This window comes from Allobosea sp. (assembly GCF_035944895.1).
Taxonomy (GTDB): domain Bacteria; phylum Pseudomonadota; class Alphaproteobacteria; order Rhizobiales; family Beijerinckiaceae; genus Allobosea.
Window position 1 is genome coordinate 223,316 of record NZ_DASZAT010000006.1, and the last position, 55,871, is coordinate 279,186.

Sequence of the window (55,871 nt, forward strand, 5' to 3'; positions counted from 1 at the left end):
CTGATCCTCGAGGCCGAAGCTGGTGGTGAAGACGAGGCGCCCGCCAACATCCCGCACCAGTCCCGCGAGGCGCTCGGCTGCATCCGACGTTCCGAACGCAGCATTGAGGTTTTCAGCCTGTTCCTGCAACTCGAACATGTGCTTGCTCTGCGCAGGCAAGGCCGACGCGGGCAGCTCAATGCCGCCCTCGCCCGCCGCCGCCTGCCGTACCATCGGTCAGTGGGGTGTTCTGTAAATCGAACAATCCACATATAGCCTGAACGCCGGCCAATCAATTTACATCATGTAGCGTGAAATTTCTTATTTCGGATGAGATGGAGAAAATCCTTCCCGCCGATCTCGCGCGCCTGCCTGCGAATGCCTTTCCACCGCCCGCTGGGACAGGAACTTTCGCTTCCTCGATCGCGTTGACGGAAGGACGCAGGCGGAGCCTGCATGACAACAGGGGATTACGATGGCCAATTCCGCGAACCAGGCGGTCGAGAGCTTGCGCAAGGAGCAGCGCGAGCAACGCAAGGACGAGAAGAAGGCGGGCGGCTCGGCCGAAAAGCAGCTCGACAAGGCGCTGAAGGACACCTTCCCCGCCAGCGATCCTGTCGCGCCGCAAGTACCGACCAAGCCCGGAGCGCCCAAGCGCCGGGGCTGATGCTGACACGCGGCGTTGAAGGCGTCGCTACTCTCCTCCATCTCTGCCTGACGAGATGGAGATGACTATGCCTGAGCGTACCAGAGTAGATGCCTTTGTCGCTGCCGTGGTCAGCGGCGACCATGTCGGCGCCATCCGCGATTTCTACACCGACGACGCGACCATGCAGGAGAACGCCAACGAGCCCCGCCGCGGCCGCGAGGCGCTGATGGCACATGAGGCGCGCGCGCTGGAGCGGCTCAACAAGATGCACACGCATCCACCGCTCGCGGTGGTGGTCGACGGCGACCATGTCGTGGTTCGGTGGATCTTCGATGCGACCGACAAGGCCGGCGTGACGCGTCGGCTGGAAGAGCTCGCCTTCCAGCGCTGGCAGGGCGATCGCATCGCCGAAGAGCGCTTCTTCTACGATACCGGAAGCGCGTGGCGGGAAGTCGATCCAAGCACGAGCTGACATCCAGGCGAGATCGGGAGGAATGGCCTCTCACTTGCAGTTGCTCTCATCGGGGCGTTATCGACACCAAAGCGGAAGCGAGAGCGTCGATGAGTGCTGGTGATCGGAACGAGGTCCGCCATGCCGCGGCCCTCCTGCCCAACGGGGTTCGGCTTCATCTGAGCGAATTCGGGCCCCGGGATGCCGAGCCAGTCCTGCTCCTGCACGGCTGGCCCCAGACATCCTATGCCTGGCGGCACGTTGCGCCCCTGCTTGCAAAGGCCGGATACCGGGCGATCGCGGTGGATCTGCGTGGCTTCGGCCATAGTTCCAAGCCGGCGGATGGCTACGACAAGAAGACCGTCGCGCGCGACCTGCTCGAACTGCTCGACAGCCTCGCCATCCAGTCATGCTGGGTGGTCGGTCATGACATGGGCGGACAGGTCGCCTTTCCATTCGTGGCGCAATGGCCGGAGCGGGCGAAGGGCCTGGTGTTCATCGAGTCGGGCCTGCCCGGCTTCGGCCAGGAGAACGCCATGAATGTCGCGCAGGGCGGGAGCTGGCATTTCGGCTTCAACGCCGCGGGCGACATTGCCGAGGCCCTGGTCGCCGGCCGCGAGCACGTGTTCATCCGCCACATGCTTCATCGCGACAAGGTCGGGCTGTGGGACCGCACGGCAATCACGGAGGCGGATATCGCAGTCTATGCCGCGGCGGCGGCTGCTCCCGGCGGCCTGCGGAGCATGTTCGCTTACTACAGGACGCTGTTGCCGCACGACCTTCAGGACAATCTGGAACTCGGCAAGCGCAAGCTGACGCTTCCGGTCCTGGCAATCGGCGCCGAGCATGGCTATCGCGGCGCGGCGCTCGCGACGATGCAGCGGGTAGCGGCAGATCCACAGGGCTGGATCGCTTCGAATTGCGGGCATTATGTTCCCGAGGAGCGCCCGGCCGAGCTGAGCGAGCAGCTCGTGTCCTTCTTCGCGACGGCCAGCTAGGCACCAGCCGGCGCCTTCATACGCTCAGCGCAGGCCGCTCGGCCCGACTGTCAGCTTGTCGCCGATCTGGATGAATTTGAGGGGATTGCGCGCCTCTTCCGACAGCCGCGTCTCGTAATGGAGATGCGGGCCGGTCGAGCGGCCGGTCGAGCCGACGCGGCCGATGATCTGGCCGGCGGCGACGAGTTGTCCTTCCTTGACGTCGAAAGCCGAGAGATGGCCGTAACGCGTCGTCACGCCATTGCCGTGATCGAGCTCGACCAGATTGCCATAGCCGCCGGCGACTTCGGCGCGCAGCACCTTCCCTGCCCCGGCGGCATGCACCGGCGTGCCGGTCTCACCGCGAAAGTCCATGCCGGCATGCATCGCGGTGCCGCCGGTGAACGGATCGGAACGCGGGCCAAAATTGCTGGTGGTGGTGTCGTCGGTCGGGACCGGGCGCTGGAACGGCACGATGGTCGCCAGATCACGCCAGCGCCCGAAGAGCGCGCGCGCCTCGCCGAGCTGCATCAGCGCATGCTCGAAGGTGCCGGGCTTCACCGTTATCGGGATGAGCGGGCCACCCATGCCCGGCCGACCCGGTGGCAGCTTGACCTTGGACGGGTCGAGCCCGATCTCGGTCAGCGCGGTCTTCACCTCCTGCACGCGCCCGACGAGTTGGCGGCCGAGCGCGGGGAGCTGCTGGTTCTGGCCGTTCTGCACCCGGTCGAGCGATTGGCTGAGTATGGCGATGCGCTGGTCAAGCGACATCGTCTCGCTCGCCTTGACCACCGCCGCGACCTGCCGGCGCTGCTGCGCCAGCACAGTGGGATTGACGCGATCGAGAACGTTCTGGCCGTCGGCGAACTGATTGCCGCCCTGAGCCTTGGCGCCGCCTTGCGGCAAGATCGGCCCGACCGCCTGGCCGGTCAGCGCGCCGAGCAGGGCCTGGCGGGCCTCGAGCTCGATCTGTCGGGTGATCAGGTCGGCGAGCTGGTCGCCCGCCTTGCCGGAGGCAGCTGCTGGTTGGCCAGGCTGCACCGGCAGGCCGGGCGAACTGCCGGAGGCGACGATGGCGCTGACGAGGCGGCGCTGCAGCGCCTTGAGCTTTTCGTCATAGCTGCTCTGCAGGATGGCCTGCTCCTGCTCGAGCGCTGCGACACGGCTCTTCTCCTCATAGAGCAGGTAGCCGCTAACGCCGGCGCCGATGAGCGCCAGCACGGCAAGCGTCCAGGGCAGCACGCTGCCGCGTCCCGACCCTGACCGTCCCCCACCGCTACGCGGACGCCGCGGCGTCTCGCTCTCCGGCCGGAGAGAGGTGGTGCTGACGGCCTCGTCGGGCCGTCGCTTCAGGCGAACCGGTTGCACGTCTCTGTTTCCGCTCCGATCCCGCTGCGCAAGTATACCTCAAACAGCGCCTGCCAGCGATATTGACCGTCTGGCGATGGCTGCTTTCGTCATTGCGAGGAGCGCTGTGACGAAGCAATCCGGGCGGACGCAGCGCGCTGCCGCTCCCGGATTGCTTCGCTGCGCCCGCAGTGACGCTAGGTCTTCTCAGTTGCAGGCGTAGTGGAACGCACCATCCTCAACCGTGACCTTGGCCTCGGTCAGCGGCTTCTTCTCCAGCTGCAGGTTGAGGATGCTGCGCGAGAGCGCCGGCAGCATCGAGTTGGTGATGATGTTGTCGATCATGCGTCCGCCCGAATCCGGGTCGTTGCATTGGGCGACGATGTGCTCGACCACCGCGTCGTCATAGATGAAGGCGGCGTTGTGGTTGTCGCGCAGGCGCTTGCCGATGCGCCCGAGCTGCAGGCGCACGATGCCGCCCAGCATCTCGCCGGAGAGCGGATAGTAGGGGATCGTCACCAGGCGCCCGATCAGCGCCGGCGGGAAGACCTTGAGCAAAGCCGGCCGCAAAGCGACGGCCAGCTCCTCGGAATCCGGACGACTCGCCTCGTCACCGGCCATGCGCATGATCTCGTCGGTGCCGACATTCGAGGTCAGGATGATCAGCGTGTTCTTGAAGTCGATGCGCCTTCCGGTGCCGTCCTCCATCGTGCCCTTGTCGAAGACCTGGAAGAACAGCTCGTGCACGTCCGGATGGGCCTTCTCGACCTCGTCGAGCAGCACCACCGAATAGGGCTTGCGGCGCACGGCCTCGGTCAGGCGTCCTCCCTCGCCATAGCCGACATAGCCGGGAGGCGCTCCCTTCAGCGTCGAGACGGTGTGCGCCTCCTGGAACTCGCTCATGTTGATGGTGATGACGTTCTGCTCGCCGCCATAGAGCGATTCAGCCAAGGCCAGCGCCGTCTCGGTCTTGCCGACGCCGGAGGGGCCGCAGAGCATGAAGACGCCGATCGGCTTGTTCGGATTGTCGAGCTTGGCGCGATTGGTCTCGATGCGCTTGGCGATCATGCCGATGCCATGCCCCTGCCCGACCACGCGCTTGTTCAGCGTCGCGGCGAGGTTGAGCACGGTCTCGATCTCGTCCTTGACCATGCGGCCGACGGGGATGCCGGTCCAGTCGGAGACGACGGAGGCGACGGACTGCTCGTCGACATGGGCATAGATCATCCGGTTGGCCGGATCGATTGCGCCGAGCACGTCGAATTTCTCGCGCAGGCTGGCGCGCGTCGCCTCGGGATCGGCAGGTGCCTCGGCGGGCGCGGCCTCGGCCGGTGCCTCGTCATCGGCAGGAGCAGCCTCAGCGGCGGTCTTCTCGCCGAGCTTGCCACGCAGCAGCGTGATCTCCTCGACGATCGCAAGCTCGGAGGCCCAGTCGGCTTCGAGCTTCTCCAGCTTCGCCGTCAGCGCGGCGCTCTCCTCCTCGATCTTGCCGAGGCGCTCATCGGTGGCGTCGCCGAGATCCTTGTCGGCGATCAGGGCGATCTTCTCCTTCTCCAGCGCCGAGATCGCGACGCGGGCATCCTCGATCGCAGCCGGGGTCGCAGTCTGGCTGATCGCGACGCGGGCGCAGGCGGTGTCGAGCAGGCTCACCGCCTTGTCGGGCAGCTGGCGAGCCGGGATATAGCGCGAGGAGAGCTGGACGGCGGCGACGATGGCGGCGTCGGAGATGCGAACCTTGTGGTGCTTCTCCATCGGCCCGATCAGGCCGCGCAGCATGGTGCAGCAGCGCACGACATCCGGCTCGTCGACCTGCACCGGCTGGAAGCGCCGGGTCAGCGCCGGGTCCTTCTCGAAATACTGGCGGTATTCCGACCAGGTCGTCGCCGCGATGGTACGCAGCGTGCCGCGGGCGAGAGCGGGCTTCAGCAAGTTGGCGGCATCGCCGGTGCCGGCAGCCCCGCCGGCGCCGATCAGCGTATGCGCCTCGTCGATGAACAGGATCACCGGGGTCGGCGAGGACTGGACCTCGTCGATGACCGAGCGCAGACGCTGCTCGAACTCGCCCTTCATCGAGGCACCGGCCTGCATCAGGCCGATATCAAGGGCGCAGACCTTGACCCCGCGCAGCGGCGGCGGCACGTCGCCGGCGACGATGCGCTGGGCAAAGCCCTCGGCGATCGCGGTCTTGCCGACGCCGGCCTCGCCGGTGAGGATCGGATTGTTCTGGCGCCGGCGCATCAGCACGTCGATGACCTGGCGGATCTCGTCGTCGCGGCCGAGGATCGGGTCCATCGTGCCCGAGCGCGCCTTCTCGGTCAGGTCCTGCGAGAAGCGGTCGAGCGCGGTTGTGCCCTTGGCACCATCGGCCTGCTCGGCGCCCGGCGTGCCGGCGGCACGCAGCCCCGAGCCGTCCATCGGCCGCAGGTTCTCTTCCTCCGAGTCCTTCCAGATCTTGGCATGGCCGGCAGCGAGCTCCTCGACCGGAATCTTGGCGAACTCCTTGGAGATGCCGGTCAGCGCCCGCTTGAGCTCGAGCGATTTCAGCGCTGCGACCAGGACGTGGCCGCTCCGGATCTGGGTCTCGCCGAAGAACAAGGTGGCGTAGTGCCAGCCGCGGTCGAGCACGTCGACGACGTTGTTGGCGACGCCGGGCATCTCCGTCTCGTTCTTGCGGAAGCCCTCGATGACGCCGCCGATGTCGGTGGCCAAGCGGGCCATGTCGAGGCCGTAATGCTGCGCGGTCAGCCCGATATCGGTCGAGCGCCGCTGCAGGATCTGGGCGAGCCAGTGCGCCAGCTCGACATTGCGGTTGCCCGCCCCCTTCGCCTGGCGCAGCGCCTGGATGAAGGCCTCATAGCCGACACGGTTAAGTTTGCCGGTAACGGCTTCGAGACTGATGTCGGCCATGGCGGTCCCCTATCGTTTCGTCTGTTGTTTCTGGCTGCGCTTCAGCCGCATGCGTTCGGCGGGATGGAAGCGGGCATCTCGGCGCAGGCTGCCGTCCGGCACGTTCCAGTTCGGCGAGATCCAGCTCGACCAGCCGAGCGCGCCGGAGCGACCGAGCTGCATCGGCTGGACCTTGCCGACCGGCAAGGCCAGCTCGACATCCCATTCGAACTGCTCGCCGAGATAGAAGAACACGGCATCGGCCAGGGGCTCGCAGCGGTCGCCATTCGGCAGGAAGCGGTTGAACTGCTCGAGGTCGCGCGCGACCAGCTTGACCCGGAACTTGTCCTCGACACTGTAGACGCTGGCGCCGAGCAGGACATTGCTGCCCAGGGCGCACTGGCCGCGGCCGAGCTTGGTCCGGTCCTCGGGATCGAAGACCAGCCGCATGCCGACGAATTGCTCGACCTCGACCTCGATGTCGAAGAGGCCGGCGAGCAGGCTGCGCAGGCGCGAGGCCGACTTGGCCTGCGCACCGGTGAGCCCGGCATGGGCCAGCTTCTCGGGATCGGGGACGCTGTCACGGTTCTGATAGGGCTGCGAGCCTAGGCCCGTCATGCTGCCGACATAGGCGATGAAGCGGTCCCTGTCGGGCCGGTCATGCTGCGCGACCGGTCGCGAATCCGCCCAGGCCCGGTAGAAGAGCTGCAGGAAACGGTTGTTGAAGACGTCGAGGAAGCGCGGGAAGGCGTCGTCGCGGACGAGCTGCCAGTGATAGCTCTCCTCGGTCGTCGCCAGCGGCAGCGCACCTTGCGGGCCAAGCAGACCAAGGAACTTGACGAACAGCCGCAGTCGGCCCTGCAGGTCGCGATCGGCCTCGGCGATGGTCGAGGCCGGGAAGTCCATATAGGGTTGCTCGCCGAGCGCGACGTATTCGTCACGCCGGGCGGCGACGTCGCCGATGCGCTCGCGTTCCGGGAAACTGCGCTCGATCCGGCGCAGCGCCGCGTAGAAATCATGCCGCCAGGGCTCGGCCCGCAGCCCTTCGACGAAGGGCGGCTCGACCCGCAGGTCGTCGAGCGCGGCCGGTGGCGGCAGGGCTGGCGCGCTCTCGCTCACAGGATGCGCCTCGTGCCGGCGCGCGGCGCAAAGCGCATGACCTCGCCGCGCTCGACGGTGCGGATCACCGTCTGGGTGAAATGGTTCATCGCCGCGTATTCGGCGAAGAAGCGGTCGAGGATCGCCCCCAGCAGGAAGACGCCGCTGCCCTCGAACGCCTTTTCGTCGAAGAGGACCGTGATCTCGAGCCCGCGGGCGGCACCCGTTCCGGCCCGCTGCGGGAACCGCCGGATCACCGGGCGGCTGTCGACGCTCTTGATACCGCGGATGCGGCGCTCGGTGGCGCTGTCGGCGAGGTCGGCGAAGAGCGAGAGCATCTCGCGCAGCGCCTCGGCGTTCTCGCCGGCGCCACGCTGGACCAGGCCGAGATGGTTGAGGCTGAGCAGATTGATCAACCGCCAGGTGACGACGCCGGTGCTCGCCGTCTCCGAACGCAGCCGCAGCTGCGAGACGATCGGCTCGCGCGGCGGTGTCGGCCCGGCAAGGGAGGTCACGTCGAGCACGACATTGTCAATCAGGCGGAAATCGGCACCGCCGATCCCTGTCGGCAGATGCTCGGTCAGATGACGGTTGGAACAGAGAGCCCGGATGCTGAGCTCAGCCACGGCTGCGGCATCGGAGACTGTCGCCGGCTCGTAGAGCGAGATGAACATCTCGGTGCCGGTATAGTCGGACGCCCGCCCCTCGCGGCGCTCGGCCGAGGAACGGCGACGCGGCAGCCGCCGCTGCGTATAGAGCAGGCCGTGGGTCGGCGAAGCGCCTTCGGGCGAGGAATAGAGCGGGTGGACCGGCTGCTTGTCGCGGCCGCCGCTATAGTGCGCATAAACGTCGAGGATCGAGTGCGGCTCATAGTCGAGCATGCGGCTGCGATCGGGCACGACGTGATATTCGTGCTCGTTCTTGCGCACCGGGATGCGGTCGGTGGTCTTCTCGAACAGGTTCACCGCCGGGGCGGCATAGAGCGCGAACAGCTCGCGCTGGACCGCCGCCGGCAGGCGCGTGTTGACCTCATCGAAGACGAAGATGATGTCGACCGTCTTGGCCTTGAGCCGGGACATCATCTTGTCGAGACCGGTCAGCTTGAAGCCGAGGAATTTGCGGGGGAACCAGAACTGCTCACGCAGCAGGTCGAAGCCGCGGAAGACCCGCGTATCGGCCGGCAGCAGCGCCTCGTCTTCATCGAAGCCGATCTGCTCCAGAGCGCACTCCGCCCCCGACAGCACCACCGGATCGCCGAATTCGTCGAGATAGCGAAAATAGAGACCGAGGCGATCGGCGAAGATCTGCTCGTAGAGTGCAATCGCATCGGCTTCCGTGCCGAGCAGGTGCACTGTGAGATCGCGCGTCTTGCAGCCGGCAAACCAGCTGTTCGGCAGCTTGCTCGCCTGCTCCGGGGACGGCTCCTCGGCCGGGTCGCTGGCGATGCGATGGGTCAGCGACAGGCGCAGTCCGGACAGCACCCGCCCGTCGGCCGGGAGCCCCAGCGCCTGCAGCCGCCCCGGCGCAGCGATGTATTCGGCCGAGGCGACCTCGAACGGCCAGATCGTGACGGGCGAGCTCAGCCGGTAGCGGCAGGCGACACGCCGGTCGCGCTCGACATAGGTTGCGTCGAGATAGGAGCCGCGCGGTACCTCGACGCCCTCGCGCAGGGCCGGGTCGCCATAGGTCGGCGCGATCCCGGCCAGCAGAGCCGACGGCGTCGGGGCCAGATAGTTCGGGATCAACTGCTCGAGCAGATTGTTGGTGAACTCGGGGAACTCGTGCTTGAGCTTGAGCTGGACACGCGCGGCAAGGAAGGCCGCTCCCTCCAGCAGGCCGCCGACCATCGGGTCCATGCGCTCGCCGACCAGGCCGCCGAGCCGCTCGGCGATCCCGGGGTATTCCTCGGCGAACTCCTTCGTATGCTCGGTGAAGAGCCTGAGCTCGCGGTTGTAGAAGTCGAGGAATTCCTGGTTCATTCCACGCTACCGGTTCTTGATCGCGATCTTGCCGGTGTCGAGCTCGACATCGGCAACGAATTGCACCGGAATATTCAGCGGCTCGCAATTGAGATCTGCCCGCACGATGAAGCGGATCTTGAGTTCCGCCTTGTCGAGCCCTTCGTCGCGCTCGACCACGATCGACTGCTTCATGAGCCGCGGCTCGTAGGCGAACAGCACCTGCGCGAGCTCGTCCTTGATCGCACCGACCCGGTGCTCGTCGATCGACTTGTTCTGGACGTCCGGGAAGCCGCAGTTGAGCACGGAGCGGCGGACATGCTCGAAGCGCGACAGATCGGTCGAGGAACCGAAATTGATCGTGTTGACCAGGGCTTCGAGATCAATCGCGATCTCCTGGCGCAGCTTGCTCTCGGTGATCGCGGTCCGCGGCGCGGCACGGCGCCCGGCGACCACGCGCTCTCCACCGGCGTCACGCAGGTCGAGCTGGACCTTGGCGTCCTTGGCGCGATGCGCCTCGCGGAAGGCGAACATCAATGGCGGCCGCAACCGGTTCTTCGCCTTGGGGTCGAGCATCTGGGTTATCCCGAACGAGGCTGCTCAATGCGACAGACTCCCGGTGATTGCTGCCGCAATCGCGGGGAGTCTGTGCGGAACGTGACAGGATCGGCGACGCCGGTCGAGGCGGAGACACCGGAAGCTGCCCTCCAGCCGGGCCCACCTGAGCGGGCCCGGCTGGAATGGCCTATTACTCCTGGTTCTTCTTGAGGTCGTAGGTACCGGTGATCGCCGAACCGAGCGAGCCGTCCTTGTTCTGCGGCTTGTACTCGAACTTGATCTTGGCGAAGTTCAGCGAGAACTGATCGGTCGGGACCGGGTTGCCGCCGGTGCTGTCGCCCGACTGGTAGCTCGACACGAGCAGGTCCTCGAGGGTGACCGTATAGAACTCCTGCTGGCCCTTGCCCTGCTTGCGGACGTGCAGCACGGCCTTCTTGATGTGCTCACCGGTGGAGCACTTCAGCATCAGGGTCGCCGACGCCTTGTTGACGTTGGCCGTGCAATGCAGGTCCTGGTAGCTGGCCTTGCCGGCGCCGCCGCCATGGCCGGCAGCATGCGTGCCGGAGTTGCTGACACCCCAGGAGAAGGACTCGATCTCGATCGTGTCCTTGTGCTTGGCGTCCTGGCTTTCGCCCTTGATACCGTCGATTTCCAGATGGAAGTCGCTAGCCATGATGCTCTCCAATGATTGGCTGTTTCAGGGTGATTTAGGCATAGAACTCGCGTCGCCTGGAGAGCTCCCCCCATGCGTCGCCACTCTCCCTGCGCGGTAAGCGCAGGGCCAACTGTTGTCCTGGGGGGCCTGCGCGCCTTAGGCGCGCCTGGGTCTCAGGTCTTGGGCGCCGGCAGGCGCGAGACGAGGCTCAGACCGATATCCATGCCCTCAAGCTGGAAGTGCGGCCGGAGGTAGAACTTGGCCGAATAGTAGCCGGGGTTCTCCTCGTCCTCGAAGACGTCGATGCGCGCATCGGACAGGGGCTTGCGCGCCTTCGTCTCCTCGCTGGAGTTCAGCGGATCGCCGTCGACATATTCGGTGATCCACTCCTGCAGCCAGCGGCGCAGGGGTTCGCGCTCCTTGTAGGAGCCAACCTTGTCGCGAACCATGCACTTCAGATAGTGCGCGAAGCGCGACACGGCGAACATGTAAGGCAGACGCGAGGACAGGTTGTCGGACGCAGTCGCCGCGACGCCGTCGGGCCCGAAGAAGGTCCTGGGCTTGTAGAGCGACTGCGCACCGATGAACGCCGCCTTGTCGGTGTTCTTGCGATGGATCAGCGGGATCAGGCCGGACTTGGCCAGTTCCGCCTCGCGACGGTCGCTGATCGCGATCTCGGTCGGGCACTTCAGGTCGACGCCGCCGTCATCGGTCGGGAAGGTGTGGGTCGGCAGGTTGAGGACCTCGCCGCCCGACTGGACGCCGCGAATGCGGGTGCACCAGCCATATTCCTTGAAGGCCCGGTTGATGTTCACCGCCATGGCATAGGCTGCGTTCATCCAGGCGTATTTCTCGCCCTTGTGGCCGTCAGTGTCCTCCTCGAAGGCGAATTCCTCGACCGGCTCCGACTTGGCGCCGTAGGGAACCCGCGCCAGCACCCGCGGCAGGCACAGGCCGACATAGCGGGAGTCGGCCGCGTCGCGCAGACCCTTCCAGGCCGCGTAGTCGGGGGTGTCGAAGACCTTGCCGAGATCACGCGGGTTGGAGAGCTCCGTCCAGGAGTCCATGCCCATCAGGTTCGGGTCGGCGCCGGTGAAGAACGGCGCGTGGGCGGCAGCCGCGATCTTCGAGAGATCGCGCAGCAACTGCACGTCCGTCGGAGCGTGACTGAAGTGATAGTCGCCGACGAGCGCGCCGAAGGGCTGGCCGCCGAGCTGACCGAACTCCTGCTCGTAGAGCTGCTTGAAGAGCGGGCTCTGGTCCCAGCGGGCGCCGGGATAAGTCTTGAGATTGCGATAGAGCTCGGTCTTGCCGACGTTCATCACCTTGATCTTCAGCTGCGAGTCGGTCTCGGAGTTGAAGACGAGGTAGTTGAGGCCGCGCCAGGCGCTTTCGAGCTTCTGGAACTCCGGCGCGTGCAGCACCTCGTTCATCTGCTCGCTGAGCTTGGCATCGAGCCGGGCGATCATCTCCTCGATCGTGTCGAGGACGTCGCCCTTGATCAGCGTCGAGTCGGCGAGTGCCTGGTTGACCAGGGTCGCGACCGCATTCTCGACTTCGCTCGCCGCCCGTTCGGTCTTCGGCTTGAAGCTCTGCTTCAGCAGAGCCGAGAAGTCGTCGGCGCCTTGCGTTTCAGCAGTTGCCGCGCCGGGTTGTTGAATCTGTGCTTCCGCCATGGCCGCCTCGCTTACCCGTTGCCGTCCTGCTTGTCGTCACCAGCCGGCTTTTCGCCGAGCTTGTCCTTCAGCGCCGCCATCAATTGCGGATCCGCCAGAAGGGCCTTGAGCTGGTCGCTGGCCGCGACCTTGCCATCCATGTAGCGCAGGAGGTTGGCGAGCTGCTCGCGCGCCTCCAGCAGCTTGGCCGTCGCCGGAATCTGGCGAGCGATCGCAGCCGGGTTGAAGTCGTCGTATTTCTTGAACTTCAGCGACACGGAGAGCTTGTCGCTCCCGTCCCCGAGCCTGTTGGGGACGGCAAAAGCCGCGCCCGGCTCGATCGCGGCCATGCGCTGATCGAAATTGTCCATGTCGATGTCGAGGAACTTGCGTTCGCCGACGTCGGCTTTCTCGACCGCCGAGGCATTGCCCGAGAGATCGGCGAGAACCCCCATCACGAAGGGCAGCTCGACCTTCTGATCGGCATTGTAAGGGTCCTCATAGGTAATATGGACCCGCGGCGGCCTGTTGCGGCGAATGAATTTCTGCCCCGAATCTCCGGCCATGACGGCGCCCCTTCCTTTAGAGGCATCACGCAAGGAGAGCGTGATGCCACGCTTACGATCCAGCTCGCTATACCATACACACTTGCCGACCGCTTGACAGTTCTCGTCGAACTGCTCGCATCGGCTGCAGGAAGTGATTCAGCCAGCTCAGCTTTGCAGGCGGATGACGGTATCGCATCCACCGAACGAATGAGGCGCGGCGCTCCACGAAGGGACCGTCGCGGCCTATTCGCCGCTGCTCTGCCTTATGCCGACTTCAGGGAGGATATCGCTCAGGAGCGAGAGAAAATCTTGCTGCGCCAGCGCACAGGCCTTGTCCATCAGCAGGGGAACCGGGTTGGACGGCTCGGCATGACGATAGAAGCCGGCGACGGCCTTCATCCGGGCGATCGCTTCGGCCCGGCTCGCGACGGTGATCGCAGGCACAGTTGCGGCCGCCGCTGAGGCGCTCGCTCTGGATTCGACCTCGGCGTTCGGCTGCTCGTTCTCAGCCTCCTCGTCGGAGCCCTGCTCCCCCTCGTCGTCCGTTTCCTCGCCGGTACCGTCGCCGGCATCCGTCTCCTCGTCATCGGACGAGCTTTCCTCGTCGTCATAGGACGAGCTCTCTTCTTCGTCGCCATCGGAGGCGTAGCCGTCGTCGTCACCGCTATCGTCGCCGTAGCCACCGTCGGAACCGTCGCCACCGAGGCGTTCCAGCGGCAGCTGGTATTTCGTGTCGTCACCGATCTCGAGCATCGCCTTGTCGACGTGCTCCGGGAACATGATCTGGATGACCTCGATCAGCGACTTGCCGATCAGGCGCTGCGCCTGCCCGATCAGCAGTACGGCCGGGCTCGACGGCTCGACCCGGCGGAAATAGCCGAGACAGCCGGCGAGCGCGGCCTGGGCTTCGTCGACGGAAGCGCAGACACCGGGCGGAAGCGCCGCAGCCGTGATCGGCCCGGCAACCGCAACACCGCCGCCGGCGGCAGGCGCCTCGGCGACAGCTGTGCCCTGCCCGCCCGGCGCCTTCCGTTCGATCGCGGCCTCGAGAAAGGTGATGATCTGCCCCACCAGGGCGGCCAACCGCGGGAAGGTCACCGCCTGGTCGGCGCCGAGCCGTTCGCCCCAGATCGTCCGCAACCGGGATTGGGCGTCCCGGATCGCGCTGACATGGCCGAGCATAGCCGTCAGGTCGGAGAGCTCCGCCTCCTTCAGTGCTGCATTGATTCCGCCGGCATCGGGGTGCTGCTCATCTTCGCCGGGGCGCAGCTCGCCCGAAGCGACGAGCTGGCTGCGGAACATCACCGGCCCCAGCCGCTTGCTCAGGAACAGCGGCGCATGCTGCAGCGGCAAGGCGACGGTGGCGTTCTCGTCGAGTCCCTGCAGCGCGACCTCGCGCATGATGAAGTCGCCGTCCTCGGCCCTGGGATAGACCTCCTCCCAATAGTCTCCGAGGTAGCTCACGATCAGCCCGAGGCTCGCGGCGAAACCGGCAATGTCGCGATTGAGCAGACAAAGCTTGCCCGCCAGGACAAAGCCACGCAGGTCGCGACTCTGCTTCAGTACCTTGCCGAGATCGCCGAAGGCGACGGGAAAGTCGATCGTGCTGCGATCGAACGGAATCTGCCGCCCTTCGTCGTCGCGGCGGAAATAGGAAGTCGGCAGCGCCACCTCGAGGCGTGCCATGACGTTCATGACGTCGGGATCGGCATCCGGATCGGGACCGCAGGGGTCGTCAGCCGAAACCGGCTTCGCCAGATCAGCGAAATTGAGCGCGGCCATGCCCCCTCACGGTCGATCGAGATTATCGGGCCGGCCGCCTGGCCGTCACTCCACCTGCAGCCGCGTCTCGACCCGGCGATTATCGGCAGAGAACTTGTCAGAGACGACGGGCTTGCTCTGGCCAAGACCGCGCGGCACGAGCTTGGCGGTATCGACGCCACGTTCGCTGAGATAGCGCACGACCGCCTTGGCCCGCCGCTCCGACAGACTCAGATTGTAGTCCGCGGTGCCGCTGGCGTCGGTATGTCCCTCGACCAGGAAGCTGCTCGCGGAAAGCTGCGGATCCTTCAGCGCCTTGGCGAACTCGTCGAGATTCGTCCGCGCCTCGGATTCGAGCACGTCGGAATTATATTTGAACTTGACGACGAGATCGAAGGCGGTCGGCGGTTTCACGACGTGGCCGGCCTTGTTGCATTCGGCTTCGGTGCCGACGCACAGGCCGCGCGAGACGCCGAGATTCGGCTTCGCGGCTCCAAAGTGTTTGACGATATCGTCCGCCTTGTAGGCTTGGGCCTGCGCAAAAAACGGCGACAGGACGCAGAAGCCTGCGGCAAGAGCGGCACTAACCATGACAAGGGCCTGCTTGCGCACGGTCTTCCTCCCGTTTAGGTTCGCTGAGGCGGTTGAAGACTGACGGCGCGAATTATGCCTCGCAGCGTTTGCTGCGTCAATAGTCGTCTCTTGTCGCAAGCCACGAGGTTTGGTTGATGCCCGCCGCTCCAGGACAATCGAAAAGACTTGCCTCCTTTACGACACCGGCAGGTCAAGATGTCTTCTCACTTTTGAAGTTCGAGGCGCGCGAAGCTCTCAGCGAATTATTTGTCTATCAAATCGAAGCCGTGAGTACTTCTCAAGGTGACAATCTTCAAAATTTAATTGGGGAGAAATGTCACATCAAAATGACGCTGAAGAACGGTGGAGACCGGATCTTCAACGGCGTTCTGGTCGAGGCGCAATGGCTCGGCCGGGAGAAGGATCTCGACCATTACCGTTTCGTGCTGCGGCCCTGGCTCTGGCTGCTCTCGCAGCGCTCCGATTGCCGCATCTTCAAGAACAAGACGGCGATCGACATCATCAAGACGATCTTCGGGAAAGAGGACAAGGCGAGCTTCGAGGACCGCGTCAGCGAGCCTCCGCCGGAGATCGACTATTGCGTGCAGTATCGCGAGTCCGATCTCGACTTCGTCCTGCGCCTGATGGAGAAATACGGCATCTACTACTATTTCAAGCATACGGAGGGGGACCACAAGCTGGTCCTCTCGGATGCGCGCAGCTCGCATGATGCGGTGACTGCCGCGGCCGAGCCGAGCTTCGCCGGCGCCGGGAGCGCCTACCCCTTCATGCCGACGGACGGAGCCCAGCGGCGCAGGATCGAGCATCTGACGCAATGGTCGGCGCAGCGGCGGCTGCGGACCGGCAAGATCGAGATCAAGGACTATGATTTCGAGAAATCCACCTCGGACCTGACGGCGCGCGCCGAGGATGGCTTCCCGCGCAGCAAATCCTACGAGGCTTTCGACTATCCCGGCGCCTATCTCGACCGCGGCAAGGGCGAGAAGCTCGCTCGTATCCAGGTCCAGGCCGAGCAGGCGCAGGACGAACGGCGCCTCGCCGTCGGCGATGCGCCCAGCCTCAATCCCGGCACGCTGATGACGCTGGCGGACAATCCCGTCGGCTCGGAGAATGCCGAGTTCCTGGTGGTGAGGGCGACGCACAGCTACGGCGTGCAGAGCTATCGCTCCTCGAAACGCACCGACCAGGCGATCTATCACGGCTCCTACGAGCTTCAGAAAGCCACCAAGCGCTTCCGCGCCCCGTTGCTGACGCCCTCCCCGCTCCATATCGGCCCCGACACCGCCAAGGTGGTCGGCGAGAAGAACAAGGGTGAGGAAGGCGACATCGACGTCGACAAATACGGCCGCATCTGGCTGCGCTTCCACTGGGATCGCGAGAAGGATTCGACGTCCTGCCGCGTGCGCGTGGCGCAGGCCTGGTCGGGCAAGAACTGGGGCGGCCAGATCATCCCGCGCATCGGCCAGGAGGTCGTCGTCTCCTATATCGGCGGCGATCCCGACCGGCCGATCATCACCGGCGCCGTGGTCAACGACCAGCACATGCCGCCCTACGACCTGCCGGCCAACAAGACCCAGTCCGGCCTGAAATCGGAATCGACCGATGGCGGTGGCAAGTCGGGCAAGTTCAACGAGATCAAGTTCGAGGACCTGGCCGGCAAGGAGGTCTTCTCCATGCAGGCCGAGCGCGACCACAAGACGGAGGTCTTCAATCTCGAGACCCGCGACGTCGGCAAGAATTTCGAGGGCGGCCCAACCGATTTCGCCCGCACGACCCAGATCCTGAGCGGTAGCGACAAGCTGCATGTCAAGCAGGGCAAGCGCTATGTCGAGGCGGCTCTCGAGATCAAGCTGGTCTGCGGCCAGAGCGAGATCACGATGACGCCGACCAACATCACCATCTCGTCGCCGACGATCACGGTGCAGAGCACGGCCAAGACCGAGATCAACGGCGGCGGCAGCACGATCATCACCGCCGCCGTAGTCAAGATCAACTGAGGCCGCGATGTCGAAACTTCGGTTCAGCACGGCGCAGGAGGTCTTCGAGACCTTCCCCGCTGCGCGCGAGATCATCCAGGCCGCGCCAACCACCGAGCCGCCGCTGGGCTTCCTGCGCAAGCTCGTTGCGGCGGGCGATCACAAGGACGCGATCGGCTTTTGCGCGTTCCTGATGCCCCGCCGCGAAACCGTCTGGTGGGCCCTGCAGAGCGTCCAGCGCATGCAGCCGCCCGGAACCGCGGCAGATCCCGGCCTGAAGGCTGCCGAGGCCTGGGTGCGCGACCCGACGGACGAGACGCGCCGTGCTGCGCTGGCGCTCGGCGAAAGCGGTCATCACGCCAGCCTTGGCACCTGGGTCGCGCTCGCCGCCGGCTATTCCGGCGGCAGCATGGTCGCGAGCCATGCCGTGCCCGCGCCGCCGGACCTGACCGCGAAGACGGCGCGGATCGCGGTATTAACCGCGCTCGGACGGGTATCCGAGCCAGAGCGCGATGCCGCATTGCGAAATTGCGTCGAAGCATGCATTCGTCTGATCGATGACGAAAGCGGCAGGACGAGAGCATAGCATGGCCCCGGCGCCGATGCGGCAGCCGGTGTCGGGCTATGACGAGGCGGGCGGCCCGACATGGCGCTGACGCTGACGATCGAGAATCAGGCTTCGCTGCCGGATGGCGGCCCGCTCAGCGTGACGCTGAGTGGCGGGCGCGGGCTCGATATCGGGCGGGACCAGCATCTCGACTGGTGTCTGCCGGATCCGAGCCGCGCCATCTCCGGGCGCCATTGCGAAGTCCGTTTCAACGACAACGCCTACTGGCTGCGCGACATCTCGACCAACGGGACCTTCGTCAATGGCGGAGCCTATCGGGTGCAATCGCCCTATCGGCTGCAGCACGGCGATCGGCTCGAGATCGGCCAATACATCATCGCGGTCGCGATCGACGAGGTGGAGCGCGGCGCGCCCGGCCCGGCCGAGCGGGCGCCGATGCCGCCGCCGCCCGGCGAATCGCTATGGGATTCGAATGGCGACGAGGCGCCGCCGATCGCCCGCCGGGACCTGATTCCACCGCAGAAATACCAGCCGGTGCACGCGCCCTTCATCGACTGGGCCGCCGACATCCCGACTCCGTCGGAATCGGCGCAGGTCTATGCTGCGCCGCCGGCCCCGCCGCCCCAGCCCTCACGGCCGGACGATCTTGCCTGGGCGCCCTATCAGGCGCCGCCGGTGCCCGAGCCCGAGCCTATCGCCCCGATCCCGACGCCGCGTCGCCCTCCCTCGGCCGCGCCCGCCGGCAATCCCTGGGACGAGACGCCGGCCGTGCCGTCAGCACGCCCGAGCTTCGACGCCCCCTACGAGCCACCGCCGCGGCCAGTGGCACCGCCACCACCTCCGCCGCCGCCCATGGGCGCCCCGGCGGGTGGCCCATCGATCTCGGCGGCCGAGTTCATCGCCCGCTTCGCCCGCGGGGCCGGCCTGCCGGCCGAGGAACTGTCCTGGCAGGATCCCGGCGCGTTCGCCGAGCAGACCGGCGCGCTGATGCGCCTGATCGCCATCGAGCTGAAGGCGCTGCTGGCGGCGCGGGCCGAAAGCAAGCGCATCGCGCGCAGCTCCAACCAGACGATGATCCAGGCGCAGGACAACAACCCGCTGAAATTCTCGCCGACGATCGAGGATGCGCTGAAGCTGATCTTCGGCCGGCCGACAAGCGGCTACCTCAACGCCCAGAAGGCGTTCGAGGAGAGCTTCCGGGACCTCAAGGTCCACCAGATCAAGACCTATTCGGCGATGCAGCACGCGCTGCGCATGCTGGTCGAGGATCTCGATCCGCAGGCGGTCGCCGAGGGGCTCGACGCCGGGCGCGGGCTCGACGGCCTGCTCTCCTCGCGCAAGGGCAAGCTCTGGGACGCCTATGTCGCGCGCTGGGAGGCGAAGACCGCCCCTTATGAGGACGGGCTGGTCGACGCCTTCATGCTCTATTTCGCCGAATGCTACGACCGCGGCGGGGGCTGAGCCAAAATCTCAGCCCAGCGGCACGACCATCCCGTCGCGGATCGTGACCTGGCGGTCCATGCGGGCGGCCAGGTCGAGATTATGCGTCGCGATCAGCGCCGCCAGGCCCGAGGCGCGCGCCAGCGCCACCAGCGTGTTGAAGACATGCAGCGAGGTGTGCGGGTCGAGATTGCCGGTCGGCTCGTCAGCCAGCAGCACGCGCGGCGCATTGGCGACGGCGCGGCCGATAGCGACACGCTGCTGTTCGCCGCCCGACAGCTCGCCCGGCAGATGATCGAGCCGATCGCCCAACCCAAGGAAGCTCAGCAGCTCGGTCGCACGCGATGCGGCCTCGGCCTTGCCGAGGCCGCGAATGCGCTGCGGCAGGACGACGTTCTCCAGCGCGGTGAATTCCGGCAGGAGATGGTGGAACTGATAGACGAAGCCGATCTCGGTGCGCCGCAGCCGGGTCAGGCCCTTGTCGTCGAGCTGCGAGGTCGGCACGCCGCCGATGAAGACCTCGCCGCCATCGGGGCTCTCCAGCAGGCCGGCGACGTGCAGCAAGGTCGACTTGCCGGTGCCGCTCGGGGCGACCAGCGCCACGAGCTCGCCCGGCCAGATCGCGAAATCGGCCTTGCGCAGGATCTCGAGCGGACCGTCTGATTGGGGATAGTAGCGCTCGATCTGGGAGAGGAAGAGCGCCGGCGTTTCGGTTGCCATTGTCGCGTCCTCAACCCATCCGCAAGGCTTTGACGGGGTCGAGCCGCGCCGCCTTCCAGGCCGGATAGAGCGTCGCCAGCAGCGACAGGATGAGCGTCATCACCACGACTGTGGCAACCTCGCGCCAGTCGATCACGGAGGGAATATCGCTCAGGAAGCGCACGGTCGGATCCCAGGGGTTGATTCCGAGCAGCTTGCTCAGGCCCTTATTGATGGTCTGGATGTTCCTGGCGAAGAGGATACCGAGGACGAACCCGGCGAACGTGCCGACCACGCCGATCGCCGCACCCGTGATCAGGAAGACCCGCAGCACCGTGCCGCGCGAGGCGCCCATGGTGCGCATGATCGCGATGTCCTCGGTCTTGTCCTTCACCAGCATGATCAGGCCGGAGACGATGTTCAGCGTCGCGACCAGCACGATCAGGGTCAGGATGATGAACATGACATTGCGCTCGACCTCGAGCGCATTGAAGAAGGTGCGGTTGCGCTGGCGCCAGTCGGACAGCACGAGCGGCCGCGGCGGATCGGCCTCGATCCGGTCACGCACCGCCTGCGTCTGGTCGGGATTGTCGATGAAGATCTCGATGACGTTCACGTCGCCGTCGCGATTGAAATAGGCCTGGCTTTCGGCGAGCGGCATGAAGACGAAGGAGGCGTCGAACTCCGACATGCCGATCTCGAAGATCGCCGTGACCGGATAGGCCTTGATCCGAGGCGCCGTGCCGAACGGCGTCGAAGCGCCACGCGGTGTGACGATGGTGATGGTGTCGCCGACCTGCAAGCCGAGCGAGCCAGCGAGCCGCCGGCCGATTGCGACGCCGTTGGCCGCTGCGAACCCGTCGAGCGTGCCCTGGCGGACATTGCCTGCGATGAAGGGGATCGACTTGATGTCGTCTTCCGAGATGCCGCGCACCAGGACGCCGCCATTGCCGACCTGCGACGAGGCCAGCGCCTGTCCCTCGACCAGCGGGATCGCGAGCTTGATGCCCTGGACCTGGCGCAGCTTGGCCGCGACCGCCTCGTAATCGTCGAGCGGCCGGTCGATCGGGGTCGCGAAGATGTGGCCGTTGACGCCGACGATCTTCTCCAGCAGCTCCTTGCGGAAGCCGTTCATCACCGACATCACGATGATCAGCGTCGCGACGCCGAGCAGGATGCCGAGAAAGGAGAAGCCGGCGATGACCGAGACGAAGCCCTCGCGCCGGCGCGTGCGCAGATAGCGGCCGGCGAGCAGCCATTCGAAGCCGGCGAAGGCTTTCGTGCCGGTCGGCACATTCTCCCGAGCCTCGGAGCCGGCGCTCATGACCGCCCTCCTCCGCTCACGCGTTCGTCTCCGCGCCCTTGCCGGGGAAACGCGCCAGCGCCGCCTCGAGCGAGACCAGCTCGCGCTCGCCACCGGCGCGACGCTTCAGCTCGACCTTGCCCTCGGCCAGCCCCTTCGGGCCGACGATGATCTGCCAGGGGATGCCGATCAGGTCGGCGGTGGCGAACTTGCCACCCGGACGCTCATCGCGGTCGTCATAGACCATGTCGTAGCCCTTGGCGGCGAGGCCCTTGTAGAGCTGCTCGCAGGCGCCGTCGGTCGCGGCATCGCCTGTCTTGAGGTTGAGCACGGCGATGTCGAAGGGCGCGATCTCGTCGGGCCAGACGATGCCGCCCTCGTCATGGCTGGCCTCGATCAGCGCGGCGACGAGGCGGCTCGGGCCGATGCCGTAGGAGCCCATGTGGACCGGTACCAGCTGCCCGTCCGGACCCGTCACGGTCGCGCCCATCGGCTCGGAGTATTTGGTGCCGAAATAGAAGATGTGGCCGACCTCGATGCCGCGGGCAGACACCTGGCTTTCGGCAGGGATGGCCTCGAAATCCGCCTTCTCGTGCATTTCCTCGGTAGCGGCGTAGAGGCTCGTCCACTTGTCGACGATGCCCTGCAGGCCTTCGACGCTGTCGAAGTCGGTGTCGGCGGCCGGCGTCGCGAAGTCGAGATAGTCCTTGTGGCAGAAAACCTCGCTCTCGCCGGTCGAAGCGAGCACGATGAACTCATGCGAAAGATCGCCGCCGATCGGGCCGGTATCGGCGCGCATCGGGATTGCCTTCAGGCCGAGCCGGGCGAAGGTGCGCAGGTAAGCGGTGAACATACGGTTATAGGCGTGGCGGGCGCCGGCCTGGTCGAGATCGAAGGAATAGGCGTCCTTCATCAGGAACTCGCGGCCGCGCATCACGCCGAAGCGCGGGCGGACCTCGTCCCGGAACTTCCACTGGATGTGGTAGAGATTGAGCGGCAGGTCCTTGTAGGACTTGACGTAGGACCGGAAGATCTCGGTGACCATCTCCTCATTGGTCGGCCCGTAGAGCATCTCGCGGTCGTGCCGGTCCTTGATGCGCAGCATCTCCTTGCCATAGGCGTCGTAGCGCCCGCTTTCGCGCCAGAGATCGGCCGACTGGATGGTCGGCATCAGGATCTCGATGGCGCCAGCGCGATTCTGCTCCTCGCGGACCACTGCGCTGATCTTATTGAGCACGCGCAGGCCCAGCGGCAACCACGAATAGATCCCGGCCGATTGCTGGCGGATCATGCCGGCGCGCAGCATCAGCCGGTGGGAGACGATCTCCGCTTCCTTGGGCGTATCGCGCAGGATCGGCAGGAAATAGCGGGAGAGACGCATCGGAACACTCGTTGGAGGGCGGCGCGCCAGGACCGCGCACCGATTCAGATCAGTCCAGAGACACCATCGGCGTTTGCAAATTGCAAACGCTAATGCACATCGCCTTCAGGCAAATGCACATCGATGGCGTTTGCGCAGGCGTCAGCGCTTGGCGAACTTCGCCTTCAGCCTGTCGCTGACGAGAGGCGGAACGAAGGCGGAGACGTCGCCGCCCATCGCGGCGATCTGGCGCACCAGCGTCGCGGTGATGTGCCGGGCCTGCGGCGTCGAGGGCAGCAGCACGGTCTGCAGCTCGGGCGCCATGGTATGGTTCATGCCGGCGAGCTGCATTTCGAGGTCGAGATCAGTGCCGTCGCGCAGACCGCGCACCAGGATGGTGGCGCCGGCGCGCTTGGCCGCGTCGATCGTCAGGTCGGCGAAGGTCGTGACCTCGAGCTGCGTCTTGAACTGCGCCGCGACCGGGCCGGCGATGGCACGCAGCAGCTCCGCGCGCTCCTCGGCCGAGAAGATCGGCGTCTTGCCGGGATGGACGCCGATGGCGAGGACCAGTCTGTCGACCAGCCGGCAGGCGGCCTCGATCATGTCGAGATGGCCGTTGGTGACGGGGTCGAACGACCCGGCATAGAAGGCGGTGTGGCTCATGCCCTGAGCGTTAGCCAACGCAGGCCCGCGCGACAAGCCATAGAGCCGGATCGGACAAGGCTGTTTCAGCCTGGTCCGTGAATCCGTCTCTCATTTTGAAGTTTAGAGCCCGATAGAAGCGGGCTCTATGCGACCCGGAGCTCGCCGATGACGTGATCGACGCGGGCATTCAGCGCCTGGGCCAGCCCGGTCAGCTCGCTCGCCGCCTTGAGCACCGCGTCGGATGCGCCGGCGGTATTGCGCGAGGCGAGCGCAACCTGGCTGGTCGCCTGGCCGATCAGGACGATCTCCTGCGTCGCTGCGAGGACATCGGCAGCGATGGCGTGAGCTGCCTCGTGCTGGCGCTGCATGGTCTGGCTGGTGCGGCGTGTCGCCTCGTTTAGCTCCTGCACCAGCGCACGGATGCCGACGATGCCCTCGACAGTCGCAGCGGTCGCCTGGTTCATCGCCTCGATCTGGCGGGCAATGTCCTGCGTCGCATTGGCGGTCTGCGTCGCCAGCGACTTCACCTCATTGGCGACGACGGCGAAGCCCTTGCCGGCTTCGCCAGCGCGGGCCGCCTCGATCGTCGCGTTGAGCGCGAGCAGGTTGGTCTGGCCGGCAATGGCCGAGATCAGCCCGACCACTTCCGAGACCCGCGCCGCACCGTTGGAGAGGCCGTCGACGATCCGGCTGACCGAATCCGCGTGCTCGCGCGCCTGACCGGCCGTCGCATCCGAGGTGCGCACCTCGGATGCGAGCGCATCGACAGCGCCGAGCAGGTCCTGCGCCGCGCGCTCGATCGACTTGACGCTGCGGATCGCATTGCCGGTCGCGCCGTCGGTATCGGCGGCGCCGGCCTGGGTCTCGCGTGCGCCTTCCGCAAGCTGATGCGCCGTCGTGCCCAAGGTCTGCGCCGAGATGGAGACGGAGGCCGAGACGGTCCTGACCGATTCCTCGAGTTCGCCTGCCAGCTCGTTCAGCAAGGCGCGGCGGTGCTGCTCGGCGTCGGCAAGGCGAGTTCCCTGCTCGGCCTCCCGGCGCTGCGCCTCGCCGCGCAGGGTTTCGCGGATCATGTCGATCGACTTGGCGATGCCGCCGATCTCGTCCCGGCGTCCGGCTCCGGGAATCGCCTCCTCGGTCCGCCCCGCGGCGACGCCGGCAAGCCTGTCGGACAGCCGTGCGATCGGACGCGCCACCGACCAACCGAGCAGGATCGCGATGCCGAAGAGCGGCAGCAGCACCAGCAGGCCGGCCGAGACGACGGCACTCCGGATCGTGCCGACGACGGCGAAGGCGTTCGCCTCCGGCTCGGTCAGCCAGAGCAGCCAACGCCAATCGCCGATCACCACCTCCTGCCCGCTGGCGACAAGCGAGCGGCCGTCATGGCTGGCCATGCGGATGAGCGCATGCGCCGGCTGCCCGGCCAGTCGGCTGCGATCGAGTGTTTCGCGCGGTGAGGCGCCGTTGCGGCGGGCGGCCGGGTTGGAGCGCATGAAGCCGTCGGAGCCGACGACGAAGACCCGCTCGGCGCCGGAGCCGGCCGGGTTGAAGGCGAGCACGTCGTCGATCAGGCGCGTATCGACAGCGATGACGATGGTCCCGACCTGTTCGCCAGTGCCGGCTTCGGCATCGTAGAAGGGCGCCGCCAGGAAGGCGCGCGGATCGCCGCCGACCGGGTCGTAGGGCGCGAAGTCGAGCACCACCTGCTCTCCGGCCGCCTTGCCGCGCGCCTGCGCCACCGATTTCGCCAGGCCGGTGCCGGCAAGATCCTCGTCGCTCAGGAGGCGTCCGAATTCAGGACCCTTGGTGACGCTGTAGACCACCCTGCCCTTGCGCGAGATCAGGTAGATGTCGGCGTAGTTGAACTGCTTGAGCGCAGCCGCATAGGTCTCGTGGATCGCCACGTGCCGCCAGGAATAGCCGTGCTGGTGCTCGCGGCCGGTGCGGGCGACGCGCTCGGCCAGCGAAAGCGAGCCGTCACCCTGATAATAGCCGAGGATGCTGCGGTAATCGTGCGGGCCGAGCTCCAGCCATTTGCCGATCTCGTCGAGCGCCGAGACGGTGAAGGCGCTGCGGGCCTGGACGGCGAGTTCGGCACGCAATTGCGACCAGCGCCGCTCGATGGCGCGGACATGGCTTTCGGCGAGCGCATTCATGCGCTCGCGTACGGCGCCCTGCGCCCAGTTCGAGACGGCGAGATAGGCGGACGAGCCCACCGCCAAGGCGGCGAGCAGGGCCAGGGCCAGCATGGCAACCGGGAGCCTGATCCTTAGGCTGAACACGAATCAGGTCTCCGCCCGATGTCGACTGGATTCGAACAGCCAACACGAGCGCGGTTAACGTTGCTTGAAGCGCAGAATGCGCCGCAACGGCCCCTACAGGACGCCGGGCAGCGGCGCCAAGGCGGCGAGCGCGGCGGCGCTGCCGAGGACGAGAGCGAGCAGCGCGATGTTGGCGGCTGCGAGCGACACCCGGCGCGGGCGCCGGACCAGAGAACCAAACTGCATGGATCTTCTTTGCGAATCAGTGCGTTACCCTGCCCTGTGCATGCCGGGACCGCCTGGCGATGCCGTGGCGGAAACATGGAGAAACCATGGCCCTGCCCCAGGGGCACGGCAAAGCCGCTGCAGACCCGGTGCCGCGGTCCAATGTACGCACACCGTCATCCCGGACAAGCGGCGCAGGCACGCAGCTCTGGAATCTATCGTAGAGCGCAGTTCCCCACGATGGATTCCAGCACTCCGCTTCGCTGCGGCCGGAATGACGGGAATGAGTGACACGTCCCCCGATGGCGAACAGCTTCAGGAGGATTTTCGTACCTCCACCGTTTCCAGCGGCGGGCAAAGCGCGCTACACCCCGCTCGCCATGCTGACCCTCAACGACATCACCTATCGCCTCGGCGAGCGCCTGCTGCTCGACAAGGCCAGCGCCTTCCTGCCCACCGGCTCGCGCGTCGGCCTCGTCGGCCGCAACGGCACCGGCAAGACGACGCTGTTCCGCATCATCACCGGCGACCTTTCTCCGGAAGGCGGCAATGTCGCCTTGCCCAAGGGCATGCGCATCGGCGGGGTGGCGCAGGAGGCTCCCGGCGGCCCTGAAACGCTGATCGAGGTCGTGCTGGCCGCCGATACCGAGCGCGCCGCACTGATGAAGGAAGCGCAGAGCGCGACCGATCCGATGCGGATCGCCGAGATCGAGACACGGCTCGCCGATATCGGCGCCCACTCCGCCCCGGCGCGGGCCGCGACCGTGCTGTACGGGCTAGGCTTCGACGAGGAGGCGCAGCAGCGCCCCTGCTCCGATTTCTCCGGCGGCTGGCGCATGCGTGTCGCACTCGCCGCCGTTCTGTTCTCCGAGCCCGACCTCTTGCTCCTCGACGAGCCGACCAATTATCTCGATCTCGAAGGCACGCTCTGGCTCTACGACTATCTCGAGCGCTATCCGCATACGGTGCTGGTCGTCAGCCATGATCGCGAACTGCTCGACACCTGCGTCGACCACATCCTGCATCTCGACCAGGGCAAGCTGACGATCTATCGCGGCGGCTACAGCGACTTCGAGAAGCTCAGGGCCGAAAAGCAGGCCCATCTCGCCAAGGCACGCGAGAAGCAGGACGCCGAACGCAAGCACCTGCAATCCTTCGTCGACCGTTTCAAGGCCAAGGCCACCAAGGCGCGGCAGGCCCAGTCACGCGTCAAGCGGCTGGAGAAAATGCAGGAGATCGCGGTCATCCAGGACCGCGACGTCCAGCCGTTCAATTTTCCGGCGCCGGAGCGGCCGCTCTCGCCGCCGATGATCACGCTGGAAAGCGCCAGCGCCGGCTATGGCGAGCGCAAGGTGCTGCAGCGGCTCAACCTCTCGCTGGCGCCGGATGATCGCATCGCCCTGCTCGGCTCGAACGGCAACGGCAAGTCGACCTTCTGCAAGCTGATCGGCGGGCGGCTCGCGCCGCTCTCGGGCGAGATGCGGCGCTCCTCCAAGCTGGAGACCGCCTATTTCGCCCAGCACCAGCTCGATGAGCTGCGGATGGAGGACACACCCGTCGGCCATATCCGCGAGCTGATGCCGGATGTGCCGGAAGCGCGCGTCCGGGCGCGCACCGCGCAGATCGGCTTTCCCGCCAACAAGGCCGACACGCCGGTCAAGAACCTCTCCGGCGGCGAAAAGGCCCGGTTGATGCTCGGCATCGCCACCTTCGGGGGGCCGCACCTGCTCATCTTGGACGAGCCGACCAACCATCTCGACATCGACAGCCGCACCGCCCTCGTCAACGCGATCAACGACTATCCCGGCGCCGTGATCCTGGTCAGCCACGATCGCTTCCTGATCGAGGCCTGCGCCGACCGGCTCTGGCTGGTCGGGGACGGCACGGTGAAGAGCTTCGATGGCGACATGGACGACTATCGCGACTTCGTGCTCGGCCGCGACAAGCCGACCCAGCGCGGCAAGTCCGATACCGAAGCCGCAGGCAAGGCCGAGGAGCGCAAGGGCGCGGCGGCAAAGCGCCAGGCGCAGGGACCGCTCAAGCAGAAGCTCAATCTTGCCGAAGCGCGCATCGCCAAGCTGACGGGGCTGATCGAAAAGGTCGATGGCGCGCTCGCCAACGGCGCCTTCTCCCGCGAGCCGGAAAAGGCGCTGCAGCTCTCTCGCCAGCGCGGCGAACTGACCGAGGCGCTGGCTGCCGCCGAAGAGGAATGGCTGACGCTGAGCGAGGAGCTGGAGAGCGCCTGACGCGCTCTCAGGGCAGCGGCGCGAGCTTGAGGCCGAGTTCCCTGACTTGTGTCGGGGTAAGCTTCTTGATCGCGACGCGGGTGGTGTAGCTGCCGTACATCTGACCGCCCGACATGTAGTTCCAGTCGCTGACCATCGCGCTGCCAGCCCGGTAGCCATCGCCCCGGTTCAGATTGTCGAGATGGACGGGATCGTTGGCGATCCTGCCGATGAAGACATCGCCTTCGATGGCGGTCAGGTTCATCCAGATGTGCTCGCGTCCGCGATCATAGGGAATCGCGACCTTCACGGCGTGACGTTCGCCCTGGCCGCTGCGATAGAGCGCGACGAAATCCGGCAGCGTCTTGCGGGCCTGCGCGATCGCGCGGTTCATCTCGCGGTCGGAGGAACGGAAATCGACCACCTGCGCCGCGGCGGGCAAGGCCATGAGCGCGGCGCCCAAAAGCCCAAGGCCACCCGATACCGCCTGCCTTCGCCGTTGAACCTGCATCTCGACACTCCTGCCTCTGCGCCTTCGGCCAGCCCGATCAATTCATAAACGAGCCAATCGATCGAACGGTTGCCTTGGTCGGGTCAGAGATGGATTCCTCGCTCGGCCGAGGATCTGGAGAGCACCGAAGCGCTCTCCAGCTTCGTCAGCCGGTCACTTGACGGGCTTCAACGCCGAATCCCAGTGCTCGACGATCTTGCCGTCTTTGACGCGGAAGAGGTCGAACCAGTAGCTGTCATAGGTCTTGCTCGCATCGGCCGGATCGGGGCGCGGACGACGCATCATCAACTGGACGAGATCGCCTTCAGCCAGAACGGCGGCAAACTGGGTCTCGACCACGTTCCCAGCCGGCTTTGGAGCCGGCCACAGCTTGGAAAAATAGTCGGTGAACCCTTTCAACCCGCTCGCGACGTTGGGATTGTGCTGGATATAGTCCTCGGACAGGTAGTCCTTGGCTTTCGCCCAGTCCTGCGCGTCGAAGACGTTGCGCCAGAACCCAAGCACCAGCGCCTTGTTTGCCGCCGTCTCCGTTGCAGTTGGCTGAGCGGCGACTGGCGTGACAAACGCGACCGCAAGCGCCATGAGGGCGATGCGGTTCCAACGGGCGAGCGATGCGAGCATCGGCGATCCATCCTTGCACATGAAGCAGATGGGATCACTTACCGGAGCTCAGCGCACCCAAGCATTCACAAGCTGGCGAGCACCTGTCTTGTCGCGTATCAGCCCTGCTGCTCGGGCTGGCCCGGCTTGACGATCCGGCTCAGACGGTTGTCGGTGAACATGTAGATCTCGCGATTGCCCGGCTCGGAATAGAGCACCTGAACCTCGCGCTGGCCCCGGCCATTGTCGCCAATCAGCACGTCGGTCGGCCGCTTGTTCTTCAGCCTGACGAGCTCGCATTCGGTGATGCCGACCGCAATCTCCTTCGGCAGCGGGCGCGTCGAAGGGTCGAGCGAGACGTCGGCGCTGCAGTCTCCTTCCGGCGTCAGCATCGCCTCCTGCGTCGAGACGCGCGCCGAAGCGCTGCTGGTGCGGGTGCCGCGCTCGTCGGAGACGAAGGAAAACCCACCCATGTCGACGGAACAGCCGGCGAGCGCGGCCGCCAGAGCGAGGGCAACAGGAACTTTCACGCTTTCTTCTCCCAGCGGCCGGTCTCGTCCTGCTGCCAATAGGTGGCGGCGATGCCGAGCGTCCGCAGCTTTTTCCAGTCTTCACGGGCCGAGGCGAGCGCATCGGGATCGTCGCCATCGAACATCAGGATGACGCGCTCGTAAGCGTCCAATGCGTCGGGAATGCGAACGCCGTCAACGCAGAAGCGCACCTGGGCACCGTTCGGATTGTCGGAATTCGTGGTGAGCACGATCGGATTGGCGGCCGCGTCCGGCTCGGCCGCCGTCGCATGCGGCAGGAAGGATTCGTCCGCATAGGTCCAGAGCCGATCGTCGAGCCCAGCCAGGCGCTCGCGGCTCGACAATTCGACGACTGCCTTCCAGCCGCGGGCGAGCGAACGCTCGAGCAGGGTCGGAAGGACCTGTTCGAGCGGACGTCCCAGCAGGTGGTAGAACAGGACTTCGGCCATAACTTAAGCCAGTTCAGTTCCTTGTGCGATTCGGCTGATAGACCGAATCAGCTTTCGTAGTGGTCCGCCACCAGCCGGTCGAGCAGGCGCACGCCCCAGCCCGAGCCCCAGGAGCGGTTGGTCTCGCTGTTCGGCGAGCCCATGCCGGTACCGGCGATATCGAGATGCGCCCAGGGCGTGTCGTTGACATGGCGCTGCAGGAACTGCGCAGCGGTGATCGAGCCGCCATGGCGGCCGGCCGAGTTCTTCATGTCGGCGAACCGGGAATCGATCATCTTGTCGTAAGCCGCCGAGAGAGGCATGCGCCAGACGGTTTCGCCGGTTGCCTTGCCGGCAGCGAAGAGCCGCTCCGACAATTCGTCGCTATTGGAGAACAGGCCGGCGTTTTCCTGCGCCAGCGCGACCAGGATCGCGCCGGTCAACGTCGCCAGATTGACCATGAAGACCGGCTTGAAGCGCTCCTGCGTGTACCAGAGCACGTCGGCGAGGACGAGCCGACCCTCGGCGTCGGTGTTGATGATCTCGATGGTCTGCCCGGAGAGCGAGGTGACGATGTCGCCAGGCCGCTGGGCCTTGCCGTCCGGCATGTTCTCGACCAGGCCGATCACGCCGACGGCGTTGACCCTGGCCTTGCGAGCGGCGAGTGCCTGCATCAGTCCGGTGACGCAGGCGGCGCCGGCCATGTCGCCCTTCATGTCCTCCATGCCGCCAGCCGGCTTGATCGAGATGCCGCCGGTGTCGAAGGTCACGCCCTTGCCGACGAAGGCGACCGGCTTGTCGCCCTTGGCGCCGCCGTTCCAGCGCATCACCACGACGCGGCTCTCGCGATGCGAGCCCTGGCCGACGCCGAGCAGCGCCCGCATGCCGATCTTCTTCAATTCCTTCTCGTCGAGGACCTCGACCTCGACGCCGAGCTTGTCGAGCTTGGCGGCGCGCTCGGCGAACTCCTCGGGGAAGAGCACGTTCGGCGGCTCGTTCACGAGATCGCGAGCGAGCTCGACGCCGCCGGCGATCGCTTCGCGCGCCTTCAGCGCCTTCTTGACCGCGGCCGGGTCCTCGGCGCGGAGCGTCACGGTCTTCGGCTCGGACTGGTCCTTGTCGCGGCTCTTGGTCTTGTAGCGGTCGAAGGCATAGCTCCGGAGGCGAAGGCCGAGCCCGATCTCGGCAATCTCGGCGGCGGTGAGCTCGCCCTCAGGCAATGCGGCGATGACGTCGACGCTGCGGCCATGGCCGAGGCGGCCGGCGATGGCACCGCCAAGCGCGGCGAAATCGAGCTTGTCGCGCTCCGATTCCGGCCCGGTCCCGATCAGGATCAGACGCTCATAGCCTGCATCTTCCGGCGCGAGCAGCGTCAGCCCGGACAACGCCTTGCCCTTGAAGCGTTCCGCGGCAGCGGCGCGCGCGATCAGGGCATGGGCACCCGATCCGATCCAATCCTCGGCCACCTTCGGCGGCGCCAGCCTGTCCGAGACGAGGAGGACCAGATCCCCCCCGGCAATGGCGTTCAGGGCTTTGACCTCAAGCTTCAGGCGCTGCGACATCGACGGCTCACGGGTTGCGGGAGAAAGACCAGCGGGGACGCCAGCCCGGGAAGGCCAGCAAAGGCCACAAACGATTCCCGTTTGCGCCATGATCGAAGCTATACCATAGGGAGTTCGAGGCGAGCCGTCCAAGGGAGCGCCTTCTTCAAGGATGCAGGCCTCGGGATCGTCACCCTCGTGCGTTTTGGACTTCTCGACCGCTACATCCTGAAGATCGCCGCCGGCGCGGCGGTGATTCTGCTCGTCGGCCTGACCAGCGTCATCTGGGTGACGCAGGCACTGCGCGAGGTCGACCTGATCACCGGCAAGGGCCAGACGATCCTGATCTTCTTCACGGTCACGCTGCTGTCGTTGCCGGCGCTGATCGCCGGCATCGCCCCGGTCGCGCTGTTCATGGCGACGCTCTACACGCTCAACAAGCTCAACAGCGATTCCGAGCTGATCGTGATGAACGCGGCCGGAGTCGCGCCACATCGGCTGACGCGCCCCTTCTTCGCGCTGACATTGATCACCGCCGTGCTGGTGGGCTGGATGTCGCTCGTGGTGATGCCCGCCGGATTCCGGGCGCTGCGCGACCTGATCACGCTGATCCGCGCCGACTTCGTCGCCAACGTGGTCAAGGAAGGCCAGTTCGTCTCGCTCGATTCCGGTGTCACCTTCCATTATCGCGAAAAGCAGGGGCAGGCTCTGCTCGGCATCTTCATGCAGGACCGGCGCGACCCGAACCAGCCTGCCGTCTACATTGCCGAGCGCGGCCAGTCGGCCGAGGCTGACGGCAACAGCTTCCTGATGCTGGAGAAAGGCACGATCCAGCGCGAGAGCCGCAACCAGAATTCGAGCTCGATCATCTCGTTCGAGCGCTATGCGCTCAATCTCTCCGCCCTGACGGGCGACGCTGACGGGTCCGGCGGCGAGGATGGCGCCAGGGTGATCTACAAGCCGCGCGAGCGGACGACCTGGGCGCTGCTCACACAGGACAAGAACGAGCCCTACTACAAGATCCAGGAAGGGCGGTTCCGGGCCGAATTGCACAATCGCCTATCGGCACCGCTCTACCCGATCGCCTTCATGCTGGTCGCCTTCGCCATTCTCGGCGAAGCCCGCACGACCCGGCAGGGGCGCGCCGCCGCGATCCAGATCGCCATCTTCCTGGTCGGTGCCATCAGGATCGGCGCCTACGCCGCCTGGACCGCCAGCGTGCGCTCTCCCATCGCCGCCGCCCTGCTCTACATCCTGCCGCTCGGCACGATCCTGCTGGCGGCCCTGGCGATCGGCTTCGGCTCGCGGACCCGCGTCTTCATCGACCGGCTGACCGAGCCGCTGATCGCGCCCTTCCTGGCCCTCGCGGCCCGTTTCCGGCGCGCCTGATGCTGCTGTTCCAGACCTTCGGCCGCTATCTGACGCAGCGCTTCCTGCGCGCGATCCTCAGCGTGTTCGGCACCTTCTTCTTCCTGATCGCGACGCTCGACTTCGTCGAGCTGATGCGCCGCGCCGGCGATTCCCCGACCGCGACGACGCCCAGCATCATCCAGCTCGCGCTCTACCGCGCGCCCTCCGTCGCCGAGCAGATCTTCCCGTTTGCAGTGCTGTTCGGGGGGATGTTCGCCCTGCTCAACCTCAGCCGGAAGCTCGAGCTGGTGGTCGCCCGCTCGGTCGGCATCTCCGCCTGGCAGTTCCTGCAGCCGGCGGCCCTGGTCGCCGGATTGGTCGGACTGGTCTCGATCGGCATCTACAACCCGATCGCCGCCGAGCTGAAACAGCGCGCCACGGCGCTCGAGGTCTCGCTCTTCGCCAAAACCGGGCAGGTCGTCGGCAAGGAGATCTGGATTCGCCAGCGCGGCGTCGACGGCCAGGCGATCATCCGGGCAGCCGCGGCACTGGATGGAGGCACCGGGCTCGCCCAGGTAGCCTTCTTCGTCTTCTCGCCCGATGGCGGCTTCAGAGAGCGCATCGAGGCGAAGCAAGCCGTGCTCTATCGCGGCTATTGGGAATTGTCGGAGGCGCGTGTCACCTCGGCCACGGAAGAGCCACAGACGTACCAGACATACCTCGTCGCGACGACGCTGGAGCCCGACCAGGTGCGACAAAGTTTCACCCCACCCGACTCGGTCGGGTTCTGGTCGATGCCGGCCGTGCTCGATCGGACCCAGAAGGCCGGGCTCGATACGACGCGCTACGAGCTGCGTTACGAATCCCTCAAGGCACGGCCGCTGCTTCTGATCGCCATGATCCTGGTAGCAGCATCCGTTTCCTTAAGATTTTTCCGGTTTGGTGGTGTGACCAGATTGGTGGTAGGTGGCGTCGCTGCCGGGTTCATGCTCTATGTTGCGACGCAGTTATCTGAGGAGCTGGGCTCATCGGGGATCGTCAACGCCTCGGTGGCCGCTTGGCTGCCCGCGGTCGTGGGCACGCTACTCGGTGCGCTTGCCCTCCTCCATCAGGAAGATGGCTGAGAATACGGTGGCTATGGTTAATTTTGGATTGAGTTCATGGCTTCCGGCGTAAGACGCATCAGGCGCCTTGCGGCTGCGACCGCGCTGGTGACGACGCTCGCCCCGGTCCTCGGCTGGGCCAGCCTTGCCTATGCTCAGGCCCCGGCCGGCAGCAAGCCCGGGGAGCGCATGGTCGTCGATGCGCGCGAGCTCGTCTATGACAAGGACAACAACACCGTTTCCGCGGTCGGCGATGTCCAGATTCTCTACCAGGGCCGCACGATCGAGGCCGACCGCGTCGTCTACGACCGCCAGAGCAAGCGCGTTGTCGCGACCGGAAACGCCCGCATCACCGAATCCAATGGCACGGTGATCACCGGCGATCGCTTCAACCTGACCGACGATTTCCGCGACGGCTTCATCGACTCGCTGCGCGTCGTGAATACCGATAAGACCCGCTTCTCGGCGCCGCGCGCCGAGCGCACCGACGGCGAGGTCTTCGTCTTCGACAAAGGCATCTACACGGCCTGCGAGCCTTGCGTGGACCAGCCCGAGCGCCCGCCATTCTGGCAGGTGCGCGCGGCCCGGATCATCCACAAGAAGTCCGAGCAGATGATCTACTACGAGGATGCCCGGATCGAGTTCGCCGGCGTCCCGATCGCCTACATCCCCTACATGTCGGGACCGGACGCGACCGTTAAGCGCAAGACCGGCTTCCTCGCGCCGAAATTCATCAACACCGGGGCGCTCGGCTACGGCGTCGGTCTGCCCTATTTCATCAATCTGGCGCCGAACTACGATTTGACGCTGACGCCGACCTACTTGTCGCGCCAGGGCTTTCTCGGCCAGGCCGAGTGGCGGCATCGCTTCGTCAACGGCTCGTACAACATCCGCGCTGCCGGAATCTTCCAGCAGGACAAGGACGCCTACCTCAAAAGCCCGCTCGGGGCTGGCGACGACACATTCCGCGGCTCGCTCGAGACCTCCGGCAAGGTGTTCCTCAACCCGCGCTGGACCTTCAGCTGGGATGTCGCCGGCGCGACCGATCGCTATTTCTTCAAGAACTACCGGATCCGCAGCGAGAGCCTCACCACCACGAGCTATCTGCAGGAATCGACCTCGACAGTCTCGCTCAACGGCCAGAGCAAGGATGCCTGGTTCGACATGCGCGGCTACTATTTCCAGCCTCTGACCTATTACGATTGGCAGAAGCAGCAGCCGGTCGTCGCGCCGGTCGTCGATTACAACAAGCAGATCCACAAGCCGTCGATGATCGGCGGCGAGCTGTCGTTCACCGTCAACCTCACGAGCCTGACCCGTGAGGCGGCCTCCTTCAAAGCGCTGACGCCGAGCAATCAAAGCTATCTGATCACCAGTCCCGGAAACGCCAGCACGGGACAGATCGGTTATTCCCTGTTCGACGGATGCGTCGTCTATCAGAAAGGCAAGTGCCTGGTGACCGGCTTGGCCGGCTCGATCTCCCGAGCGACCGCCGAGGTCGACTGGCGGCGCAACATCGTCGATCCGATCGGGCAAGTCTGGACGCCCTACGCCTCGCTCAGGGCCGACCTGTTCTCGATCAATCCGAACACGACGAAATACGCCAACGCCAACGTCACCACGATCGCCGACGCCTCGGACGAGGTGTTCGGCCGCGCAATGCCGGCCATCGGCCTGATGTATCGCTTCCCCTTCATCGCCTCGACCTCCTGGGGCACGCATATCCTCGAGCCGGTCGCACAGGTCGTCGCCCGGCCGAACGAGACCAACAGCCTGCGCGTCGCCAACGAAGATTCGCAGAGCCTGGTCTTCGACGACACCAACCTGTTCGAGTGGAACAAATTCTCCGGCTTCGACCGGGTCGAAGGCGGCAGCCGCGCCAATGTCGGCCTGCGCTACAGCGGTACCTTCGGCACCGATTCATACGCCAATCTGCTGGTCGGACAGTCCTATCACCTGGGCGGCCGCAACTCCTATGCCAGCGGCGACCTCGTCAATACCGGCCTCAATTCGGGACTGGACACCCGCCGTTCCGACTATGTCGCCAAGGCGCAATACCAGCCCTTCAAGGGCCTGCTGCTCCAGGCTGGCGGGCGCTTCAACGAGTCGAATTTCGAAGCACAGCGCATCGATGCCGCAGCCACATTCAGCCACAAGTTCCTGTCGACCTCGGTCGCTTATGGCCGCTACGAGCCGCAACCGGATCTGGGCATCACCCGCCGTCGCGAAGGCCTGAGCATCACCCAGTCCGTCTCCTTCGCCCAGTACTGGAGCGTGCGCGGCAGCGTTCTGTTCGATCTCGACAAGTACAAATACGACCGCGAGCGCTACCGCGACGCCCTGGCGCTCTATCAGTCGAATCCCGCTGCGTACTCCAATCCGATCTACCCGAACACAGGCCCGTTCCAGACGGCCTCGACGTCGGTGGGGCTGCGCTATCAGGACGAGTGCACGATCTTCGACGTCTCGTACATCCAGTCCTACGCCGATCGCGCGGTCAACGGCGCGCGGACGAACGACACGCGGACCGTCATGTTCCGCCTGGAACTGCGCACGCTCGGCGAGATCAGCTACTCGCAGAATCTCGGCTCGGGCAGCGCGGGTGACGGCGTCTCCTCCAGCGGCCGCTGAGCGCAGTTGCGCCAGTTGCTTGCCCTGACGCAAGGCGATCCGGCGGGGATCGGACCCGAGCTCGCGCTTGCCGTCTGGCGGCAGCGCGAGCAGCGGGGCATTCCGCCCTTCGCCTATCTCGGCGACAGCGCGACACTTTCGGTATTGGCGGAACGGCTGGGGTTGCCGGTTCCGCTGCGCAGCGTCAGCTGGGACGAGGCAGAGGCCTGTTTCGACACTGCCTTCCCCGTGATCGAGCTCGAGCATCGCCCGCCGGCGCAGTCGGGCCAGCCCGACCCTGCCAATGCGGCGAGCGTCATCGAAGCGATCGAGCGCGGGGTCGAAGCCGTCGAGACCGGCAAGGCCGCCGCCCTCGTCACCAATCCAATCGCCAAGAGCGTGCTCTACGCCGCCGGCTTTCAGTATCCGGGCCATACCGAATTCCTGGCCGAACTCGCCGGCCGCGGGCGCGAAGCGACACCACGGCCTGTGATGATGATCTGGTCGGAGGAGCTCGCGGTCATCCCGGTCACCATCCATATCCCGCTGGAGGCGGTGCCGGAGCAGCTGACGACCGAGCTGATCGTCGAGACAGGCCGGATCGCCGCCGCCGACCTCAAGCGCCGCTTCGGTGTCGCACGCCCGCGGCTGGCGCTCTGCGGCCTCAACCCGCATGCCGGCGAAGGCGGCGCGCTCGGCAAGGAGGATGCGGCTGTGATCGCGCCGGCGATCGACCGATTGCGAGCGCTCGGCATCGAGGCGAACGGACCTTATCCCGCCGACACCCTGTTCCATGCCCGCGCGCGAACCGGCTACGATGTGGCGCTCGGCATGTATCACGACCAGGCGCTGATCCCGATCAAGACCATCGCCTTCGACGACGGCGTCAACGTCACGCTCGGCCTGCCCTTCATCCGGACCTCCCCGGACCATGGCACTGCCTTCGACATCGCCGGCAAGGGCATCGCGCGGCCGGACAGCCTTTGCGCCGCGCTGCGGCTCGCCGCCCGCATGGCTGCAGCCGAGCGCGGAGCAGCGGCATGAGCAGCATTGCTGCCCAGGACGGATTGCCGCCGCTGCGCGAGGTGGTCGAGCGCCACGGGCTGATGGCGCAGAAGGCGCTCGGCCAGAACTTCCTGTTCGACCTCAACCTCACCGGCCGGATCGCCCGCGCCGCCGGCCCGCTCGAAGGCCAGACCGTCGTCGAGATCGGCCCGGGCCCCGGCGGGCTGACCCGTGCCTTGCTGGCGAACGGAGCGGGCCGCGTCATCGCCATCGAGCGCGACCGGCGCTGCATGCCGGCGCTGGCCGAGATCGCTGCCCATTATCCGGGCCGGCTGGAGATCGTCGACGGCGACGCGCTCGCGGTCGATCTGTCCGGCCTGCTCGACGGCGGCCCGGCCCGGATCGTCGCCAACCTGCCCTATAATATCGGCACGCCGCTGCTGGTCGGCTGGCTCAGCGCCGAGTCCTGGCCGCCCTGGTGGAGCTCGCTGACGCTGATGTTCCAGCGGGAGGTCGCCGAGCGGATCGTGGCGAAGCCGGAGCAGCGCGCCGCCTATGGCCGGCTCGCCGTTCTCGCCAACTGGCGCTGCGAGACGAAGATTCTGTTCGACGTGCCAAAGACCGCCTTCGTGCCGCAGCCGAAGATCACCTCGTCGATCGTCCAGCTGGTGCCGCGCCAGCAGCCGGAGCCCTGCGATCGGCGGCTGCTCGAGCGGGTGACGCTCGCCGCCTTCGGCCAGCGCCGGAAGATGCTGCGCCAGAGCCTGAAAGCCGTGCTGCCGGACCCGGCAGCGTTGATCGAGACCGCCGGGTTGTCTCCGACGATGCGAGCCGAGGAGGTCTCGGTCAGCGGTTTCGTCGCGCTCGCCAACGCGCTGGCGGGCGCGCGGAGCTGATCAGCCGATCTGCTCGGCCAGCAAGGTTTCGACAAAGGCCGGCATGCCGGTGGCACGGCTGCGCTTCAGCCGCTCGGCCGCCAGGATCGAGCGGACCGCCTCGTAGGCGGCACCGAGATCGTCGTTGATGATGACGTAGTCGTAGACGTGCCAGCGCGCGATCTCATCGCGGGCATTGGCGAGCCGCCGTGCGATCACCTCCGGCGCATCCTCGGCGCGCCGGACCAGGCGCGAGCGCAGCTCCGCCATCGAGGGCGGCAGGATGAAGATGGCGACAACGTCCTCACGCGCCTTCTCCAGGATCTGCTGCGTGCCCTGGTAGTCGATGTCGAACAGGACGTCGCGCCCGGCCTTCAACGCCGCCTCGACGGGCTTGCGCGGCGTGCCATAGCCATTGCCATGGACCTCTGCCGATTCCAGCAGATCGTCGCGATCGCGCAGCAGGTCGAAGGCCTCGCGATCGATGAAGCGGTAGTGCACGCCGTCGATCTCGGAGGGGCGCCGTCCGCGCGTCGTCACCGAGATCGACAGGTCGAGATTGGTTTCCTTCTGCGACAGCGTGCGGGTGAGCGTCGACTTGCCGGCGCCGGAAGGTGACGACAGGACCAGCATCAGGCCGCGGCGGGCTGGGCGAACAAGATCGGCCATCGCCGTCACTCCACGTTCTGAACCTGTTCGCGCAGCTGGTCGACGACCGTGCGCAGCTCCAATCCGATCCGCGACAGGCCGGGATCGCCGGCCTTGGCGCAGAGCGTCGAGGCCTCGCGGCCGAATTCCTGCGCCAGGAAGTCGAGCTTGCGGCCGATCGGCCCGCCCTGGGCGAGCAATTCGCGCAAGGCTGCGACATGGGCATGGAGCCGGTCGATCTCCTCGCGAATATCGGCTTTCACCGCCAGCAGCGCCGCCTCCTGGTGCAAACGCTGCGGCTCCAGCGCATTGCTGGCATCGACCAATGCAGCGATCTGTCCCGCGAGCCTGGTGCGGATGGCCTCGACGCTGCGGCCGGGATGGGCTTCCGCGTCCAGGGTCAGGCGGGCAATGGTGTCGAGATGGCCGGAGATGATGGCTTCGAGTGCCCGCCCCTCGGCCAGCCGCGCCTGTTTCAGCGCAGCGATCGTCTCCGCGAGCGCGGCGAGCACGGGCTTCTCGAGCTCGGACAAGGCATCCCCGCTCTCCTCGGAGACCTCGACGACACCGCGGATCGCCAGCAGGCCGTCAAGCGTCGCCGGAGCGATGCCTGTGGGCAGCTTTACCTGGCTCGCGGCCTCGATCAGCGCGGCGAGCGCCTCCTGGTTGATGCGCGGTCGCGGGGCCGAGGCTTCGCTGGTGACGGCAAGGCTGACATGGAGGGTGCCACGGGTGAAGGCGGCCGAGAACTGCTTGCGCGCCGCCTCGGAGAAGCTGTCGAAACCGGTGGGAACACGGACGCGGACATCGAGGCCACGACCATTGACGCTGCGGACTTCCCAGGCGAAGGCGTGCGCCCCGGTCGTGCCGGCCGCGCGCGCGAACCCCGTCATGCTTTCGATCGCCATCAGCGCTTGTCTTCCTTCTCGCGTTGCGGGCGGACCCTATTCAGGCCTGTCGCGGTCTACAAGCACGCGATGTGGAAAGTGCGGTCAGGGCTTTAGCTGCGGGACCTGCTTGGGGCTGTTGAGGTCGAAGGTCTTGTTCAGCAGCGGATCGCGCGTCGTGCCTTCGGAGGCGTCGAAAGCGCGGGCCCGCGTGCCGGCCGCGCCAGCCTGTCCCGCCGCGGCGCGACGATTGCCGGGAACCGGATAGGTCTCGGGCTCGGATTGGTCGGGCGCCGTCGCTGCCTGGTTATCCGGGCGGCCTGCGGCCGGCGCCTCGGTGCGCTGGTCCGGCCCCGGAGGCGGCTCGGCACGATCGACACCGCCGTCGACAGCGGGGCGTCCGGAATCGCGCCTTGCCGATTCGACCTGGCGCCAGCGCGCGACATTGCGGTTGTGCTGCTCGAGGGTCTCGGCAAAGGCGTGACCGCCGCTGCCATCCGCGACGAAGTAGAGATCCTTGGTCCGCGAATGGTTGACCACCGCCTCCAGCGCCGCGCGGCCAGGATTGGCGATCGGTCCCGGCGGCAGGCCCTCGATCACATAGGTGTTGTAGGGCGTCGCCTGGGTGATCTCGGGGCGCGTGATGCCGCGGCCGAGCGTGCCCTTGCCGCCAACGAGGCCATAGACGATCGTCGGATCGGATTGCAGCTTCATCTTGCGGTTCAACCGGTTGATGAAGACGCCGGCGACGCGCGGCCGCTCATCGGCGCGGCCGGTCTCCTTCTCGACGATCGAGGCGAGAATCACCAGCTCCGCCGGCGTCTTGATCGGCAGGTCGGCCGGACGCTTGGCCCAAACTTCGTTGAGGATACGGCTCTGGTCGCGCGTCATCCGGCTGACGATGGCCTGGCGCGTCGAACCACGCTGGAACTTGTAGGTGTCGGGCAGGATCTGGCCCTCGCGCGGGACCTGGATGACGTCACCGGTCAGCAGATCGTTCTGCTGTAGGCGGGCCATGATCTGTTCGCTCGTGAGCCCCTCGGGGATGGTGATCGAATGCTCGACCGCCTTGCCCTCGGCGATCACGTCGAGAATGTCCTTCTGGCTGGAGCGCGCCTTGAACAGGTATTCGCCAGCCTTGAGGCTCGCAGCCTTGCCCGTGGTATAGGCCGCGACCTTGAACGCCCAGGGATGCTCGATCAGGCCCTCGCGCTGCAGCAGTTCGGCGATCTCCGTCACCCCATTCTCCTTCGGGATGATCAGGACGCGATCAGCGGACAGCGGGCCCGGAGCCTTGCTGCGGCTGTCGAGATAGGCGATGCCGCCACCAAGGGCGCCGGCCAGCACGAGGGTCGTGGTGAACAGCCCGCTGAGCAGCGCGATGAAGGGGGAGCGCCGACGCTTGCGCACCTTCGGCGGCGGGGCCGGCGGGGCGACGGGCTTCAGCGCCTCGTTGGGACTCCGCGGCGCGACGCGAGGCGGCTGACTCATGATGCTTTCGCCCGATTCCCTGATATCGCGACCGGCGCTACCGGCGTCGATCCGGCTCTCACTTTGAATTCAGAGACCGTTTTGCCGATCAGCTTGCAGTGAATCTGATCGGAGCGGTCTCTAGTGGCAATGCCGGCCGCATACTGGCACGACAGCGGCGACAGGCTAGCGAAAATTGTGGCAAAAGCGCGCTTGTCCTCAGTCGACGAGGCGGCGCATCACCAGCGAGGCATTGGTGCCGCCGAAGCCGAACGAATTCGACAGGACGATGTCGACCTTCCGCTTCTTGGCCTTGTGCGGCACAAGATCGAGCTCGGTCTCGACGGACGGGTTGTCGAGATTGATCGTCGGCGGCACGATCTGATCGCGGATCGCCAGCACCGAGAAGATCGCCTCGACCGCGCCAGCCGCGCCGAGCAGATGGCCGGTCGCCGACTTGGTCGAGGACATGGCCGGCCGATTCGGCGCATTGGCGAGCAAGCGCTCGACCGCGCGCAATTCGATCTCGTCGCCGACCTGCGTCGAGGTGCCATGCGCATTGATGTAGTCGACATCCGAGGCGCGCAGACCCGCGCGCTTCAGGGCCGCCTGCATGCAGCGATAGGCGCCGTCGCCATCCTCGGACGGTGAGGTGATGTGATAGGCGTCGCCCGACATGCCGTAGCCGACGACCTCGGCATAGATGCGCGCGCCACGGGCCCTGGCATGCTCGAGCTCCTCGAGCACGACGACACCGGCGCCCTCGCCCATGACGAAGCCGTCGCGATCCTTGTCATAGGGGCGCGAGGCCTTCTCAGGCGTCTCGTTGAAACCAGTCGAGAGCGCCCGGCAGGCGCAGAATCCGGCAATGCCGATGCGGTTGATCGCCGATTCGGCGCCGCCTGCCAGCATGACCTCGGCATCGCCGAGCGCGACCATGCGGGCAGCGTCGCCGATGGCGTGGGCGCCGGTCGAGCAGGCGGTGACGACGGCATGGTTCGGGCCCTTCAGCCCGTGCTCGATCGAGACATAGCCGGCAGCAAGATTGCTGAGGCGGCCGGGGATGAAGAAGGGTGAGAGCCGGCGCGGACCGCGCTCCTTCAGCAGCAGCGAGGCTTCATAGATGCCGCCAAGCCCGCCGATGCCGGAGCCGATGGCGACACCGGTCGCGATCTGGTCCTCATAGCTTTCGGGTTTCCAGCCGGCGTCACGCAGAGCCTGCGTCGCCGCAGCCATGGCGAAAACGATGAAATCGTCGACCTTGCGCTGCTCCTTCGGCTCCATCCAATCGTCAGGATTGAAGGTGCCGTTCGAGCCGTCGCCGCGCGGAATGTTGCAGGCGATCTGGGCCGGCAGGTCGGAGACATCGAAAGTGGTGATCGGGCCGGCGCCGCTTTCGCCAGCCAGAATGCGTGACCAGCTCGGCTCGACCCCGCAGCCGAGCGGGGTCACCATGCCCAGTCCGGTGACGACGACACGTCGCATCGGTCTTCCTTAGTTCAGCTCCGGCGCGCTGGAGCAGGATGCGAAAAAGTGGAAACCGGCTTTTCGCATGAATCCTGCTCCAACTTTCGATGGGAGACGGATTCAGAATTCAGTTGGAACCGCCTTGCGTCTCCAACTGAAATCATCCGGCCCCGGCGCTCCGGGGCCAAAGCCTTTTCAGGCCGACTTCGACAGGAACTTGACCGCGTCGCCGACGGTCACGATCGTCTCGGCCGCGTCGTCCGGGATCTCGACGCCGAACTCTTCCTCGAAAGCCATGACCAGCTCGACCGTGTCGAGGCTGTCGGCACCAAGGTCCTCGATGAAATTGGCGCCCTCGACAACCTTCTCCGGCTCAACGCCGAGGTGCTCGATCACGATCTTCTTCACGCGCTCGGCGACATCGCTCATGGGTCTTTCCCTCAAACCTCGAAAACACACCGCTGACAGCGACGCGTGGGTGAAAACTGATTTCCCGGCTTGGACCTTCGCCTGGCGGCGAGCCACGCCGGGAGTTCATGGCTGCACAAACGCAACAACCGAGCCGCCGTCAAGTCCCAAGAATGCCGGTCGGCGCTTGGCCGGCTGGGTCATTAACACACTCATAATAGGCTGGCGAGAGCGCAGCCCATACCTTTAGGCGAGTGAAAACATCGACCTAACCGGCTCAGATCATTGTCATTCCGCCATTGACATGCAGGGTCTGCCCAGTGACGTAACCGGCTTCCTCGCTGGCGAGATAGGCCACGGCGGCGGCAACGTCCGCTCCCTGCCCGAGCCGGCCCATCGGCACGTCGGCGAGAATGCCCTCGCGCTGCTTGTCGTTCAGCACATCGGTCATCGGCGACTCGATGAAGCCGGGCGCGACGACGTTGACGGTGATGTTGCGGCTCGCGACCTCCGCTGCCAGCGACTTCGACATGCCGATCAGGCCGGCTTTGGATGCCGCATAGTTGCCCTGTCCCGGATTGCCGCTCGTGCCGACCACCGAGCCGATCGAGACGATGCGGCCATAGCGCCGGCGCATCATGCTCTTCACCGCTGCGCGCGAGAGCCGGAAAGCCGCAGTGAGGTTGACGGCGAGGACCAGGTCCCAGTCCTCGTCCTTGAGGCGCATGAAGAGGTTGTCGCGGGTGACGCCGGCATTGTTGACGAGGATGTCGAGCCCACCCAGCTTGGCTTCGGCCGCGGGCACCAGCGCCTCGACCGAATCGCGATCCGACAGATCGCAGGGCGTGACCTCGGCCCGCTCGCCGAGTTCTTTCGCCAACGCCTCCAGTGCCTCGACACGCGTGCCGGACAAGGCCACGGCCGCGCCCTGGGCATGGAGCCTGCGCGCGATGGCGCCGCCGAGGCCGCCGGTGGCGCCGGTGACCAGCGCCTTCTTACCCGTCAGATCGAGCATGTTGCCTCCCTTGTCCCGGCACGAAGCCGGTCAGCCCTTCTGGGCCTTGTAAGCCGCGATGTCGTCGGAGGTGCCGATCGACGCCGCAGCGGTTCCTGCCGCGATACGCTTCACCAGGCCGGCGAGCACCTTGCCCGCGCCGACCTCATAGAATTGAGCGACGCCGGCCGCCGCCATCGCCTCGACGCATTCGCGCCAGCGTACGGTGCCGGTGACCTGCGCCACCAGCGAGGCGCGGATCGCCGCGGGATCGCTGAGCGGGGCTGCGCCGACATTGGCCATCACCGGCACGGCCGGCGCCTGCATCGCGACCTCGGCGAGCGCCGCCTGCATCGCCTCGGCGGCCGGCTGCATCAGCGCGCAGTGGAAGGGCGCAGAGACAGGGAGCAGCATGGCACGGCGCACGCCGCGTTCACCGGCAAGCGCAATCGCCCGCTCGACCGCAGCCTTGGCGCCAGAGAGCACGACCTGCCCGCCGCCATTGTCATTGGCCACCTGGCAGACCTGGCTCTGCGCGGCATCGGCTGCGATCGCGCGGGCCTGGTCGAGCTCGACGCCGAGCAGCGCCGCCATGGCGCCCTCGCCGGCCGGCACTGCCTTCTGCATGGCGTCGCCGCGGATGCGCAGCAAGCGGGCCGCATCGCTGATCGAGAAGGTGCCGGCGGCAGCCAGCGCCGAATACTCGCCGAGTGAATGGCCGGCGACGAAAGCGGCGTCGGTCTTGAGCGAGAGGCCGGCCTCGGTCTCGAGCACGCGGATCGCGGCCAGGCTCACCGCCATCAGCGCCGGCTGGGCATTGGCGGTCAGGGTCAGTTCCTCGCCCGGCCCTTCCCACATCAAACTGGAGAGCTTCTGCGAGAGCGCAGCATCGACCTCGTCGAAGACGGCACGCGCCACCGGAAAGGCTTCGGCGAGCGCCTTGCCCATCCCGACTGCCTGCGAGCCCTGCCCTGGAAAGATGAAAGCCGTCGCCATATCGCAATGGTCCTGAGATCACGCCAGAGCCGGATGCTTTCCGACGGGAGCGCTATGCGCTTCCGTCGGAAAGCTGAATCCGTCTCTGACCAAAAGTTGAGAGCAGGATTGCTGCGAAAAACCGGTATCCACTTTCTCGCATCCTGCTCTTGGTTAACAAGATTGGGCGCAGTCGCACCGTGCGGCCGGCCAAGTCAAGGCGTTTACGCGACGAAAGTCGACCTTCACCGGCATTTTTCGATGTTTTGCGCTTGCATGATGGGACATCCCGCTGTAACCACCGCCTCGGTTTGTTCGGCCGGAGGCTGAACGGACGGCGAAGTGATTCCCGCAAGGAAGAATTTCGTAGGCTCCTCATCGAAGAGCCGCCGTCCCGTGTCTCCGCCTTCGAAGAAATCCTGTCGGGCCTTTATCCAGGGCTCGGAGGGCTCCGCGTCGAACGAAACCGGTGAACGAAGAAAGGCCAATCATGGCATTGTACGAGCACGTTCTGCTCGCGCGGCAAGATGTCAGCGCGCAGCAGGTCGAGGCCCTTGTCGAGCAGTTCAAGGGCATCGTCGAGGCGAATGGCGGTTCCGTCCCCAAGGTCGAGTACTGGGGCGTGAAGTCGCTGGGCTATCGCATCAAGAAGAACCGCAAGGCGCACTACTCGCTGCTGAACATCAACGCTCCCGCGGCGGCCGTCGCCGAGATGGAGCGCCAGATGCGCATCAACGAAGACGTGCTGCGCTTCATGACCATCCGCGTCGAGGAACTCGAGGAAGGTCAGTCGGTCATGCTGCAGAAGCGCGACCGCGACGAGCGTAGCGACCGCTTCGACCGTGGCCCGGGCGGCGACCGTTTCGACCGCGGCCCGCGCCGCGAGCGCCCGCGTCGTGAAGACGAAGCGACCACCGAGACCGCTGGGGAGGCCTGAGCATGTCGACTGCATCCGCCGGCGCCCGCCGCCCCTTCTTCCGCCGCCGCAAGTCCTGCCCGTTCTCGGGCGAGGGCGCGCCGAAGATCGACTACAAGGATGTGCGCCTGCTCTCGCGCTACATCTCCGAGCGCGGCAAGATCGTGCCGTCGCGCATCACGGCCGTCTCGGCCAAGAAGCAGCGCGAGCTCGCCCAGGCGATCAAGCGCGCCCGCTTCCTCGGCCTGCTGCCCTACGTCATCCGCTGAGCGGGTGAGAGTTTGCCCGGCGGCGCCCAGCGCCGCCGGGTCTTCGACTTGATCTGAATTTTGGTCGCCAGGCGGTGAAAACCCGTCTGGTATGTTGAGGCAAACGCCTCTCACCCTGCCCTTTTCGAGCAGCGGGACAGCAGGACGGACATGCTCCCCATCGTCGGCATCGGCGCCGGGCTGGTTTCAGCCCTTCTGTTCACAGTGGTGATCACCGGATCGCCGCTGGCGCTGCTGTTGTCCTATGTCGCCCCGCTCCCGGTCTTCATCGCCGCGCTCGGCTGGAACCACCGCGCCGGGCTGGTAGCGGTCGCCGCCGGCACGCTCGCGGTCACCGTCGTGCTCAAGCTCTCGCTCGGGCTTGCCTTCGCCATCGGCGCGGCCCTGCCGGCCTGGTGGATCGCCTATCTCGCTTTGCTGGCCCGCAACGACGACCAGAGCAACAGCGAATGGTATCCGCTCGGACGCCTGCTGGTCTGGATCGCCGCCGTCGCGACGCTGGTGACGGTCGGCGGCGCGCTCGCGATCTCCACCGACTTCGAGACCTATCGCCGCGTGATGACGCACGGCCTGCAGCTTGTGCTCAGCGGCGGCGAAGGCATCGGTCCGGTGGTACGGCTGCCGGCAGGCGTCGATGCCGGCGAGATCGCGGCCCAGCTCGCCGCCCTGGTGCCTGCCGCCGCCGGCGCCTCCTTCGTACCGATGATCGTCGCCAATCTCTGGCTGGCGGCAAAGGCGGTGCGGCTCTCCGGCCGGTTGCCCCGGCCGTGGCCCCTCATCCCTTCGACCCGCCTGCCGGCGCAGGCCGTGGCCGGGCTCGTCGCCGGCATCCTGCTCAGCTTCGCCGGCGGCTTCATCGGCCTTGCCGGCGCGGCCCTCGCCGGCGCGCTGATCGCCGCCTTCGGGCTCGCCGGCCTCGCCGCCGTGCACGATCTCAGCCGCGGCAAGGCCTGGCGGACGCCGACCCTGTTCGCGATCTATCTCGCGCTGGTGGTCATGCTGATCACCGTCTTCCCGTTCCTCGCGCTGCTCGGCATCGCCGACGCGCTGATCGACCTTCGCCGGCGCAAGCCGCCGGCGTCGCCTGCTGCCTGACCCCACGCCTATTCGCAAACTCAAAGGAGAAGACCCATGGAAGTGATCCTGCTCGAACGCGTCGCCAAGCTCGGCCAGATGGGTGAGACCGTCCGCGTCCGCGACGGCTACGCCCGCAATTTCCTGCTCGCCCGCGGCAAGGCCCTGCGCGCCACCGAGGAGAACAAGAAGCGCTTCGAGACCCAGCGCGCCCAGCTCGAGGTCCGTAACCTCGAGCTGAAGCGCGAGGCCGATTCGGTTGCCGAGAGCCTCAATGGTCAGACCGTCGTGATCCTGCGCCAGTCGGGCGAGTCCGGCGTGCTCTACGGCTCGGTCTCGACCCGCGACATCGCCGAGGCGCTCGGCACCGAAGGCTTCACCGTCGACCGCAACCAGGTCACGCTCAACACCCCGATCAAGACCCTCGGCCTGCATACCGTCCCGGTCGTGCTGCACCCGGAAGTCTCGGTCACCGTGACCGTCAACGTCGCTCGTTCGGCTGAAGAGGCCGAGCGTCAGGCCGCCGGCGAGAACGTCACCGCCCGCGAGGAGTTCGACCTCGACGATCTCGGCCTCGAGGTCGGCGCGGCGCTGGCGGAGGCCGGCGAGGACGACCGCTGAGCTCTTTCAGAGGCTTGCACGAGTCAATGGGCGCCGTGGCAACACGGCGCCCTTTTTCGTGCGCTGTGGACAGTGGGGCCGACTCGGTGCTATTGAGATTGTTCTCATTTTGTTCAGGTTCATGACTCCGCGGCATTGACCTATCCAGAGCCATGTCCAGCGCCACCGCCCTCGTCGCCCGCCTCGAAACCAGTCAGGAGGCGAACTTCCGCGTCCAGCCGCACAATATCGAGGCGGAGCAGGCGCTGCTGGGCGCCATCCTGGTCAACAACGACGCCTTCTACCGGGTTTCGGACTTCCTGCAGCCCGAGCACTTCTTCGAGGAGTTGCACCGGCGGATCTTCGAGCTGATGAGCAGCATGATCCGGGCGGGCAAGATCGCGACGCCGATCACGCTCAAGACCTTCGTCGGCGAGATCGATCTCGGTGGCATCACCGCGCCGCAATACCTCGCCCGGCTCGCGGCCGAAGCGACGACCGTCATCAATGCAGCCGATTACGGCCGGACCATCTACGACCTCGCCGTCCGCCGCCAGTTGATCGGCGTCGGCGAGGAGCTGGTCAACGTCGCCTATGACGCGCCCGTCGAGATGGCGCCGCGCGAGCAGATCGAGGACGCCGAGCGCAAGCTCTACGCGCTCGCCGAGAAGGGCCGCTACGAGGGCGGCTTCCAGAAATTCGACGGCGCGCTGCGGCTCGCCATCGACATGGCGGCGAGCGCCTTCCAGCGCGCCGGCGGCCTCTCCGGCATCTCGTCGGGGCTGCGTGATCTCGACGCGCGCATGGGCGGCCTGCAACGCTCCGACCTGATCGTGCTCGCCGGCCGCCCCGCCATGGGCAAGACCTCGCTCGCCACCAACATCGCCTTCAACATGGCCAAGGCCTGGCGCGGCGAACGCCAGGAGGACGGCTCGCTCAAATCGGTCGATGGCGCCATCGTCGGCTTCTTCTCGCTCGAAATGTCGGCCGACCAGCTCGCCACCCGTATCGTCGCCGAGCAATCCAGCATCTCGTCCTACAAGATCAGGCAGGGCCGCATCACCGAGAGCGATTTCGCCCGACTGACCGACGTCGCCGCCCAGATCGAGAAGCTGCCGCTCTATATCGACCAGACCGGCGGCATCTCGATCGCCCAGCTCGTCGCCCGTGCCCGCCGGCTGCAGCGCCAGAAGGGGCTCGACGTCCTGTTCATCGACTATCTGCAACTGCTTTCCGGTTCGTCGAAGGCCGGCCAGAACCGCGTGCAGGAGCTTACCGAGATCACCACCAGCCTGAAGGCGCTGGCCAAGGAGCTCAACGTCCCGATCATTGCGCTTTCCCAGCTCTCGCGTCAGGTCGAGAGCCGCGACGACAAGCGCCCGCAACTCTCGGACCTGCGTGAATCCGGCTCGATCGAGCAGGACGCCGACGTGGTGATGTTCGTCTACCGCGAAGAATATTATCTCAAGGGCAAGGAGCCCCGGCCGGGCACCGACGAGCACAACAAGTGGGTGCTGGAAATGGAAGCGGCCCATGGGCTCGCCGAGCTCATCATCGGCAAGCAGCGCCACGGCCCGACCGGAACCGTCGCCCTGCAGTTCGACGCCGACGTGACGCGCTTCTCCGACCGAGCCGACGACACTCACCTACCGGAGCGCCTCGAGTGAACCCCTTTGATACACCCGAGAATACCGGACACGGCGCCATCCTGACGATCGACCTCGGCGCATTCGTCGCCAATTGGCGCATGCTGAAGCAGCGTGCCGGCACGGAAGCCGCCGCCGTGGTCAAGGCCAATGCCTATGGCATCGGCATCGAGCCGGCCGTCACAGCCCTTACCAAAGCCGGCTGCAAGAGCTTCTTCGTCGCGCATCTCTCGGAGGCGGTACGAGCCCGTGCTGTTGCCCCAGAAGCGACGATCTATGTGCTCAACGGCCTCGCGCCGGAAACCAGCGGCACTTACGCCGAGCACGAGCTTTCGCCGGTACTGGGCTCGCATGAGGAGCTGCTCGAATGGGTCGGCTTCCGGCAGAGCGGCGCCAAGGTCCGGCCGGCCGCGCTCCATGTCGACACGGCCATGAACCGGCTCGGGCTCTGGCCGGGCGAAGGGCTCGACCTGGCGCGCGAGAAGAGCGGCGTGATCGCCGCTGCCGGTATCGGGCTGGTGATGAGCCATTTCGCGGCGTCGGAAGTAATCGACGATCCGGCCAATGCAAGGCAGGTCTCGGCTTTCGCCGAAATCGCCGCGGCCTTCCCCGGCGTGCCGGCCTCGCTGCTGAACTCGTCCGGCCATTTCCTGCCGGGTTGCCCATCCTACCGGCTCACCCGGCCGGGCTATGCGCTCTATGGCGGCAATCCGACGCCTGGAAAGACCAATCCAATGCAGCCGGTGGTCGGGCTGGAAGCGCAGATCATCCAGCTGCGCGAGGTCGAGGCCGGCACGCAGGTCGGCTATAACGGCACCTGGACGGCGAAGGGCCGACGCAAGCTCGCCACCATCTGCCTGGGCTATGCCGACGGCTATCCGCGCAATGCGAGCTGGACCGATCGTTCGCAGGGCGGCTCGGCGTTGGTCGGCGGCGTGCGCTGCCCCTTTGTCGGCACCGTCTCGATGGACCTGATCATCATCGACGTCTCGGACGCGCCGGCCGAGGCTGCCAAGCGCGGCTCAGCCGTCACGCTGATCGGCGGCGATCTCGATCTGGAGGCGGTCGGCGCCGGCGCCAAGACGATCGGCTACGAGATCCTGACCAGCCTCGGTCGCCGCCATGCTCGGCGCTATGTCGGGCTCTGACGTGGTGGCTGCCACCTCCCCTGTCATTCCGGGGCTTCGCGCCAGCGAAGAACCCGGAAGCCACGACCGGGTGAGCGCTTTCGGCGGCGTCCGGCAAAGGCCGCACCCCGTCGTGGGTTCCGGGTTCGCGGCTTTGCCGCGTCCCGGAATGACAATGTAGCGATGGCCAAGCGCGGCCCGACTTACGTCTGCCAAGCCTGCGGCGCGGTCTATCACCGCTGGCAGGGCAAGTGCGATTCCTGCGGCACCTGGTCGTCGCTCTCCGAGGAGGCGCAGGCCGCGCCGGTCCCCGGTGGCGGCCGGGTGCCCTCCGGCGGGCGGGCTCGCGGCCGCATCTTCGCGCTGGAGAGCCTGAAGGGCGAGACGCAGGATGCGCCGCGCATCGTCTCGGGGATCGGCGAGCTCGACCGTGTCACCGGCGGCGGCTTCGTGCCAGGCTCGGTGCTGCTGATCGGCGGCGCCCCTGGCATCGGCAAGTCGACGCTGCTGATGCAAGCCTGCGCCGCGATGGCCATGACCGGCCGGCGCGTGGTCTATGTCTCGGGCGAGGAATCGACCAGCCAGGTCCGCCTGCGCGCCCAGCGCATGGGTCTCGCCGAGGCGCCGGTCGACCTCGCCGCCGAAACGAACATCGAAGACATCATCGCCACCCTCGGCCAGGGCGAGCGCCCTGCCCTTGTCGTGATCGATTCGATCCAGACGATGTGGTCTTCGGAAGTCGAGAGTGCGCCCGGTACGGTGACGCAGGTGCGCGGCTCGGCCCAGGCGCTGATCCGCTACGCCAAGACCTCTGGCGCCTGCCTGATCCTGGTCGGCCACGTCACCAAGGACGGCCAGATTGCTGGCCCGCGCGTCGTCGAACACATGGTCGATGCGGTTCTGTCCTTCGAGGGCGAAGGCACGCATTCCTTCCGCATCCTGCGCGGCCAGAAGAACCGCTTCGGCGCGACCGACGAGATCGGCGTCTTCGAGATGACCGGCGCCGGCCTCTCCGAGGTCGGCAACCCCTCCGCCCTCTTCCTCGCCGGGCGCGATCAGGATGCGCCGGGCGCCGCCGTGCTCGCCAGCATCGAGGGTACGCGGCCGGTGCTGGTCGAGATTCAGGCGCTGGTCGCCCCGAGCGCGCTCGGCACGCCGCGCCGCGCCGTGGTCGGCTGGGAGAACAGCCGCCTCGCCATGGTGCTTGCGGTGCTGGAGACGCATGGCGGGCTGAAGCTCGGCCAGCACGACGTCTATCTCAACGTCGCCGGCGGCCTGCGCGTCGGCGAGCCGGCGGCCGACCTTGCCGTCGCCGCGGCACTCGTCTCCTCGCTGACCGGAGCGATCCTGCCGTCCGGCGCGGTCCATTTCGGCGAAATTGCCTTGTCTGGCGCGATTCGGCCGGTTTCGGTCGCGGCCGCACGGCTGCGCGAGGCCGCCAAGCTGGGTTTCGAGAGCGCGGTACTACCTTCGGCGGGCGCCGATATCGGCGATGGCAACGGCCTGAGGTTGCGGCGCCTCAGCCATGTCGGCGAGCTCGTGGCCGAAATCGCGGCGAGCGCACCCCGCGCCCGCTCAGGCCAGCGCGCTTCGCAGGCAGACCGGTAAAATGGTCTTCATTTGAAAGTCGGGCGATGCATTCTCCGATCAGCTTGGATAACTTGGCAGAATCCGGCTGTCGCAGTGCAAAATGAGCCGACTGCATGGGTGACGCGCGGCACGCGAGCGGGTATAGCAAAATCCGCCCGGCCCACCCATTTGACGCGTGCCGGCCCCGATTTTGCAGCGAAGCGGCCCTGACATGCCTGTGACCATTCTCGATCTCGTCGTCATCGGCGTGGTGTTGATCTCGGCTTTGCTCGCAGCCGTGCGCGGCCTGACGCGCGAAGTGCTGGCGATCGCCTCCTGGGCGGCCGCGGCCGTCGTCGCCTGGCTCTTCCATCCGCAGCTGCTGCCGCTGGCGCAGCAGTACATCCCGAACAAGACCGTGGCGCTCGTCGCGGTGATCGCGGCGCTGTTCCTGGGCACGCTGATCGTCGTCTCGCTGATCACGGCGCGGATTTCGGACTTCGTGCTCGATTCGCGCATCGGCGCTCTCGACCGCACGCTCGGCTTCGTCTTCGGCGCCGCGCGCGGCCTGCTGCTTGCCGTCGTCGGCTATCTCTTCTTCACCGCGCTGGTGCCGGAGAAGATGCAGCCGGCCTGGGCACGCGATTCGCGCTCCAAGCCCCTTCTGGAGGAAACCGGCCGCAGCCTGCTGACCATGCTGCCGCAGGACATCGATTCGGAATTCGTGAAGAAGCTGCTGCAGCCGAAGACGCCTGAATCGACCGACGCACCGGCCGAGGAGCCGCGCACGCCCGGCACCAACCCGCCGGCCGGCGGCATCGCCCCTGCCGATCCGCAGCGCCGCACCCAGGCGCCCGCCACCGACCGGCAGGCGCTGCAGCGCGTGATCGATACGACTGCCCCGGCGGCCACCGGCGCGACGCCCGCCCCGGCGCAACGCCGGCCCTGATTGGAACCAGAGCCCGGCCTCATCACAAAAACGGCAACCGTTCTTGCGATGACGCCACGCTCTAACAAGTAGTTGGCAGATTCCCTCCGTTCGGCTGTCCGCCGAACGGAGAACCTATTGAAGCCGCGATGGAGCCTTGCGATGAGCCTGATCCACGATGCCGACGCCGTGTTCGATCCGAACGCCGACCGTTTGCGCGAGGAGTGCGGCGTCTTCGGCATTTTCGGCCATGAGGACGCCGCCGCGCTGACCGCGCTCGGCCTGCACGCCCTGCAGCATCGCGGCCAGGAGGCGACCGGCATCGTCTCCTTCGACGGCAAGCGCTTCCACACCGAGCGCCAGCTCGGCCTGGTCGGTGACGCCTTCTCCGATGCGAGCGTGATCGAGAAGCTCAAGGGCAAGCAGGCGATCGGCCATGTCCGCTACTCGACCACCGGCGAGACCATCCTGCGCAATGTCCAGCCGCTGTTCTCGGAACTGCATGGCGGCGGCTTCGCGGTGGCGCATAACGGCAACCTGACCAACGGGCTGACGCTGCGGCGCAACCTCGTCCGCGACGGCGCGATCTATCAGTCGACCTCGGACACCGAGGTGCTGCTCCACCTCGTCGCGCGCAGCCGCAAGCCGAAGTTCATCGAGCGCTTCATCGACGCGCTGCGGCAGATCGAGGGCGCCTATGCCTTCGTCGGCATCACCAACAAGAAGCTGGTCGGCGCGCGCGACCCGCTGGGCATCCGCCCGCTCGTGCTCGGCGACCTCAATGGCTGCCCGATCCTGACCTCCGAGACCTGCGCGCTCGACATCATCGGCGCCAAGTTTGTGCGCGAGATCGAGAACGGCGAGGTCGTCGTCATCTCCGAGCAAGGCATCGAGAGCCACAAGCCCTTCCCGCCGGTGGCCGAGCGGCCCTGCATCTTCGAGTACATCTACTTCGCCCGGCCGGATTCGATCGTGAAGGGCCGCAGCATCTATGAGCGGCGCAAGGCGATGGGCGCGCAGCTTGCACTGGAGGCCCCGACCGAGGCCGATGTGATCGTGCCGGTGCCCGATTCCGGCGTGCCGGCGGCGCTCGGCTATGCCCAGGCGAGCGGTATCCCGTTTGAGCTCGGCATCATCCGCAACCACTATGTCGGCCGCACCTTCATCGAGCCGACGCAGAAGGTGCGCGAGCTCGGCGTGCGCCTGAAGCATTCGGCCAACCGCAGCGTGGTCGAAGGCAAGCGCATCGTGCTGGTCGACGACTCGATCGTGCGCGGCACGACCTCGCTGAAGATCGTCAAGATGATGCGCGAGGCCGGCGCCCGCGAGGTGCATTTCCGCATCTCCTCGCCGCCGATCACCCATCCCGACTATTACGGCATCGACACGCCCGACCAGGCGAAGCTGCTCGCCGCGACCCATTCGCTCGAAGAGATGCGCCAGTTCGTCGGCGCCGATTCGCTCGCCTTCATCTCGGTCGACGGGCTCTACAAGGCGATGGGCCATGAGCGGCGCGACCCGACCCGGCCGCAGTTCACCGACCATTGCTTCACCGGCGAATATCCAACCTCGCTAACCGATGTTGTCGGCGAGAGCGCCAAGCAGGAAATGTCGCTGCTCGCCGCCGGCTGAGCCTTTCGACGGGATTTCGATGACCAAGCCTCTGGAAGGGCGCATCGCGCTTGTCACCGGCGCGTCGCGCGGCATCGGCCGCGCCGCGGCGCTCGCCTTCGCTGGAGCTGGTGCGCATGTCATCGCGCTCGCCCGCACCACCGGCGCGCTGGAGGAGCTCGACGACGAGATCCGGGCGATCGGCGGCAGCGCGACCCTGGTGCCGGCCGACCTCGCCGATGCCGCCGCGATCGAAAAGCTGGGCCCTGCCCTGCTGGAGCGCTGGGGCCGGCTCGACATCCTGCTCGCCAATGCCGGCATCCTCGGGCCGCTCGCACCGCTGACCCATGTCAGCGCCAAGGAATGGGCCGATGTGTTCGACATCAATGTCAGCGCCAATTGGCGGCTGCTCAAATCGGTCGAGCCGGCGCTGAAAGCCTCCGAATCCGGCCGCGCGATCTTCGTGTCGTCCGGTGCAGCGCATAAGGGCCTGGCCTATTGGGGACCGTATGCGGTGTCCAAGGCGGCGCTCGAAGCGATGGCGCGCAGCTATGCCGACGAGACCCGGAACACCAATCTGCGGGTCATGCTGGTCAACCCCGGCCCCTTGCGCACCCGCATGCGGGCCCAGGCGATGCCGGGCGAAGACCCGATGACGCTGAAGACCCCGGAGGATCTGGCGCCGCATCTGGTCACGATCGCCTCGCCGGACTGGAGCGAGACCGGCAAGATCTTCGACTTCCCGCAGGGCAAGGTGCTGACGCCGCAGATGCCGGCGTAGAAGCAGCCTTCCCGTCATGGTCGGGCCTGTCCCGACCATCCACGTCTTCCTTCGGGCAATTTACTGTTCAAGACGCGAATGCTCGCCACAAGGGCGAGCATGACGGTGGTGGGGCTACACCGTCCCCGCG

The 55,871-nt window shown here is 66.4% G+C and carries 52 protein-coding genes (2 of these 52 running past the window's edge); 22 read left to right on the top strand and 30 right to left on the bottom strand.

From position 1 onward, the window contains the following. A protein-coding gene (locus VGV58_RS09650) for a phosphoadenylyl-sulfate reductase (RefSeq protein ID WP_326873800.1) crosses the window boundary here: on the bottom strand, window positions 1-138 show its start. Its footprint begins 621 nt before the window's first position; 138 of the gene's 759 nt are visible here — the first part of the coding sequence; the start codon lies at window positions 136-138; the stop codon falls past the left edge of the window. Window positions 139-454: 316 nt separating this feature from the next. Between VGV58_RS09650 and VGV58_RS09655 the strand changes: the two genes are divergently transcribed. The 3 genes from VGV58_RS09655 (at window position 455) to VGV58_RS09665 (ending at window position 2,077) form a co-directional block, all read left to right on the top strand. Then, on the top strand, window positions 455-646 hold the full coding sequence (locus VGV58_RS09655; protein ID WP_326873801.1) for a hypothetical protein: 192 nt from the start codon (window positions 455-457) through the stop codon (window positions 644-646). Window positions 647-713: 67 nt separating this feature from the next. Continuing rightward, the gene (locus VGV58_RS09660) at window positions 714-1,100 is read left to right on the top strand and encodes a nuclear transport factor 2 family protein (RefSeq protein ID WP_326873802.1); all 387 of its coding nucleotides are present in this window, start codon (window positions 714-716) and stop codon (window positions 1,098-1,100) included. Window positions 1,101-1,189: 89 nt separating this feature from the next. Next, complete coding sequence (locus tag VGV58_RS09665) at window positions 1,190-2,077, top strand: alpha/beta fold hydrolase (RefSeq protein WP_326873803.1); 888 nt, start codon at window positions 1,190-1,192, stop codon at window positions 2,075-2,077. 24 nt (window positions 2,078-2,101) lie between these two features. On the opposite strand, the gene VGV58_RS09670 is transcribed toward VGV58_RS09665, so the two are convergent. The 10 genes from VGV58_RS09670 to VGV58_RS09715 form a co-directional block, all read right to left on the bottom strand. Continuing rightward, window positions 2,102-3,424, bottom strand: coding sequence for a M23 family metallopeptidase (locus VGV58_RS09670; RefSeq protein WP_326873804.1), 1,323 nt, complete (start codon window positions 3,422-3,424; stop codon window positions 2,102-2,104). A 186-nt stretch (window positions 3,425-3,610) separates the two neighbouring features. Next, window positions 3,611-6,310, bottom strand: coding sequence for a type VI secretion system ATPase TssH (gene tssH / locus VGV58_RS09675; protein WP_326873805.1), 2,700 nt, complete (start codon window positions 6,308-6,310; stop codon window positions 3,611-3,613). Between the two features lie 9 nt (window positions 6,311-6,319). Beyond that, entirely contained in the window at window positions 6,320-7,408 is a 1,089-nt protein-coding gene (tssG, locus tag VGV58_RS09680; RefSeq protein WP_326873806.1) for a type VI secretion system baseplate subunit TssG, read from the bottom strand. Beyond that, a complete protein-coding gene (gene tssF / locus VGV58_RS09685; protein WP_326873807.1) occupies window positions 7,405-9,366 on the bottom strand; it encodes a type VI secretion system baseplate subunit TssF in 1,962 nt (653 codons plus the stop codon). Before tssF ends, tssG begins: the two co-directional genes overlap by 4 nt. Window positions 9,367-9,372: 6 nt before the next feature. After that, entirely contained in the window at window positions 9,373-9,921 is a 549-nt protein-coding gene (locus tag VGV58_RS09690; RefSeq protein ID WP_326873808.1) for a type VI secretion system baseplate subunit TssE, read from the bottom strand. A gap of 172 nt (window positions 9,922-10,093) precedes the next feature. Further along, window positions 10,094-10,576 (bottom strand): Hcp family type VI secretion system effector, encoded by a 483-nt coding sequence (locus VGV58_RS09695; RefSeq protein WP_091829329.1) that lies wholly within the window; start codon window positions 10,574-10,576, stop codon window positions 10,094-10,096. Window positions 10,577-10,731: 155 nt separating this feature from the next. Next, entirely contained in the window at window positions 10,732-12,234 is a 1,503-nt protein-coding gene (tssC, locus tag VGV58_RS09700; RefSeq protein WP_326873809.1) for a type VI secretion system contractile sheath large subunit, read from the bottom strand. An 11-nt stretch (window positions 12,235-12,245) separates the two neighbouring features. Then, window positions 12,246-12,779 (bottom strand): type VI secretion system contractile sheath small subunit, encoded by a 534-nt coding sequence (gene tssB / locus VGV58_RS09705; protein ID WP_326873810.1) that lies wholly within the window; start codon window positions 12,777-12,779, stop codon window positions 12,246-12,248. 225 nt (window positions 12,780-13,004) lie between these two features. Further along, on the bottom strand, window positions 13,005-14,543 hold the full coding sequence (locus VGV58_RS09710; protein WP_326873811.1) for a type VI secretion system protein TssA: 1,539 nt from the start codon (window positions 14,541-14,543) through the stop codon (window positions 13,005-13,007). A 45-nt stretch (window positions 14,544-14,588) separates the two neighbouring features. Next, on the bottom strand, window positions 14,589-15,134 hold the full coding sequence (locus tag VGV58_RS09715) for an OmpA family protein (protein WP_326873812.1): 546 nt from the start codon (window positions 15,132-15,134) through the stop codon (window positions 14,589-14,591). Window positions 15,135-15,250: 116 nt separating this feature from the next. Here VGV58_RS09715 and VGV58_RS09720 point away from each other — a divergent pair, with 116 nt between their 5' ends. From VGV58_RS09720 to tagH, 3 genes are read left to right on the top strand one after another with little or no spacing between them, the layout of a single operon-like run. Beyond that, a complete protein-coding gene (locus VGV58_RS09720; RefSeq protein ID WP_326873813.1) occupies window positions 15,251-17,113 on the top strand; it encodes a type VI secretion system Vgr family protein in 1,863 nt (620 codons plus the stop codon). A gap of 7 nt (window positions 17,114-17,120) precedes the next feature. Continuing rightward, a complete protein-coding gene (locus tag VGV58_RS09725; RefSeq protein ID WP_326873814.1) occupies window positions 17,121-17,678 on the top strand; it encodes a DUF6931 family protein in 558 nt (185 codons plus the stop codon). 60 nt (window positions 17,679-17,738) lie between these two features. Then, window positions 17,739-19,121 carry a type VI secretion system-associated FHA domain protein TagH gene (gene tagH / locus VGV58_RS09730; protein WP_326873815.1) on the top strand — a complete coding sequence of 461 codons (1,383 nt, stop codon included), beginning with the start codon at window positions 17,739-17,741 and terminating at the stop codon, window positions 19,119-19,121. 9 nt (window positions 19,122-19,130) lie between these two features. On the opposite strand, the gene VGV58_RS09735 is transcribed toward tagH, so the two are convergent. The 6 genes from VGV58_RS09735 to VGV58_RS09760 form a co-directional block, all read right to left on the bottom strand. Further along, window positions 19,131-19,820 carry an ABC transporter ATP-binding protein gene (locus VGV58_RS09735; RefSeq protein WP_326873816.1) on the bottom strand — a complete coding sequence of 230 codons (690 nt, stop codon included), beginning with the start codon at window positions 19,818-19,820 and terminating at the stop codon, window positions 19,131-19,133. A gap of 10 nt (window positions 19,821-19,830) precedes the next feature. Next, the gene (locus VGV58_RS09740) at window positions 19,831-21,123 is read right to left on the bottom strand and encodes a lipoprotein-releasing ABC transporter permease subunit (protein WP_326873817.1); all 1,293 of its coding nucleotides are present in this window, start codon (window positions 21,121-21,123) and stop codon (window positions 19,831-19,833) included. 16 nt (window positions 21,124-21,139) lie between these two features. Next, window positions 21,140-22,483 carry a proline--tRNA ligase gene (gene proS / locus VGV58_RS09745; protein ID WP_326873818.1) on the bottom strand — a complete coding sequence of 448 codons (1,344 nt, stop codon included), beginning with the start codon at window positions 22,481-22,483 and terminating at the stop codon, window positions 21,140-21,142. 141 nt (window positions 22,484-22,624) lie between these two features. Then, entirely contained in the window at window positions 22,625-23,125 is a 501-nt protein-coding gene (coaD, locus tag VGV58_RS09750) for a pantetheine-phosphate adenylyltransferase (protein WP_326873819.1), read from the bottom strand. 125 nt (window positions 23,126-23,250) lie between these two features. Continuing rightward, window positions 23,251-25,356: a methyl-accepting chemotaxis protein gene (locus tag VGV58_RS09755; protein ID WP_326873820.1), complete on the bottom strand. Its 2,106-nt coding sequence runs from the start codon at window positions 25,354-25,356 to the stop codon at window positions 23,251-23,253. 126 nt (window positions 25,357-25,482) lie between these two features. Continuing rightward, complete coding sequence (locus VGV58_RS09760; RefSeq protein ID WP_326873821.1) at window positions 25,483-25,614, bottom strand: hypothetical protein; 132 nt, start codon at window positions 25,612-25,614, stop codon at window positions 25,483-25,485. Between the two features lie 359 nt (window positions 25,615-25,973). On the opposite strand from VGV58_RS09760, the gene VGV58_RS09765 reads away from it, so the two are divergent. Then, window positions 25,974-27,839 carry an ABC-F family ATP-binding cassette domain-containing protein gene (locus tag VGV58_RS09765; RefSeq protein ID WP_326873822.1) on the top strand — a complete coding sequence of 622 codons (1,866 nt, stop codon included), beginning with the start codon at window positions 25,974-25,976 and terminating at the stop codon, window positions 27,837-27,839. A gap of 7 nt (window positions 27,840-27,846) precedes the next feature. Here VGV58_RS09765 and VGV58_RS09770 read toward each other — a convergent pair whose 3' ends face one another. The 5 genes from VGV58_RS09770 to VGV58_RS09790 all read right to left on the bottom strand — a co-directional run bounded on the left by VGV58_RS09770 (window position 27,847) and on the right by VGV58_RS09790 (window position 31,449). Continuing rightward, window positions 27,847-28,266, bottom strand: a complete 420-nt coding sequence (locus tag VGV58_RS09770) for a DUF2314 domain-containing protein (protein WP_326873823.1) — start codon at window positions 28,264-28,266, stop codon at window positions 27,847-27,849. Between the two features lie 216 nt (window positions 28,267-28,482). Beyond that, window positions 28,483-28,950 (bottom strand): nuclear transport factor 2 family protein, encoded by a 468-nt coding sequence (locus VGV58_RS09775; protein ID WP_326873824.1) that lies wholly within the window; start codon window positions 28,948-28,950, stop codon window positions 28,483-28,485. A 98-nt stretch (window positions 28,951-29,048) separates the two neighbouring features. Then, window positions 29,049-29,459 (bottom strand): hypothetical protein, encoded by a 411-nt coding sequence (locus tag VGV58_RS09780; protein ID WP_326873825.1) that lies wholly within the window; start codon window positions 29,457-29,459, stop codon window positions 29,049-29,051. Beyond that, on the bottom strand, window positions 29,456-29,908 hold the full coding sequence (locus tag VGV58_RS09785) for a DNA polymerase III subunit chi (protein WP_326873826.1): 453 nt from the start codon (window positions 29,906-29,908) through the stop codon (window positions 29,456-29,458). The genes VGV58_RS09780 and VGV58_RS09785 overlap by 4 nt, the downstream gene beginning before the upstream one ends. A 47-nt stretch (window positions 29,909-29,955) precedes the next feature. Then, window positions 29,956-31,449, bottom strand: coding sequence for a leucyl aminopeptidase (locus VGV58_RS09790; RefSeq protein ID WP_326873827.1), 1,494 nt, complete (start codon window positions 31,447-31,449; stop codon window positions 29,956-29,958). A gap of 177 nt (window positions 31,450-31,626) precedes the next feature. On the opposite strand from VGV58_RS09790, the gene lptF reads away from it, so the two are divergent. The 5 genes from lptF to rsmA are packed head-to-tail and all read left to right on the top strand — an operon-like array spanning window position 31,627 to window position 38,392. Further along, window positions 31,627-32,817 carry an LPS export ABC transporter permease LptF gene (gene lptF / locus VGV58_RS09795; protein WP_326873828.1) on the top strand — a complete coding sequence of 397 codons (1,191 nt, stop codon included), beginning with the start codon at window positions 31,627-31,629 and terminating at the stop codon, window positions 32,815-32,817. Then, complete coding sequence (lptG, locus tag VGV58_RS09800) at window positions 32,817-33,902, top strand: LPS export ABC transporter permease LptG (protein ID WP_326873829.1); 1,086 nt, start codon at window positions 32,817-32,819, stop codon at window positions 33,900-33,902. The genes lptF and lptG overlap by 1 nt, the downstream gene beginning before the upstream one ends. A 36-nt stretch (window positions 33,903-33,938) precedes the next feature. Continuing rightward, window positions 33,939-36,512 (top strand): LPS-assembly protein LptD, encoded by a 2,574-nt coding sequence (locus VGV58_RS09805; RefSeq protein WP_326873830.1) that lies wholly within the window; start codon window positions 33,939-33,941, stop codon window positions 36,510-36,512. A gap of 6 nt (window positions 36,513-36,518) precedes the next feature. Further along, window positions 36,519-37,535 (top strand): 4-hydroxythreonine-4-phosphate dehydrogenase PdxA, encoded by a 1,017-nt coding sequence (pdxA, locus tag VGV58_RS09810; protein ID WP_326873831.1) that lies wholly within the window; start codon window positions 36,519-36,521, stop codon window positions 37,533-37,535. A gap of 5 nt (window positions 37,536-37,540) precedes the next feature. Beyond that, window positions 37,541-38,392, top strand: a complete 852-nt coding sequence (rsmA, locus tag VGV58_RS09815) for a 16S rRNA (adenine(1518)-N(6)/adenine(1519)-N(6))-dimethyltransferase RsmA (protein WP_326874116.1) — start codon at window positions 37,541-37,543, stop codon at window positions 38,390-38,392. Here the strand turns inward: rsmA and gmk are convergent, their stop codons facing one another. From gmk to fabD, 7 genes are all read right to left on the bottom strand, one after another. Further along, entirely contained in the window at window positions 38,393-39,040 is a 648-nt protein-coding gene (gene gmk / locus VGV58_RS09820; protein WP_326873832.1) for a guanylate kinase, read from the bottom strand. A 5-nt stretch (window positions 39,041-39,045) separates the two neighbouring features. Further along, complete coding sequence (locus VGV58_RS09825) at window positions 39,046-39,927, bottom strand: YicC/YloC family endoribonuclease (RefSeq protein WP_326873833.1); 882 nt, start codon at window positions 39,925-39,927, stop codon at window positions 39,046-39,048. Between the two features lie 84 nt (window positions 39,928-40,011). Beyond that, window positions 40,012-41,397, bottom strand: coding sequence for an endolytic transglycosylase MltG (gene mltG, locus VGV58_RS09830; RefSeq protein WP_326873834.1), 1,386 nt, complete (start codon window positions 41,395-41,397; stop codon window positions 40,012-40,014). Between the two features lie 198 nt (window positions 41,398-41,595). Next, window positions 41,596-42,861 (bottom strand): beta-ketoacyl-ACP synthase II, encoded by a 1,266-nt coding sequence (gene fabF, locus VGV58_RS09835; RefSeq protein WP_326873835.1) that lies wholly within the window; start codon window positions 42,859-42,861, stop codon window positions 41,596-41,598. Between the two features lie 177 nt (window positions 42,862-43,038). Beyond that, complete coding sequence (locus tag VGV58_RS09840; RefSeq protein WP_043236751.1) at window positions 43,039-43,272, bottom strand: acyl carrier protein; 234 nt, start codon at window positions 43,270-43,272, stop codon at window positions 43,039-43,041. A gap of 256 nt (window positions 43,273-43,528) precedes the next feature. Continuing rightward, window positions 43,529-44,266 carry a 3-oxoacyl-[acyl-carrier-protein] reductase gene (gene fabG, locus VGV58_RS09845; protein WP_326873836.1) on the bottom strand — a complete coding sequence of 246 codons (738 nt, stop codon included), beginning with the start codon at window positions 44,264-44,266 and terminating at the stop codon, window positions 43,529-43,531. Window positions 44,267-44,296: 30 nt separating this feature from the next. After that, a complete protein-coding gene (gene fabD, locus VGV58_RS09850) occupies window positions 44,297-45,241 on the bottom strand; it encodes an ACP S-malonyltransferase (RefSeq protein WP_326873837.1) in 945 nt (314 codons plus the stop codon). A 469-nt stretch (window positions 45,242-45,710) separates the two neighbouring features. On the opposite strand from fabD, the gene rpsF reads away from it, so the two are divergent. From rpsF to VGV58_RS09900, 10 genes are all read left to right on the top strand, one after another. Further along, entirely contained in the window at window positions 45,711-46,157 is a 447-nt protein-coding gene (rpsF, locus tag VGV58_RS09855; protein WP_291674546.1) for a 30S ribosomal protein S6, read from the top strand. Window positions 46,158-46,159: 2 nt separating this feature from the next. After that, window positions 46,160-46,405 carry a 30S ribosomal protein S18 gene (gene rpsR / locus VGV58_RS09860; protein ID WP_038367644.1) on the top strand — a complete coding sequence of 82 codons (246 nt, stop codon included), beginning with the start codon at window positions 46,160-46,162 and terminating at the stop codon, window positions 46,403-46,405. A gap of 150 nt (window positions 46,406-46,555) precedes the next feature. Continuing rightward, entirely contained in the window at window positions 46,556-47,500 is a 945-nt protein-coding gene (locus VGV58_RS09865; protein WP_326873838.1) for a DUF2232 domain-containing protein, read from the top strand. A gap of 36 nt (window positions 47,501-47,536) precedes the next feature. Then, on the top strand, window positions 47,537-48,100 hold the full coding sequence (gene rplI / locus VGV58_RS09870; RefSeq protein WP_326873839.1) for a 50S ribosomal protein L9: 564 nt from the start codon (window positions 47,537-47,539) through the stop codon (window positions 48,098-48,100). Between the two features lie 152 nt (window positions 48,101-48,252). After that, entirely contained in the window at window positions 48,253-49,746 is a 1,494-nt protein-coding gene (locus VGV58_RS09875) for a replicative DNA helicase (protein ID WP_326873840.1), read from the top strand. Next, entirely contained in the window at window positions 49,743-50,873 is a 1,131-nt protein-coding gene (gene alr, locus VGV58_RS09880) for an alanine racemase (RefSeq protein ID WP_326873841.1), read from the top strand. The genes VGV58_RS09875 and alr overlap by 4 nt, the downstream gene beginning before the upstream one ends. Window positions 50,874-51,035: 162 nt before the next feature. Then, window positions 51,036-52,460 (top strand): DNA repair protein RadA, encoded by a 1,425-nt coding sequence (gene radA / locus VGV58_RS09885; protein ID WP_326873842.1) that lies wholly within the window; start codon window positions 51,036-51,038, stop codon window positions 52,458-52,460. Between the two features lie 193 nt (window positions 52,461-52,653). Continuing rightward, window positions 52,654-53,370 (top strand): CvpA family protein, encoded by a 717-nt coding sequence (locus VGV58_RS09890; protein WP_326873843.1) that lies wholly within the window; start codon window positions 52,654-52,656, stop codon window positions 53,368-53,370. Window positions 53,371-53,511: 141 nt separating this feature from the next. Continuing rightward, a complete protein-coding gene (gene purF / locus VGV58_RS09895; RefSeq protein ID WP_326873844.1) occupies window positions 53,512-54,981 on the top strand; it encodes an amidophosphoribosyltransferase in 1,470 nt (489 codons plus the stop codon). A 19-nt stretch (window positions 54,982-55,000) separates the two neighbouring features. After that, window positions 55,001-55,741, top strand: a complete 741-nt coding sequence (locus VGV58_RS09900) for an SDR family NAD(P)-dependent oxidoreductase (protein WP_326873846.1) — start codon at window positions 55,001-55,003, stop codon at window positions 55,739-55,741. A gap of 114 nt (window positions 55,742-55,855) precedes the next feature. On the opposite strand, the gene VGV58_RS09905 is transcribed toward VGV58_RS09900, so the two are convergent. Then, on the bottom strand, window positions 55,856-55,871 hold the final stretch of the coding sequence (locus VGV58_RS09905; RefSeq protein WP_326873847.1) for an NUDIX hydrolase. It continues 395 nt past the right edge of the window; only the last 16 of its 411 coding nucleotides appear in the window; its start codon lies beyond the right edge, outside the window; it ends in the stop codon at window positions 55,856-55,858.

What these genes read in the sequence shown, in the direction of transcription:
- rpsF (WP_291674546.1), top strand. Translation starts at nt 45,711, where the DNA reads ATGGCATTGTACGAGCACGTTCTGCTCGCGCGGCAAGATGTCAGCGCG.
- tssH (WP_326873805.1), bottom strand. Translation starts at nt 6,310, where the DNA reads ATGGCCGACATCAGTCTCGAAGCCGTTACCGGCAAACTTAACCGTGTC.
- VGV58_RS09785 (WP_326873826.1), bottom strand. Translation starts at nt 29,908, where the DNA reads ATGGCCGAAGTCCTGTTCTACCACCTGCTGGGACGTCCGCTCGAACAG.
- VGV58_RS09740 (WP_326873817.1), bottom strand. Translation starts at nt 21,123, where the DNA reads ATGAGCGCCGGCTCCGAGGCTCGGGAGAATGTGCCGACCGGCACGAAA.
- VGV58_RS09900 (WP_326873846.1), top strand. Translation starts at nt 55,001, where the DNA reads ATGACCAAGCCTCTGGAAGGGCGCATCGCGCTTGTCACCGGCGCGTCG.
- rpsR (WP_038367644.1), top strand. Translation starts at nt 46,160, where the DNA reads ATGTCGACTGCATCCGCCGGCGCCCGCCGCCCCTTCTTCCGCCGCCGC.
- VGV58_RS09660 (WP_326873802.1), top strand. Translation starts at nt 714, where the DNA reads ATGCCTGAGCGTACCAGAGTAGATGCCTTTGTCGCTGCCGTGGTCAGC.
- VGV58_RS09775 (WP_326873824.1), bottom strand. Translation starts at nt 28,950, where the DNA reads ATGCTCGCATCGCTCGCCCGTTGGAACCGCATCGCCCTCATGGCGCTT.
- fabD (WP_326873837.1), bottom strand. Translation starts at nt 45,241, where the DNA reads ATGGCGACGGCTTTCATCTTTCCAGGGCAGGGCTCGCAGGCAGTCGGG.
- tagH (WP_326873815.1), top strand. Translation starts at nt 17,739, where the DNA reads ATGGCGCTGACGCTGACGATCGAGAATCAGGCTTCGCTGCCGGATGGC.
- VGV58_RS09690 (WP_326873808.1), bottom strand. Translation starts at nt 9,921, where the DNA reads ATGCTCGACCCCAAGGCGAAGAACCGGTTGCGGCCGCCATTGATGTTC.
- VGV58_RS09825 (WP_326873833.1), bottom strand. Translation starts at nt 39,927, where the DNA reads ATGGCGATCGAAAGCATGACGGGGTTCGCGCGCGCGGCCGGCACGACC.
- fabG (WP_326873836.1), bottom strand. Translation starts at nt 44,266, where the DNA reads ATGCTCGATCTGACGGGTAAGAAGGCGCTGGTCACCGGCGCCACCGGC.
- VGV58_RS09710 (WP_326873811.1), bottom strand. Translation starts at nt 14,543, where the DNA reads ATGGCCGCGCTCAATTTCGCTGATCTGGCGAAGCCGGTTTCGGCTGAC.
- VGV58_RS09805 (WP_326873830.1), top strand. Translation starts at nt 33,939, where the DNA reads ATGGCTTCCGGCGTAAGACGCATCAGGCGCCTTGCGGCTGCGACCGCG.
- rplI (WP_326873839.1), top strand. Translation starts at nt 47,537, where the DNA reads ATGGAAGTGATCCTGCTCGAACGCGTCGCCAAGCTCGGCCAGATGGGT.
- radA (WP_326873842.1), top strand. Translation starts at nt 51,036, where the DNA reads ATGGCCAAGCGCGGCCCGACTTACGTCTGCCAAGCCTGCGGCGCGGTC.
- gmk (WP_326873832.1), bottom strand. Translation starts at nt 39,040, where the DNA reads ATGGCCGATCTTGTTCGCCCAGCCCGCCGCGGCCTGATGCTGGTCCTG.
- VGV58_RS09760 (WP_326873821.1), bottom strand. Translation starts at nt 25,614, where the DNA reads ATGCAGTTTGGTTCTCTGGTCCGGCGCCCGCGCCGGGTGTCGCTCGCA.
- VGV58_RS09720 (WP_326873813.1), top strand. Translation starts at nt 15,251, where the DNA reads ATGCCCGCCGCTCCAGGACAATCGAAAAGACTTGCCTCCTTTACGACA.
- mltG (WP_326873834.1), bottom strand. Translation starts at nt 41,397, where the DNA reads ATGAGTCAGCCGCCTCGCGTCGCGCCGCGGAGTCCCAACGAGGCGCTG.
- VGV58_RS09770 (WP_326873823.1), bottom strand. Translation starts at nt 28,266, where the DNA reads ATGGCCTTGCCCGCCGCGGCGCAGGTGGTCGATTTCCGTTCCTCCGAC.
- VGV58_RS09665 (WP_326873803.1), top strand. Translation starts at nt 1,190, where the DNA reads ATGAGTGCTGGTGATCGGAACGAGGTCCGCCATGCCGCGGCCCTCCTG.
- VGV58_RS09695 (WP_091829329.1), bottom strand. Translation starts at nt 10,576, where the DNA reads ATGGCTAGCGACTTCCATCTGGAAATCGACGGTATCAAGGGCGAAAGC.
- VGV58_RS09735 (WP_326873816.1), bottom strand. Translation starts at nt 19,820, where the DNA reads ATGGCAACCGAAACGCCGGCGCTCTTCCTCTCCCAGATCGAGCGCTAC.
- VGV58_RS09875 (WP_326873840.1), top strand. Translation starts at nt 48,253, where the DNA reads ATGTCCAGCGCCACCGCCCTCGTCGCCCGCCTCGAAACCAGTCAGGAG.
- VGV58_RS09755 (WP_326873820.1), bottom strand. Translation starts at nt 25,356, where the DNA reads ATGCTGGCCCTGGCCCTGCTCGCCGCCTTGGCGGTGGGCTCGTCCGCC.
- purF (WP_326873844.1), top strand. Translation starts at nt 53,512, where the DNA reads ATGAGCCTGATCCACGATGCCGACGCCGTGTTCGATCCGAACGCCGAC.
- coaD (WP_326873819.1), bottom strand. Translation starts at nt 23,125, where the DNA reads ATGAGCCACACCGCCTTCTATGCCGGGTCGTTCGACCCCGTCACCAAC.
- fabF (WP_326873835.1), bottom strand. Translation starts at nt 42,861, where the DNA reads ATGCGACGTGTCGTCGTCACCGGACTGGGCATGGTGACCCCGCTCGGC.
- proS (WP_326873818.1), bottom strand. Translation starts at nt 22,483, where the DNA reads ATGCGTCTCTCCCGCTATTTCCTGCCGATCCTGCGCGATACGCCCAAG.
- VGV58_RS09725 (WP_326873814.1), top strand. Translation starts at nt 17,121, where the DNA reads ATGTCGAAACTTCGGTTCAGCACGGCGCAGGAGGTCTTCGAGACCTTC.
- tssC (WP_326873809.1), bottom strand. Translation starts at nt 12,234, where the DNA reads ATGGCGGAAGCACAGATTCAACAACCCGGCGCGGCAACTGCTGAAACG.
- VGV58_RS09790 (WP_326873827.1), bottom strand. Translation starts at nt 31,449, where the DNA reads ATGTCGCAGCGCCTGAAGCTTGAGGTCAAAGCCCTGAACGCCATTGCC.
- VGV58_RS09765 (WP_326873822.1), top strand. Translation starts at nt 25,974, where the DNA reads ATGCTGACCCTCAACGACATCACCTATCGCCTCGGCGAGCGCCTGCTG.
- tssB (WP_326873810.1), bottom strand. Translation starts at nt 12,779, where the DNA reads ATGGCCGGAGATTCGGGGCAGAAATTCATTCGCCGCAACAGGCCGCCG.
- VGV58_RS09890 (WP_326873843.1), top strand. Translation starts at nt 52,654, where the DNA reads ATGCCTGTGACCATTCTCGATCTCGTCGTCATCGGCGTGGTGTTGATC.
- tssF (WP_326873807.1), bottom strand. Translation starts at nt 9,366, where the DNA reads ATGAACCAGGAATTCCTCGACTTCTACAACCGCGAGCTCAGGCTCTTC.
- VGV58_RS09865 (WP_326873838.1), top strand. Translation starts at nt 46,556, where the DNA reads ATGCTCCCCATCGTCGGCATCGGCGCCGGGCTGGTTTCAGCCCTTCTG.
- VGV58_RS09655 (WP_326873801.1), top strand. Translation starts at nt 455, where the DNA reads ATGGCCAATTCCGCGAACCAGGCGGTCGAGAGCTTGCGCAAGGAGCAG.
- lptG (WP_326873829.1), top strand. Translation starts at nt 32,817, where the DNA reads ATGCTGCTGTTCCAGACCTTCGGCCGCTATCTGACGCAGCGCTTCCTG.
- VGV58_RS09840 (WP_043236751.1), bottom strand. Translation starts at nt 43,272, where the DNA reads ATGAGCGATGTCGCCGAGCGCGTGAAGAAGATCGTGATCGAGCACCTC.